The sequence below is a fragment of the Kitasatospora sp. NPDC008115 genome (assembly GCF_042957205.1).
Lineage (GTDB): Bacteria > Actinomycetota > Actinomycetes > Streptomycetales > Streptomycetaceae > Kitasatospora.
In genome coordinates this window covers 1-57,671 of the sequence record NZ_JBIBHU010000035.1, presented here as the reverse complement: position 1 = coordinate 57,671, position 57,671 = coordinate 1, and the positions used below count along the sequence as shown (strand labels likewise).

Sequence of the window (57,671 nt, the reverse complement as noted above, 5' to 3'; positions counted from 1 at the left end):
CGGCTCTTCCGGGACCGGATCTTCCGCACCGTCAACCTGCTCTCGCTCTTCTCCGGCGCGGCCTTCCTCGGCATGCTCTACCTGTTCCCGCTGCTGATGCAGAACGCGCTCGGCATGGACGCCCTGCACAGCGGGCTGATGGTGTTCCCCGAGGCGCTCGGTGTGATGCTCGCCTCCCAGGTGTCGGCCCGGCTCTACCCGAGGATCGGCCCGCGCCGGCTCCTCGCCGCCGGATCCGCCGTGGTGGCCGGCTGCCTGGCGCTGATGGCGACGATCGGGCCGGAGAGCAACCTCTGGGCCGTGCGCGGGCTGCTCTTCCTGACCGGCTTCGCGATGTCGCACGTCTTCATGCCGAGCCAGACCGCCGCCTTCGCGACCGTCCCCGCCGCCGCCACCGGCGCCGCCTCCACCCTCTACAACGCCCAGCGCCAGATCGGCTCGGCGCTCGGCGTGGCCGTGCTCGGCACCGTGCTGACCGCCGTCGGGCCGTTCACCGCGGACGCCTCGGGTACGCCCGTGGCGAACCTCACGGCCTACCGCGCGGCCTTCCTGACCGCCTCCGCCCTGGCCCTGCTCGCGGCCGTGATCGCGCTGTGGGTGCGGGACTCCGACGCCGCCGCGACCATGCGCCCGGCGCCGGTACCGGGCGGCACGGGGGCCGGTGACGGGTCCGGCGGCGGACCGGACGGAGGGGCGCCCGGCGCGCCGCCGGCCGGGGGTGCCGGGGGCGTGTCCGGAGCGGCCCGGAAGGCCGCCGGGAGGGCCTGAACGGGCCCGGACGGCGGCGTCCTGGCGTCCGCCTTTCGTGGTACCGGTAGGATGGGGCGCTGGCGGTAGTCCCTGTGGCGTCCACCCAGGTCAACCGCACGAGGGCGAGGAGTCACGCTCACCGTCCACCCCCCACGGGAGATGCAGCTCCAACCGCCCATCGCCCGTCTCGCCCGACCCGCTGGAAACCGGCCCCGGCCGGCGTCCGGGGAGGGCGCAGGCAACCTGACCGCAAGCCCATAGGAGACCTAACCGTGAAGAGCGCCGTCGAGACTCTGAACCCGACCCGGGTTCGACTCACCGTCGAGGTGCCCTTCGAGGAGCTCAAGCCCAGCCTCGACGCGGCGTACAAGAAGATCAACCAGCAGGTCTCGGTCCCGGGCTTCCGCAAGGGCAAGATCCCGAACCGGGTCATCGACCAGCGCTTCGGCCGTGGTGCCGTGCTGGAGGAGGCCGTCAACGACGCCCTGCCGCGCTTCTACACGCAGGCCGTCGACGAGGGCAAGATCGAGGTCCTCGGCCAGCCCGACATCACCAACATCGAGGGTGTCGAGAAGATCGCCGACGGCGGTGACCTGAAGTTCACCGCCGAGGTCGACGTCCGCCCGGAGATCACCCTTCCGGACTTCTCGACCATCGAGGTCACCGTCGACCCGATCGAGGTCTCCGACGAGGACATCGCCAAGTCCCTGGAGCAGCTGCGCGAGCGCTTCTCCTCGGTCAAGGACGTCGAGCGCGCCGCCGCCGCCGGCGACATCGTGGTCGTCGACCTGGAGGCCAAGGTCGACGGCGAGGTGCCGGAGGACGGCACCGCCGCCGGCGTGAGCTACGAGATCGGCTCGGGCCGTCTGATCGACGGCATCGACGAGGCCGTCGTCGGCCTGGAGGCCGGCGCCACCGCCACCTTCACCACCGAGCTCAAGGGCGGCACCCAGGCGGGCAAGACCTCCGAGGTCACCGTCAAGGTCACCGCCGTCCAGGAGAAGGAGCTGCCCGAGCTGGACGACGAGTTCGCCCAGCTGGCCAGCGAGTTCGACACCCTGGAGGACCTGAAGGGCGACTCCCGCAAGCGCCTGGAGCGCATGAAGGAGTACGACCAGGCCACCCAGGCCCAGGAGAAGGTCCTGGACGCGCTGCTCGGCCTGGTCGAGATCGAGTTCCCGGAGAAGCTTCTCAAGGACGAGGTCGAGACCCGCAAGCACAACCTCGAGCACCACCAGCTGGAGCCGATGGGCCTCACCCTGGCGAGCTACCTGGAGACCCAGGGCAAGTCGGAGGAGGAGTACCTCGCGGAGCTCGAGGAGCAGGCGAAGAAGGGCATCAAGACCCAGTTCGTCCTGGACCAGATCGTCGCCGACGAGGAGCTCAACGTCTCCCAGGAGGAGCTGACCGAGCACCTCATCCGCCGCGCCGCCGGCTCGGGCCTGACCCCGGACCAGTTCGCGCAGCAGGTCGTCCAGGGCGGCCAGGTTCCGCTGCTGGTCGGCGAGGTCGCCCGCGGCAAGGCGCTGGCCACGGTGGTCGAGGCCGCCAAGGTCGTCGACACCGAGGGCAACGAGATCAACTTCGACGACGACGAGGCCGACGAGTCGGCCGAGACCGTCGAGGCCCCGGCCGCCGAGGCCGAGGCCGAGGAGAAGACCGAGGCCTGACCGCCGCGGTCGCCTCGCTCGCCCTGAGGCGTGAGCGCGGGCCCGGACGCCGTACGGTGTCCGGGCCCGCGCCGTTCCCGGGCCGTTCCCGCCCGGAGTCCGGCTCCCGGGGCGAACCCTGCGCTCACAGCGAACAGTTCTGCGTGAGGGATTCAGCGGCCCGGCCTGCGCGTTAGGGTCCATGGACAGCAACAATCACGACGTGATACCCGGAAGCTGTGCGACATCGTGACGGCCGTGGAGCGACCGTCCAAATCGACTGAGCAGGTGGCTAAGTGACGTACCCGCAGATGCAGATGCCCGGCCCGATGGCGCCGCACGCCGCCGCTGGTGACGTGCTGGGCGGCCTCGGCGACCAGGTCTACAACCGGCTGCTCAACGAGCGGATCATCTTCCTCGGCCAGCAGGTCGACGACGACATCGCCAACAAGATCACCGCCCAGCTGCTGCTGCTGGCCGCGGACCCGGACAAGGACATCTTCCTCTACATCAACTCCCCGGGCGGCTCGATCTCGGCCGGCATGGCGATCTACGACACCATGCAGTACATCAAGAACGATGTCGTCACCATCGCGATGGGCATGGCCGCCTCGATGGGCCAGTTCCTGCTGACCGCCGGTGCCAAGGGCAAGCGCTTCTCGCTGCCGAACGCCAACATCCTCATGCACCAGCCCTCCGCCGGCCTCGGCGGCTCGGCCACCGACATCCGGATCCAGGCGGAGCAGCTGCTGCGCACCAAGAAGCGGATGTCCGAGCTGATCGCGTTCCACAGCGGCCAGTCCTTCGAGCAGATCACCCAGGACTCCGACCGTGACCGCTGGTTCACCCCGGAGGAGGCCCTGGAGTACGGCCTGATCGACGCGATCATGCACAGTGCCGCGGACGTCCCCGGCGGCGGCGGCACCGGCGCCTGAGCCCCGGCCCGGGCCCACGAGACCACAGCCACAACGCTCCGGAGGACCAGAACACCCATGAACATCCCCAGCCTGTCGGCCGCCAAGGCCCGCGTCGAGGACATGCGGGCCGAGGGCCGCTACATCGTCCCGCGCTTCGTCGAGCGCACCTCGCAGGGCATCCGCGAGTACGACCCGTACGCCAAGCTGTTCGAGGAGCGCATCATCTTCCTCGGCTCCCAGGTGGACGACGTCTCGGCCAACGACATCATGGCGCAGCTGCTGTGCCTGGAGTCGATGGACCCGGACCGCGAGATCCAGATGTACATCAACTCGCCCGGCGGCTCGTTCACGGCCCTGACGGCCATCTACGACACCATGCAGTACGTCAAGCCGGACATCACCACCGTCTGCATGGGCCAGGCGGCCTCGGCGGCGGCCGTGCTGCTGGCGGCCGGCACCCCGGGCAAGCGGATGGCGCTGCCGAACGCCCGCATCCTCATCCACCAGCCGTACACCGAGACCGGCCGCGGCCAGGTCTCCGACCTGGAGATCCAGGCCAGGGAGATCTTCCGGATGCGCGAGCAGCTGGAGGAGATGCTGTCCAAGCACTCCAACCGCTCGGTCGAGCAGGTCCGCGACGACATCGAGCGCGACAAGATCCTCACGGCCGAGGAGGCCGTCGAGTACGGTCTGGTCGACCTGGTCATCTCGACCCGCAAGGCTTCGCTGACCTCCTGAGGCCGGCACCGCCCTCCCGGCCCGTCCTCGGGCGGGGAGGATGCCGGGGGCGGGGCGCGCGACCTTCTCGCGCGCCCCGCCCCCGGCGCACCGGCGGCTGCTCCGACGGCATCTGTTCGGTATCAATTCGCCCAGGGCGTAGGGCAGACCCGGCGAAGAGGGCGGAATCGGCGGCTCGGCAGAGTACCGTCGGATAGCGAGACCGATCGCCGTCGGCGTCGACGGTCCACAGCACCAGGCCCCGGAACTCCCGCGGGGCCCCTGGCGAAGGGGAAGCACCTCGTGGCACGCATCGGAGACGGTGGCGACCTGCTCAAGTGCTCGTTCTGCGGCAAGTCGCAGAAGCAGGTGAAGAAGCTGATCGCCGGCCCAGGCGTGTACATCTGCGACGAGTGCATCGACCTGTGCAACGAGATCATTGAGGAGGAGCTCGCCGAGACCTCCGAGGTGCGCTTCGAGGAGCTCCCGAAGCCCCGCGAGATCTACGAGTTCCTGGACCAGTACGTGGTCGGCCAGGACCTCGCCAAGAAGGCCCTGTCGGTGGCCGTCTACAACCACTACAAGCGGGTCCAGGCCGGTGAGGCCGGCCGCAGCGGCGGCAACGGCCGCGAGGACGCCATCGAGCTGGCGAAGTCCAACATCCTGCTGCTCGGCCCGACCGGCTCCGGCAAGACGCTGCTGGCGCAGACCCTGGCCCGGATGCTGAACGTGCCGTTCGCGATCGCCGACGCCACCGCGCTCACCGAGGCCGGGTACGTCGGCGAGGACGTCGAGAACATCCTGCTCAAGCTGATCCAGGCGGCCGACTACGACGTCAAGAAGGCCGAGACCGGGATCATCTACATCGACGAGATCGACAAGGTCGCGCGCAAGAGCGAGAACCCGTCGATCACCCGGGACGTCTCCGGCGAGGGCGTGCAGCAGGCGCTGCTGAAGATCCTGGAGGGCACCACCGCCTCGGTGCCGCCGCAGGGCGGGCGCAAGCACCCGCACCAGGAGTTCATCCAGATCGACACCACCAACGTGCTGTTCATCGTGGGCGGCGCGTTCGCCGGCCTGGAGCGGATCATCGAGGGCCGGGCGGGTGCCAAGGGCATCGGCTTCGGCGCCAACATCCGCTCCAAGCGGGAGCTGGACGCCAGCGACCACTTCCGCCAGGTGATGCCGGAGGACCTGGTCAAGTTCGGCATGATCCCGGAGTTCATCGGCCGCCTCCCGGTGATCACCAGCGTGCACAACCTGGACCGCGAGGCGCTGCTGCAGATCCTCACCGAGCCGAAGAACGCGCTGGTCAAGCAGTACCGCAAGCTCTTCGAACTGGACGGCGTGGAGCTGGAGTTCTCCCGGGACGCGCTGGAGGCGATCGCCGACCAGGCGATCCTGCGCGGCACCGGCGCGCGCGGCCTGCGGGCCATCATGGAGGAGGTGCTGATGTCCGTGATGTACGAGGTGCCCTCGCGTCAGGACGTCGCCCGCGTGGTGGTGACCGGGGACGTCGTCTCCAAGCACGCCATCCCGACCCTGGTGCCGCGCGACATGATCAAGCGGGAGCGGCGCGACAAGAGCGCCTGACGCCTCCCGCCCGGGCACGGACGAGGGCCCCGGTACCGCCTGATGGCGGCGCCGGGGCCCTCGTCCGTCGTGGTCGCCGGTTACTTGGGGATCTCGGCGACGGCGCGCAGGGCGCGGGTGTCCGCGGCGAGCTGGTCGAGGTCGGGGCGGCCGCCCTCCTCGGCCGGCGGGCTCATCACCAGGACCAGGCTGCTGGAGTCGGCCCAGGCGCAGACGCCCAGGTCGGTGCCGTCCTGGGAGGCGACGCCGCAGTCCATGCTGCCGCCCTTGGGGCCCGGGTCGACCGGGTGCCGGTCGCCGACCCTGGTGCCGTCGGACTGCAGGCCCTTGAACATGGCGTCGAGCTCGGTCTTCGGGGCCAGCACCTTGCCGTAGCCGCCGAGCACCACGAGCCGCGGGTCCTCGGCGGAGTCCTGGTAGACCGCGCTGACGCCGGTGGGTCGCCAGGAGCCGTCGCCCTTGCCGAGCTCGGCGGTGATGGCCTCCTCCATCTGCCGGGCGACCTCGTTGTTCTCGTCGCTGGTGAGGCCGTTGAAGGTGGCCGGCAGGACGATCTTCTGGGTGCCGGCGTTGGAGGTGATGTCGAAGACGAAGTACGCGACCGCGCCGCCGATGAGGACCAGCACGAGCACGAAGACGCCGACGAGGATGCCGAGGGTGCGCCGGCGGCGCGGCGGCGGGGCGGCGGGGAACGCGCCGTACGGGGCGTAGCCGGGCGGCCCGGGCGGCCCGGTCTGGGGCGGGACGGCGCCGAAGGGCGGCGGGGTCTGCGGCGGCGCGGGCTGCCCGCCGTAGGGCTGCCCGCCGTACGGCTGTCCGCCGGGCGGCGGGGGCGGGGCGCCGTAGGGGTTCTGCTCGGTCACGGAGGCCCTTCCTGGGACGGTGGTGCCGGGCTCGTGCGAAGGTTCGGACGAATGCCCGGCACGCTATCGCACCGGTCCGTCACCCGGTCGGGTAATACCACCGCGGGCCCGTGCCCGCCCGCCGCGGTGTCCGGGGGGTGAAAGCCGTTCGTGACCCGGTTCCCGGGTTACGTAAACTGTCCGTCGTGACCGACACCACGAACCAGCGCCCCGTGAGCACCCACGCCGGGGACGAAGCAGCCACCCTCCCGACGACCTTCGCCCCGGCGGACGTAGAGGGCGAGCTGTACGAGCGCTGGGTAGAGCGCGGTTACTTCACCGCCGACGCCAAGAGCGACAAGCCCCCGTACACCATCGTCATCCCCCCGCCGAACGTCACCGGTGCGCTGCACCTGGGCCACGCCTTCCAGCACACGCTGATGGACGCGCTGACCCGCCGCAAGCGCATGCAGGGCTTCGAGGTGCTCTGGCTGCCCGGCATGGACCACGCCGGCATCGCCACCCAGAACAAGGTCGAGCAGCAGCTCGCCGAGTCCGGCCTCTCCCGCCACGACCTGGGCCGCGAGGCCTTCGTGGAGAAGGTCTGGGAGTGGAAGGAGAACTACGGCGGGCGGATCCTCGGCCAGATGCGCCGCCTGGGCGACGGCGTCGACTGGTCGCGCGAGCGCTTCACCATGGACGAGGGCCTGTCCAAGGCCGTCCAGACCATCTTCAAGCGGCTCTTCGACGACGGCCTGATCTACCGCGCCGAGCGCATCATCAACTGGTGCCCGCGCTGCCTCACCGCGCTGTCCGACATCGAGGTGGAGCACGAGGAGGTCCCCGGCGAGCTGGTCTCGATCCGCTACGGGGACGGCGAGGACTCGATCGTCGTCGCCACCACCCGGGCCGAGACGATGCTGGGCGACACCGCGGTGGCCGTCCACCCGGACGACGAGCGCTACCGGCACCTGGTCGGGCGCACCATCAAGCTGCCGCTGACCGACCGGGAGATCCCGGTCGTCGCGGACGAGCACGTCGACCCGGAGTTCGGCACCGGCGCCGTCAAGGTGACCCCGGCGCACGACCCCAACGACTTCGCCATCGGCCAGCGCCACGACCTGCCGAACCTGAGCGTCATGGACGAGCGCGGCGCGATCACCGTGCACGGCCCGTTCCTCGGCCTGGACCGGCTGGAGGCCCGCTCGGCCGTCGTCGGCGCGCTGCGCGAGCAGGGCCGGATCGTCGCCGAGAAGCGCCCGTACATGCACGCCGTCGGCCACTGCTCGCGCTGCCACACGGTGGTCGAGCCGCGGCTGTCGCTGCAGTGGTGGGTCAAGGTCGAGCCGCTGGCGAAGGCGGCCGGCGACGCGGTCCGCGACGGCAAGGTGGAGATCCACCCGAAGGAGCTGGAGCGCCGCTACTTCGACTGGGTCGACAACATGTACGACTGGTGCATCTCGCGCCAGCTGTGGTGGGGCCACCGGATCCCGGTTTGGTACGGCCCGGACGGCGAGGTCGTCTGCGTCGGCCCGGACGAGCAGCCGCCGACGGGCGAGGGCTGGCACCAGGACCCCGACGTCCTGGACACCTGGTTCTCCTCCGGCCTGTGGCCGTTCTCCACGCTGGGCTGGCCGGAGAAGACCCCGGACCTGGAGAAGTTCTACTCCACCGACGTCCTGGTGACCGGCCACGACATCATCTTCTTCTGGGTCGCCCGGATGATGATGTTCGGCCTGTACGCGATGGACGGCCAGGCGCCGTTCAAGACGGTCGCCCTGACCGGTCTGGTGCGCGACGAGTTCGGCAAGAAGATGTCGAAGTCCTCCGGCACCGCCGTCGACCCGCTGGACTGGATGGACGCCTACGGCTCCGACGCGGTCCGCTTCACCCTGGCCCGCGGCGCCAACCCGGGCGCCGACGTGCCGATCGGCGAGGACTGGGTCAAGGGCGCGCGCAACTTCTGCAACAAGATCTGGAACGCGACCCGGTTCGCGCTGATGAACGGCGCGACCGTGGACGGCCCGCTGCCCGCCCCGGAGCAGCTGACCGCGGTGGACCGCTGGATCCTGTCGCGGCTGAACGCGACCGTGACCGAGGTCGACGCGCTGTACGACGGCTACGAGTTCGCCAAGGCCTCGGACGCGCTCTACCACTTCGCCTGGGACGAGGTGTTCGACTGGTACGTCGAGCTCTCCAAGACCACCCTGGCCAAGGGCGGAGCGCAGGCCGAGGCCTCCCGCCGGGTGCTGGGCGAGGTCCTGGACGTCACCCTGCGGCTGCTGCACCCGGTCGTGCCGTTCGTCACCGAGGCGCTGTGGACCACGCTGACCGGCGCCGAGTCGGTGGTCGTCGCCGACTGGCCGAAGGACAGCGGCTTCCGGGACACCGCGGCCGAGGCCGAGGTCGCCACGCTGCAGCAGGTGGTCACCGAGGTCCGCCGGTTCCGTTCGGACCAGGGCCTCCAGCCGGCCCAGAAGGTCCCGGCCCGCCTGGACCTGGACGGCACCGTGCTCGCCGTCCACGAGGACGCGATCCGCTCGCTGCTGCGGCTGACCGTGCCCGAGGAGGGCTTCGCGGCCACCGCCTCGCTGCCGGTCGCCGGCGCGACCGTGGCGCTGGACCTGTCCGGCACGATCGACGTCGCGGCGGAGCGCAAGCGCCTCGCCAAGGACCTCGCGGCGGCCGAGAAGGAGAAGACCCAGTGCGGCGCCAAGCTCGGCAACGAGGCCTTCCTGGCCAAGGCGCCGGACAACGTGGTCGCCAAGATCCGGGGCCGCCAGGAGGCCGCCGAGGCCGACATCGCCCGGATCACCGCCCAGCTCGCGGCGCTGCCGCAGGGCTGACGCGCCGACGGTTCCCCGGAGCCGCATCCCGCCGACGCGGGGTGCGGCTCCGCCGTTTTTCCGGAGGTCGGAAAATCGTGCGGCCCAATAGCCCAATCCGTTGCTCCCTTCCGGCGAATATTCAGCCCGGACCGGGTGGGGTCCTATTCCGCCCGAATTCATTCCGGTCTTGCCCGCGCGCGCTCGCGGAAGTTTCCAGGTCGACTGTGTACGGTGTGCTTCGAGTTCCGGACGGCGAGGAGCGACGGGAGGGCATGGACGTGATGGTGACCGAGGAGCTGACCGAGGAACTGGCCGGCGAACTGCCTGCCGAGGCGGTCGAGGAGGCCAAGGGACGGGCGGCGACCCTGCTGCTCGCCTTCCGGCACGGGAACCAGCTCGCGTTCGACCACACCTTGGACCGGCTGTTCGAGGAGCAGGCCGAGCGCGAGGTGACCACGCTGCTCACCTGGATCGCCGCCGAGGCGGTCCGCAAGGCCTACGCCCCCGAGGTCGGCGACCGGGTGCTGCGGGCGATGGCCCGGCGGGCCCCGCGCGACACCGGCGCCGTGCACATCGACGAGGAGGGCGTGGACGCGGCGCGGCTGATCGAGGCGGTCGCGGCCGGCGAGGTGGCCGAGGTCCGCGGCCTGGTCGCCACCACCCCCGACACCACCTTCCTGCTCGGCGGCCTGCTCCAAGGCGTGGCGATGATGCTGCCGCTGCTGCCGGAGGGCGAGCTGGCGGAGATCACCGCCGAGCTGCGCCGCCGGCACGGCTCGGTGCCCGCGGGCGTGCCGGAGGCCCGGGCCGGGGTCTGATCCCCGCCCGGGCCCCACGGCCCCGCGCGTCGCGGTTACGGCATCGCGTGCAGGTGCGAGCCGACGGTGTTGGCGATCCCGCCGCCCGCCTTGGCGTCGTGGTTGGTCGACCAGGTCATCGCCCCGCCGATCCCGGGCCACTTGGTGTCGGGCTTGAAGCTGCCGCAGTTGGTGCCGGAGGCCAGGCAGTCCAGCGCGTTGTTGACCACGCTCGGGCTGACGTAGCCGCCACCGGCCGCACTGGTGGAGGCCGGCACGCCGAGGCCCACCTGGTCGGGCCGCAGCCCGCTCTTGAGCTGGATGCAGGCCAGCCCGGTGAGGAAGTTGACGGTGCCCTGGGAGTAGACCTGGCCGTCACAGCCCAGCATCGCGCCGGAGTTGTAGTACTGCGTGTTGACGATGGTGAGGATGTCCTTCACGTTCAGCGCCAGCTTGAAGTACTCCATGCCGGTGGACTGCATGTCGATGGTCTGCGGCGCCATGGTGAGCGTGAAGCCGGAGCCGGCCTTGGCGGCCAGCGAGTGCAGCGCCTGCCCCATGTAGGTGGAGTTGATGCCGTTCTCCAGGTCGATGTCCACGCCGTCGAAGCCGTAGGTCTGCATCAGCGACCAGGCGTTGTTCGCGAAGGTGGTGGCCGCGCCGGAGCTGGCGACGGAGACGGTGCCCTTCTCGCCGCCGACCGAGAGGATCACCTTCTTGCCGGCCGCCTTCTTGGCCGCGATGTCGGCCTTGAACTGCGCCTCGGTGTAGCCGCCGAGCCGGGAGGAGAGCGTCGGGTCCAGGGTGAAGCTCAGGCCGCCGGGCGTGCTCGTGGCGTCGGCGAAGGAGACCGCGATGATGTCGTACGCGGCCGGCACGTCGCTGATCCGCTGCACGGTGGCGCCGTTGTCGAAGTTCTGCCAGTAGCCGGTCAGCAGGTGCTTGGACGGAGGCCGGGGCGTGGTGGCGGTCGGGGTGGGCGTGGTGGCGGTGGGGGAGGGCGTGGTGGTGTCGGTGGGCGACGGGCTGCCGGGGCTGCTCGCGGTGGGGCTGGGCTTGGGGTCGCCCGGGCCGAGCAGCGAGACGTCGTCGGCCAGGAAGGCCGGCTGCCCGTACCAGCCGTGCAGGTAGACGGTGACGCTGGTGGTGTTCGCCCCGGTGGTGAAGGTGGTGCTCAGCTTGGACCAGGCGTTGCCGCCGGGCGTCCAGGTGCTCGGGTCGGTGCCGCCGGTGCCGCGGGCGCCGAGGTAGATGTACGAGCCCTGGACCCAGCTGCTCAGCGTGTAGGTCGAGGACGGCTTCACCGCGACGGTCTGGGTGCACTCGCCGGTGCCGCTGCCGCCCGGGGTGGAGCGCAGCGCGCCGGTGCCGGAGTGGACCGAGGCGGTCTCCGGGGTGCCGGCCGTACAGGTCCAGCCGCTGAGGCGGTTGGCGTCCTCGAAGCCGCCGTTGGTGATGAGTTCGACGTCGGCCGCGGCGTGCGCGCCGGTGCCGCCGGCGAGGACGAGACCGCTCAGGCCGATGGCGACGGCGCTGGCGCCGGCGAGCATCGAGTGGACGGCGCGCGGGCGCCGCTGTCGGGCAGGTGCCATGACTCCATCTCCTGTGGGGGAGGCCGGCGGCCCTCGTGGGGGAGGACCGTCCGGGTGTCGATGGGTGTGCGTGCGGGAGCTACCGACAACTCAAGTCCCTGTCGGGATCGGAGACTTGCCTTCACAAAATGGAGTAGACCAATTCTGCTGTCAAGAGGGCCCCGGTCCGGGGCCCGGTTCAGGCGGCCGCCGGAAGCGGCTCGGCGCCCTCCCGGACCAGCCGGGCGGTCAGGTCCGCGATCCGGGCGGAGGCCAGTCCGTCGCCGTAGGGGCTCGGGGTGCTCGCCAGCCGGTCCAGCCGCTCGGGGGTGTCGCACGCCGAGGACCACCCGGGAGCGGTCGGTGCCGGGCGGCAGCCAGGCGGAGATCTCCCGGTAGGCGGCGTTGAGGGCGGCGCCCTTGCCGATCCGGGCGTGCGGGCGGCGGCGCTGGACGAGGTGGACGCGCGGGTCGCGGTCGGCGGCGGCGAGCACCAGTTCGCGGGTGGCGTCCTCGCTGTCGTCGTCGATCACCCACAGGTGGGCGGCGGGGGCGACGGCCCGCAGGCCCGCGAGGGTCCGGGCGATCACCGTCTCCTCGTCCCGGCAGGGGACCATCAGGTGCCACTGGAGGGCGGGGTCGCCGGGGGCGGCGGGGGTGCCGTGCCGGAAGGCGTGCCGGGAGCCGGCCCAGTAGACCAGGAAGCGGCCGAACACCAGGACCATGTAGCAGAGCAGGGCCAGCGAGATCAGGCCGCCGAGCTGGAGGAACCCCTCGCGTCGCGTCTCGACGAACAGGCGCAGGGCGTCGGGCATGGCGAGGCGCTCCTCACGATCAAAGGCAATTTGTCTCCTTTGGGTGCGAATCAAAGCTTCATTGCGGTCTGATGTCGCTAAATCGATAGTAAACACAGTGAACTACCGAACTGGGGCAAAGTGGTCGTTCTCACCCCGTGAGGAGCCCCGGGCCCCGCTCCGTAGACTGTGTTCGTGAGCGACAAGGCCGACCCGAACCCGTACACCCTCCGCCCCGCCGACGCCGGCACCGGCGACGCCCTGCGCGACGTCGAGGCGGAACTCTCCGAGCGCTGGCCGGAGAACAAGCTGGAGCCCTCGCTCGACCGGATCGAGGCCCTGATGGACATCCTGGGCCAGCCCCAGCGGTCCTTCCCCTCCATCCACGTCACCGGGACCAACGGCAAGACCTCCACCGCCCGGATGATCGAGCAGCTGCTCGGCGTCTTCGAGCTGCGCACCGGCCGCTACACCAGCCCGCACGTGGAGAGCGTCACCGAGCGGATCACCCTGGACGGCGCCCCGATCACCCCCGAGCGGTTCGTCGAGGTCTACCGCGACATCGAGCCCTACGTGCGGATGGTCGACGAGCGCGAGCCGGTCGCGATGTCCTTCTTCGAGGTGCTCACCGGCATGGCCTACGCGGCCTTCGCCGACGCCCCGGTGGACGTCGCCGTGGTCGAGGTCGGCATGGGCGGCTCCTGGGACGCCACCAACGTCATCGACGCCGCCGTCGCCGTGATCACCCCGATCGGCCTGGACCACACCGACAAGCTGGGGGAGACCACCGGCGAGATCGCCGTCGAGAAGTCCGGGATCATCAAGCCCGGCTCGGTCGCCGTCGTCGCCCAGCAGCAGCTCGACGCCGCCCAGACCATCCTGCGCCGCGCCGTCGAGGTCGACGCCACGGTCGCCCGCGAGGGCATGGAGTTCGGCGTCATCCGCCGCGAACTCGCCGTCGGCGGCCAGCTGGTGACCCTGCGCGGACTGGGCGGCGAGGAGTACGAGGACGTCTTCCTGCCGCTGCACGGCGAGTACCAGGCGCACAACGCCGCCCTCGCGCTGGCCGCCGTCGAGGCGTTCTTCGGCGTCGGCGGCGCCCGCGGCGGGCAGCTCGACGCCGACAAGGTCCGCCAGGCGTTCTCCGGCGTCACCTCCCCGGGCCGGCTGGAGGTCGTCCGGCGCAGCCCCACCATCGTCCTGGACGCCGCCCACAACCCGCACGGCGCCCGGGCCACCGTCGCCGCGCTCACCGAGTCCTTCGGCTTCACCCGGCTGGTCGGCGTCATCGGCACCAGCGGCGACAAGGACGTGTCCGGCCTGCTGGAGGCCTTCGAGCCGGTCCTCGCCGAGGTCGTCGTCACCCGCAACTCCACCCACCGCGCGATGGACGTGGACGAGCTGGCCGCGCTCGCGGTCGAGATCTTCGGCGAGGAGCGCGTCCAGGTCGAGCCCCGGCTCGACGACGCCATCGCCGCCGCCGTCACCCTCGCCGAGGAGGAGGGCGACCTCGGCGGTGCCGGGGTGCTGGTCACCGGTTCGGTCATCACGGTGGGCGAGGCCCGCCTGCTGCTCGGGAGGAAGTGACGATGAGGACGCTCTGCTCCTCGACACTGATCGGCGAGGCCCTCGTGGTGCTCTTCGCGGCGCTGGTCGCGATGCAGCTCTCCGACGTGTCCACCGCCGCGCTGTGGACGGTCAGCGGCATCGCGATGGCGCTGTGCGTGCTGCTCTGCGGCATGATCACCCGCCCCGGCGCGGTCGCCGTCGGCTGGGTTCTGCAGCTCGCGCTGATCGCCAGCGGCTTCGTCGTGCCGACCATGTTCGCGCTCGGCCTGGTCTTCGCCGGCCTGTGGTGGTGCTCGGTGCACTACGGCCGCAGGATCGACGAGATCAAGGCCGCCCGGGCCGCCGCCGCGACCGCCTGAGACGGCCCCGGACCGGGTCCGGGGCCTTTGCTCACGCAAGGTAGCCTCTGCGGTAGTCGCACGGCGCACGCGGACCCGCGTGTGCGCGCCGCACCCGATTTCCCAGGAGACGCCCCGTGTCCCAGCGCACTCTCGTCCTGCTCAAGCCCGACGCCGTCAAGCGCGGCCTGGCCGGCGAGATCATCAGCCGCATCGAGCGCAAGGCCGGCTGGCGGCTCGCCGCCGTCGAGCTGCGCACCTTCGACCGGGCGACGCTGGAGCAGCACTACGCGGAGCACGTGGGCCGCCCGTTCTACGAGCCGCTGCTGGAGTTCATGACCTCCGGCCCGTCCATCGCCCTGATCGTCGAGGGCGAGGAGGTCATCGCCGGCATCCGCATGCTGGCCGGCGCCACCAACCCGCTGGAGGCCGGGGCCGGCACCATCCGCGGCGACTACGCGACGATCACCCGCGAGAACCTGATCCACGCCTCCGACTCGGTCGGGTCCGCCGAGCGCGAGATCAAGATCTTCTTCCCCGCGCACGTCTGATCCGACCGGGCGCGACGGCCACCAGGGACCTTCGGAAGGCCCCGGTCGGGACCATTGGCCCGGCCGGGGCATTCTTATCGGGAAATAGGGAACCAGGCCCTCCGACACGGCGTCCCAATGCCCGGAGAAGCGATCACGCCCCGGACAATGGACGGTATGCCCCACGTCGACGTCCGTGCCGACCGGCGTGACTACGATGGACGCGACTCAAGGGCCCGGTAAGGCAGCTCAGCTGGTCGCCGCCCATCCGTGGGCGCGCACACCGTCCACCCCACATGACTCCGAGCCCGGGAAAGGCACCCCACCCCATGGCGAGCAACCTGTCGTTCATCGGCCGCGACTTGGCGATCGACCTCGGAACTGCCAACACGCTGGTGTACGTCAGGGGCAAGGGCATCGTCCTCAACGAGCCGTCGGTGGTCGCGGTCAACACCAACACCGGGGGCATCCTCGCGGTGGGCTCCGAGGCCAAGAAGATGATCGGCCGCACCCCCGGCAACATCGTCGCCATCCGCCCGCTCAAGGACGGCGTGATCGCCGACTTCGAGATCACCGAGCGGATGCTGCGCTACTTCATCCTCAAGGTGCACCGCCGCCGCTTCCTCGCCCGCCCCCGGGTCGTCGTCTGCGTCCCCTCCGGCATCACCGGCGTCGAGCGCCGCGCCGTCATCGAGGCCTCCCTCCAGGCCGGCTGCCGCCAGGTGCACATCATCGAGGAGCCGATGGCCGCCGCCATCGGCGCCGGGCTGCCCGTCCACGAGCCCACCGGCAACATGGTCGTCGACATCGGCGGCGGCACCACCGAGGTCGCCGTCATCTCCCTCGGCGGCATCGTCACCGCCCAGTCCATCCGGGTCGCCGGCGACGAGTTGGACAACGCCATCGTCCAGCACATCAAGAAGGAGTACTCGCTGCTCCTCGGCGAGCGCAGCGCCGAACAGATCAAGATGAGCATCGGCTCCGCCTTCGGCCTGGAGGGGGAGAAGGACGAGCACGCCGAGATCCGCGGCCGCGACCTGGTCAGCGGCCTGCCCAAGACCGTCGTCATCTCCGCCGCCGAGGTCCGTGAGGCCATCGACGAGCCGGTCAACTCGATCATCGACGCGGTCAAGACCACCCTCGACCAGTGCCCGCCCGAGCTGGCCGGCGACGTCATGGACCGGGGCATCGTGCTCACCGGCGGCGGCGCCCTGCTGCGCGGACTGGACGAGCGGCTGCGCCGGGAGACCGGCATGCCGATCCACATCGCGGAGAACCCGCTGGACTCCGTCGCGCTCGGCTCCGGCAAGTGCGTCGAGGAGTTCGAGGCGCTCCAGCAGGTACTCGACGCCGCGCCGCGCCGTTAGCAGAACCGACACACCAGCCGAACAGACGGGCCCCCGCCCGGGTCCACACCCCGGGGAGGAGGCCAGGGGTACGAAGGGGCAGTACCAGCACCGTGAGGGACACACGAGAGAGCCGGCTGCTGCTCATCCTGCTGGTGGCGGTCGCCTTCGCACTGATCACCGTGGACATCAAGGGCGGTGAGAGCTCCCCGCTCGGCGGCGCCCGGCGCGCCGCCGCCACCGTCCTCGGCCCGGTCGAACGCGCCGCCGCCAGCGCCGTCGACCCGGTCGCCGACACGGTGCGCGCCTTCCGCGACGCCGCCTCCGACAGCGGCCGCACCGACCAGCTCGCCCGCGAGAACACCGAGCTGCGCCAGAAGCTCGCCTCCTCCGACATGGCCGGCGGGCGCACCAAGCAGCTCGACGACCTGCTGCGCACCGCGGGCGCCGGCGGCTACACCGTCAAGGCCGCGCAGACCATCGCGATCGGCCCGGCCCAGGGCTTCTCCTGGACCATCACCATCGACGCCGGCAGCGACGACGGCCTCACCCGCGACATGACCGTCATCAACGGCCAGGGCCTGGTCGGCCGGATCACCACCGTCGCCCCGACCACCGCCACCGTGCTGCTCGCCTCCGACCCCGGCTTCACCGCCGGCACCCGGCTGGAGGGCACCGGCGAGATCGGCTTCGCCGCCGGCGGCGGCACCAGCGCCATGAAGGTCTCGCTGCTCAACGGCAAGGCCCAGGTCAAGGAGGGCGACCGGCTGGTCACCTTCGGCTCCCAGAGCGGCCGCCCGTTCGTCCCCGGCGTCCCGGTCGGCAAGGTCGTCGAGGTCGAGGCCAACCCCGGACAGCTCACCAAGACCGTCCTGGTCGAGCCCTTCGTCCAGTTCACCCGGCTCGACCTGGTCGGCGTGGTCGTCGTCCCGCCGCGCACCGACCCGCGCGACGCCGTCCTGCCGCCCGCCCCCGCGCCGGCCGCCCAGGGCCAGGCCGCCCCCGCGGCGCCGGCCGCGCCGGCCGCCCCCGCCGTCCCGGCCGCCGTCCCGCCCGCCAAGCCCACTGGGGGGAACTGAGCCATGCGCCTCGCCCGCATCCCCGTCTCCGCCGTGCTGATCCTGCTCGGCCTGCTGCTGCAGGTCAGCGTCTTCGGCCGGCTGCAACTGCCCGGAGCCACCCCCGACATACTGCTGCTCGTGGTCGTCGGCCTCGCCCTGGTCTACGGCCCGACCGGCGGCTGCCTGGTCGGCTTCGCGGCCGGCCTGCTCGCCGACCTCGCCCCGCCCTCCGACCACGCCATCGGCCGCTACGCGCTGGTGCTCTGCCTGATGGGCTACGCCGCCGGGCTGCTGCGCCCCGAGCACGGCCGCCAGCGCTCGGTCTCCAGCGCGCTGCTGGTGGTGGGCGCCGCCGCGATCGCCTCCACCCTGCTGTACGCGATGGTCGGCGCGCTGGTCGGCGACACCGCCGCCCGGCACGTCGGGCTCGGTCAGCTGGTGCTGACCGCCCTGCTCTACGACCTGCTGCTCGCCCCCTTCGTGGTACCCGCCGTGATGGTGGTCGCCCGCCGCTTCGGCAAGGACCCGCTGGCCGTCGCCGACGACGACGAGGGCGGCCCCGGCCTCGGCACCCTGGCCCGCTACCGCACCACCCGCGACGCCGGCACCGGCCCGGCCTACAAGAAGAAGCGCCTGCTCGGCGCGGTCAAGCGCCCGTAGCCCCCGGCCCCGGCCGAAGCGACCAGCCCGCCCGCCCTGTTCTGTTTTGGAGCGCACGAGACGTGAGCAACATCCCCGAGACCGGCCGTACCCGGCGGGTGACGATCCGTCTGGTGGTGCTGCAGATCCTGGTGCTCTCGCTGCTCGCCACCCTCGGCGGACGGCTGTGGTACCTGCAGATCCGCAACGCCAGCGTCTACACCGCCAAGGCGACCGGCAACCACATCCGCGAGGTCGTCGAACCGGCCGTGCGCGGTGAGATCCTGGACGCCTCCGGACGCATCCTCGCCGGCAACGAGACCAAGCTGGTCGTCTCGGTCAGCCGCACCTCGCTGCTCCAGCAGAAGGACGGCGGCAAGGAGGTGCTGGGCCGGCTCGCCGAGGTGCTCGGCATGCCGGCCAAGGACGTCCAGGAGAAGGTCCGGCTCTGCGACGCCAAGACGCCGCAGCCCTGCTGGAACGGCTCGCCCTACCAGCCGATCCCGGTCACCAAGGAGGCGACCACCCAGCAGGCGATGCAGATAATGGAGCGCCGCGAGGACTTCCCCGGCGTCACCGCCCAGCCCACCGCCGTGCGGCACTACACCGGCGCCGAGGGCGCCAACCTCGCCCAGGTGCTCGGCTACCTCTCGCCGGTCACCGACGAGGAGGTCTCCAAGACCGCCGACAAGGGGGGCCTGGACCGCTACCTGCCGGCCGACCAGATCGGCCGCGCCGGGCTGGAGTCCGTCTACGACCGCGACCTGCGCGGCACCGCCGGCGTCACCAAGCTGGAGGTCGACAACCTCGGACGGGTCATCGGCACCGCCGACGAGGCCGCCCCGCAGACCGGCAACAACCTGGTGACCAGCATCGACGCCCGGGTGCAGAAGGTCGTCGAGGACAACCTGGCGCAGGCGATGGCCGACGCCCGCAAGACCTGGGACAAGAACACCCAGCGCAACTACGAGGCGGACTCGGGCGCCGCGGTCGTGATGGACGTGCACACCGGGCAGATCGTCGCGATGGCCAGTGCCCCGACCTACGACCCCAACCTGTGGCAGGGCGGCATCTCCGGCAAGGACTACCAGGGACTGACCAGCAAGGACTCCAACTTCCCGCTGCTGAACCGGGCCATACAGGGCCAGTCCGCCCCCGGCTCCACCTTCAAGGTGGTCTCCACCGCCGCCGCCGCGCAGGCCGGCTACGCGCTCAACGGCAACTACCCCTGCCCGAGCAGCCTGACCATCGGCGGGCGCGAGTTCAAGAACTTCGAGAGCCAGGGCCACGGCTCCATCACCCTGGCCCGGGCCCTGGAGGTCTCCTGCGACACCGTCTTCTACGGCCTCGCCTACGACCAGTGGACCGCCGACGGCGGCATCAAGCCGAAGAAGGACGCCGGCGACTGGTTCTACAAGACCGCCCACCAGTTCGGCCTCGGCGCCAAGACCGGCATCGACCTGCCCTCCGAGGCCACCGGCCGGGTACCGGACCGCCAGTGGAAGCAGTCCTTCTACGACGCCAACAAGGACGCCTGGTGCCGCCAGGCCGAGAAGGGCGGCAAGGAGTACGCGGACCTCATCGCCAAGGAGAACTGCGTCGACGGCTACGTGCTGCGCGCCGGTGACGCCGTCAACTACGCGATCGGCCAGGGCGACACCCTGGTCACCCCGCTGCAGATGGCGCGGATCTACGCGGCGCTCGCCAACGGGGGAACGCTCTGGCGGCCGACCGTCGCCAAGGCGGTGATAAGCCCGAGCGGCGAACTGGTCCGCGAGATCGCCCCGCACGAGGACGGCAAGCTGCCGACCGACGCCAAGACGCTGCAGTACATCGACGAGGCGACCAAGGGCGTCGTCTCCACCGGTACCGCCGCCTGGAAGTTCACCGGCGCCGGCTGGCCGCAGGACAAGATCGAGCTGCACGCCAAGACCGGCACCGCCGAGGTCGAGGGCAAGCAGACCACCTCGTACCTGACCACCTACAGCCGCGACTACGCGGTCGTGATGACGATAAGCCAGGGCGGCACCGGCTCCGGCGGCTCCGGCGACGCGATCCGGCGCATCTACCAGGCGCTGTACGGCGTCGACGACAAGGGCACCATCGACCAGGGCAAGGCGCTGCTGCCCACGCCGCAGACCGAGCTGCCGAAGTTCAACCCGGACGGCACCGCGATCATCAAGCCGGCTTCGTTCGCCGACGCCGGTGCGGTCGCCGGCGCCGCCGACGGCGCGGCCCTGGGCGACCCCGGTGCGGGCTTCGGCCCGGCGCGGGTCTTCCTGGACCCGGCGCAGCCCGACGGCCCCGCCCCGGTGCTCGTGATGGCCGGGGCCGCCGTCGAACCCAACCGCTCCACCGGAAGGGGCCGGGCATGACCTCCTACGGCTCGTACCGCCAGCTGCGCCTCGCGCCGCAGCGCGGCGGGGTGCCCAAGGCGCTGGCCAAGGACTCGCCGCTGTGGCGGATCGACTGGATACTGCTGCTGGCCGCGGCCGTCCTCTCGCTGGGCAGCTCGCTGCTGGTCTGGTCGGCGACCCGGGGCCGGGACACGCTCACCCACGGCGACCCGCAGTACTTCCTGTTCCGGCACCTGACCAACGTCCTGATCGGGGCGGTGCTGTGCGCGGTGGTGATAGCGATAGGGAGCCGGCGGTTCCGGACGGTCGTGCCGTTCCTGTACGCCGGCGTGATCGTGCTGCTGCTGGCCACGCTGAGCCCGCTCGGCTCGACCATCAACGGCCAGCACTCCTGGATCCAGCTGGGCGGCGGCTTCTCGGTGCAGCCGGCCGAGTTCGCCAAGGTGGCGATCGTGCTGTCGATGGCGGTCGTGCTGTCCGACCAGGTGGACGCGGGGGAGCGGGAGTTCCCGGCGAACAAGGCGGTGTTCCGGGCGCTGATCTGGGCGACGCTGCCGATGGCCATCGTGATGCTGATGCCGGACGCCGGCTCGGTGATGGTGATGGCCGTCATCGTGCTGGGCATCCTGCTGGCCTCCGGCGCGGCCAACCGCTGGGTGTTCGGGCTGATCCTGGCCGGCGTCGGCGGCTGCGTGGCGATCTGGAAGCTCGGGGTGCTGAGCAAGTACCAGATCGACCGCTTCGCGGCCTTCGCCAACCCGGCGCTCGACCCGTCCGGCGTCGGCTACAACACCGCCCAGGCCCGGATCGCGATCGGCTCCGGCGGGCTGACCGGCAAGGGCCTGTTCCACGGGACGCAGACCACCGGGCAGTTCGTGCCGGAGCAGCAGACCGACTTCGTGTTCACGGTGGCCGGCGAGGAACTGGGCTTCCTCGGCGCGATGGCGATCATCGTGCTGCTCGGCGTGGTGCTGTGGCGGGCCTGCCGGATCGCCCGCCACGCCACCGACCTGTACGGCACCATCGTGGCGGCCGGGGTGGTCGCCTGGTTCGCCTTCCAGGGTTTCGAGAACATAGGGATGTGCCTGGGCATCATGCCGGTGGCCGGCATCCCGCTGCCGTTCGTCTCCTACGGAGGCTCGTCGATGTTCTCGACCTGGGCGGCGATCGGGTTGTTGCAGGCGGTGCAGAGCCAGCGGCCGATAGCGGCCTGAGCCCGCGAGGAGGGCCGGTCCGGGGTTTTCACCCGGGCCGGCCCTTTTCTCGTTCGTGTCCGTTCCGCGGATTCGCTTCCGCGGATTCGCTCAGACGGGGGGCAGCAGGAGGTCGGCGGCGGCGAACACCGCCCGGGTCTGGTGGGCGACCTGGGTCTCCACCGGCACCCAGCGGGCGCCCAGCCGGTGCAGGCCCTCCAGGCTCGCCCCGACGATCCCCCGGGCGCGCGCCCGGGCCGCGTCCGCCGCCGGGCCGCCGCAGTCCGCGAGCAGCCGCAGCAGCATCGAGGCGATCCGCAGCGGTACCCGCTCGGCGGCGATCCGCGCGGCCGTCACCCGGGACACCGTGAGCGGCGCCGACGACCAGTGGGCGAGCCAGTCGTCCACCACCGGCCGGCAGACCGCCAGGTTGAACTCGACGGCGCGCAGCAGCGGCCCGTACGCCACCCCGGCGTGCGGCGGCACCAGCGGCAGCAGCGTGGTCAGCTCGGCGACCCGGCCGCCCAGCCGGTCGGCGCAGGCCCCGACGGCGGCGCGCACGTCCGGCGCCGGGCGGGCGTCGCCGACCGCGTCGATCGCCCACATCGGCACCTCCAGCACCGCCGTGGTGCCGCCGTAGCGGCCCGCGTACGACCAGGTGGACAGCTCGGGGCGGTCCGGCAGCGGCTGGCGGCGGCGCCCCGGCGCGGGCATCACATAGCTGCCGGGGGCCGGGCTGTCCCAGCCGACCGCGTCGTAGGAGTCGACGTCCAGCGGGATGCCGCCGCGCGCCACCGAGCGGGCGAAGCGGTCGGCCAGGGCCGGCAGCGGCCGGGTGAGCTGCACGAACGCGCCGCCGAAGTCCACGCCGTGCAGCGAGCACTGGAGCACCGGGCGCAGCTCGTCGATCAGCCCGGTGAGCACCCGGCTCTCCGGCATCGGCGCCAGCGGGCCGTCCGGGTGCGGCAGCAGTTCCGGCTGCTCGTGGAAGGCCGGCCGGAAGAAGTGCTCGTAGTGCCGGGAGGCGGTCAGCGGGCCGTGCAGCCAGCCCTCGTTGAGCGCGGCGCCGTCCGGGTCCAGGCAGAGCAGGACGTGCCAGCCGACCCCCGGGCGGGGCGGCAGCTCCAGCACCCGCTCGGCCAGCCGGACGGCCGCGGCCACGCCGACCGGCTCGTTGGGGTGCGGCCCGCCGACGGCCAGGACCGTGTGCTCCCCGTCGTCCACCGAGAGCAGGACCAGCGGGCGCCCCGCCCGGGAGCGGCCCACCTCGCGGACCCGGCAGCGCCCGGGGTGGCGGCGGGCCAGCCGGTGGGCGGCGGCGATCGCGCGCGCCACCGCCGGATAGGTCCCGGTGTCCTGCCGCGGGGCTTCGATCCGGCGCGTCCGCCGGCCCGTGTCGGTCATGGCTCTCCTGTCCTCGGGGCGGGCGGGGCGGCGCGGCCGGGGGCCTCGGCCGGGGGAGGGTGCGGGGGTCGCGCCGGGCCCTCCCGGCGCGGCCGGTGCGCGCGCGGCCGACTCCCTGTCCCGGGGACGCACTGGACCTTCCGGTGGAGCCTTGCCAGTACCGCACGCGGCCTCGGAGCGTGTCAACAGTCGTCGGGCACCCGCGGTGGGGCCGCGGTGGGCCCGTGGTGGGACGCCGGTGGGGCCGCGTTCACGTGCGGGATCCGCCGCCCCGGGCGGGCCGCGCCGGGCGCGTGGCGGCCCCGTGCCGGAGCTCGGCCGGCCGCGGGCCACGGCGGTTCGGCTACCCTTGAGGGTCACCCCTCCCAGCCGTCGCCCCCGCCAAGTGCGCGGCGGTCCCGAACGTCGTAAGGGTTCCTAGTACACATGACTGTCGAATCGGTCTTCCCACGCCTGGAGGCCCTCCTCCCGCACGTCCAGAAGCCGATCCAGTACGTCGGCGGCGAGCTGAACTCGACCGTCAAGGACTGGGACGCCTGCGACGTCCGCTGGGCGCTGATGTACCCCGACGCCTACGAGGTGGGCCTGCCCAACCAGGGCGTCATGATCCTCTACGAGGTGCTCAACGAGCAGGAGGGCGTCCTGGCCGAGCGCACCTACAGCGTCTGGCCGGACCTCGAGGCGCTGATGCGCGAGCACGGCGTCCCCCAGTTCACCGTGGACGCCCACCGCCCGGTGCGCGCCTTCGACGTGTTCGGGCTCTCCTTCTCCACCGAACTCGGCTACACCAACATGCTGGCCGCGCTCGACCTGGCCGGCATCCCGCTGGCCGCCCGCGACCGCACCGACGAGGACCCGGTCGTGCTGGCCGGCGGCCACGCCGCGTTCAACCCCGAGCCGATCGCGGACTTCATCGACTGCGCGGTGATCGGCGACGGCGAGCAGGCCGTGCTCGACATCACCAGGATCGTCCGGGAGTGGAAGGCCGAGGGGCGCCCCGGCGGCCGCGACGAACTGCTGCTGCGGCTGGCCCGCACCGGCGGCGTCTACGTGCCGAAGTTCTACGACGTCGAGTACCTGGCCGACGGCCGGATCGGGCGCGTGGTGCCGAACGCCCCCGGCGTGCCGTGGCGGGTCTCCAAGCACACCGTGATGGACCTCGACGAGTGGCCCTACCCGAAGCAGCCGCTCGTCCCGCTCGCCGAGACCGTCCACGAGCGGATGTCCGTCGAGATCTTCCGCGGCTGCACCCGCGGCTGCCGCTTCTGCCAGGCCGGCATGATCACGCGCCCCGTGCGGGAGCGAAGCATCACCGGCATCGGCGAGATGGTCGAGCGCGGGCTCAAGGCGACCGGCTTCGAGGAGGTCGGCCTGCTGTCGCTGTCCTCCGCGGACCACACCGAGATCGGCGACGTCGCCAAGGGCCTGGCCGACCGCTACGCCGACGACAAGATCGGCCTGTCGCTGCCGTCCACCCGCGTCGACGCCTTCAACATCGACCTCGCCAACGAGCTCAGCCGCAACGGCCGCCGCTCCGGCCTCACCTTCGCCCCCGAGGGCGGCAGTGAGCGCATGCGCAAGGTGATCAACAAGATGGTGTCGGAGGAGGACCTCATCCGCACCGTCGCCACCGCCTACGGCAACGGTTGGCGCCAGGTGAAGCTGTACTTCATGTGCGGCCTGCCCACCGAGACCGACGAGGACGTGCTCCAGATCGGCGAGATGGCCAAGAACGTCATCCAGAAGGGCCGCGAGGTCACCGGCCAGAACGACATCCGCTGCACCGTCTCCATCGGCGGGTTCGTGCCCAAGCCGCACACCCCGTTCCAGTGGGCCCCGCAGCTGTCCGCCGAGGCCACCGACGCCCGCCTGGCCAAGCTGCGCGACTCGATCCGCGGCGACCGCAAGTACGGCAAGAACATCGGCTACCGCTACCACGACGGCAAGCCCGGCATCGTCGAGGGCCTGCTCTCCCGCGGCGACCGCCGGATCGGCGCGGTCATCCGCGCGGTCTACGAGGACGGCGGCCGCTTCGACGGCTGGCGCGAGCACTTCTCCTACGACCGCTGGATGGCCTCCGCCGAGAAGGGCCTGTCCGGCACCGGCGTCGACGTCGACTGGTACACCACCCGCGAGCGCGGCTACGAGGAGGTCCTGCCCTGGGACCACCTGGACAGCGGCCTCGACAAGGACTGGCTGTGGGAGGACTGGCAGGACGCCCTTGAGGAGGTCGAGGTCGACGACTGCCGCTGGACCCCGTGCTTCGACTGCGGCGTCTGCCCCCAGATGGACACCCACATCCAGATCGGCCCCACCGGCAAGAAGCTCCTCCCGCTCACCGTGGTGAACAAGTAGTCAGATGGAATGAATCGCCCTCGCCGGGCTCCCGGCGGGGGCGATTCGCGTCCCCGGTCGCGCCGGCCCCGGGTCGGCGCGGTGGGGGGCGCCGGCCTGGTTACGAGGAGTGAGACCGGCGGGACACGGGGTGAGGCCCCGAAGGGCGGTCCGGGGGCGTGGCGTGCGCCCGGGGGCGGGGGCGGGGCGAGGGGTGGGCCGGGGCGCGTACCCTTTGAGGTGACAGCGTCCGGACAGTGGCGGGAAAACGCCTCCACTGCGGACGGGGAAAAACTGACGAAGGACTGAGCGACCCTGGCACGCCGTACGCCCGACGGTCCGCCGCCCGCGCCGACGGTGCAGCGGATCCGTCTCCGCTACACCAAGCGCGGCCGGCTCCGCTTCACCAGCCACCGCGACTTCCAGCGCGCCTTCGAGCGCGCCCTGCGCCGGTCGGCGGTGCCGATGGCCTACTCGGCCGGCTTCACCCCGCACCCCAAGGTGTCCTACGCCAACGCCGCGCCGACCGGTGTGGCCAGCGAGGCGGAGTACCTGGAGATCGGGCTCGCCGCCCCCCGTGACCCCGAGGAGTTGCGCGTCCTGCTGGACGAGTCGCTGCCCGGGGGCCTCGACGTGATCGATGCGGTCGAGGTGCGCACGTCCAACTTCGTGGAGCGCCTGGAGGCCTCCGAGTGGCGGGTGCGGCTCGACGGGGTCGAGCCGCAGGAGGCGGACCGCGCGGCCGCGGCGTTCCTCGCCGAGGAGCGGGTCGAGGTCGAACGCCTCACCAAGAACGGCGTCCGGGTCTTCGACGCGCGCGGCGCGGTGGCGGCTCTCGAAGTCCTCCCGCCGCAGGTCGACGGCGGTGCGGACACGGCGGGCGAAGAGGCCCGCGATGTTCGGACCGGGCGTCCCTGTGCGATACTGCGCCTGGTAGTACGACACGCCACACCCGCCGTACGACCCGACGACGTGTTGTCCGGTCTCCGTGCGACGGCCGACCTGGCGCCGCCGGTCCCCGCAGAGGTGACCAGGCTGGCGCAGGGGCCGCTCGACGAGGGGACCGGCACGGTGACCGACCCGTTGGCGCTCGACCGCGCCGCGGCCCCGGCCGGCCCTGTGGCCACCGGCGAGCCGCGCGCAACCGCGTCCGCCTAGCGGGCGGAGGCCGGGTCCAGTTCCCCACTGGGCCCGCTGGTCCTCCAGGCCCCCGCGGCTCCCCAGGGGAGCGAGCGTCGTCGAAGCACAGGCCGGCCTCTTGCGGCCCGCCGACCCCGACGGTCGGTGGGCCCGAGGACCCCGTCCGGGAGCCACCCGGGGTTGGGGGACGGCGCAGCTTGGGAAAACCTCAGAAGACTGGTCAGACCAGAAGACTTTCGACACCCCGCCGAGCGCGGGGCGCCGAGCGAGACTACGAGCCCCTGTGCGGCCTCGCGTCCGCGCGGCGGCACCGTGAAAGGGTCCGGCCCGAGCATCGTCGTGATGCCGGCCGGCCACCGGTGCCGCGCCGTGCCCGGATGCGGAGCCCGGGGGCCTGACGGGAGATCCACCCGCATGCTCGAGAACACCGATCCGCAGCAGTCTGCGGCAACGGAACACAACGACACCGCCGCCACCGGCGGGGAGGGCGCCTCCGCCGCGCCGCCGCGCCGGCGCCGCCGCGCGGTCTCCCGCCCGGCCGGAGCGCCGCAGGGCGCGGCCGCGGAGAGCGCCGAGACGGTCATCGCGGCCGAGGAGCCGGCGCCGGTCGCGGCCGAGCCCGAGCCCGCCGCCGAGCCGGTGGCGGAGAAGCCGGTGCGCGCCCGCCGCACCCGCAAGCGCGCCGAGGCGCCCGCCGGTGCGCCCGAGGCCACCGCCATCGTGGTCACCGCGCCGGAGGCCGGCGAGACCGCGGCCGAGAAGGCCGAGAAGGCGGAGAAGGCGGAGAAGCCCGTGCGGGCCCGCCGGACCCGCAAGAAGGCCGAGGCGGCGCCGGCCGAGGAGCCGGTGCAGGCCGTCACCGCCGAGCCCGAGCCCGAGCCCGTGGCCGCCCCGGCGGCCGTCGAGGCGCCCGCCGAGGAGGCGCCGGCCGTCCCGGCGCGCCGTACCCGCCGCCGCCGGGTGGTCGAGGCCGCCCCGGTGGTCGAGCCCGCCCCCGCCGTCGAGGAGCCGGTGGCCGAGGAGCCCGAGGCCGAGGAGACCCCGGCCGAGGAGCCGGTCGTCGAGCCCGCCCCCGCCGTCGAGCAGCCCGCCCCTGCGCCGGCCGCCGAGGCCGAGCCGCCGCAGCGGGTGCGCCGCCGCGCGGTCCGCCCGTCCACCGCCATCTTCCAGGCGCCGGTCTTCCAGGAGCCCGCCCCCTACGTCGCCCCCGCCGCTCAGGCCGCTCCGGCGGCGCAGGCCGCCCCGCAGCCGGCCGCCGTCGAGGCGCCCGCCGCGCCGGCCGAGCGCGAGGAGTCGGAGGACGAGTTCGAGTACAGCGGCGTCGGCCGCCGCCGCCGCGTCCGCACCTCGGTGCGGGTGCAGACCCCGGCCCGCCAGAGGCCCGCCGCCGAGAAGCCCGCCGCTGCCAAGTCCGCGGCTGCCAAGTCCGCGGCCGCCAAGCCCGCGGTCGCCAAGCCCGTCGTCGAGGAGCCGGCCGCCGAGGCGCCCGCCGTCGTCGAGGCCCCCGCCACCGGCCCCGAGGCCGAGGACGAGTGGGAGGACGGTCGCCCCTCGCGCCGCCGCCGCCGCGGTGGCCGCCGCCGTCGTCGCGGTGAGGCCGAGGACGCCGAGGCCGAGGCGCCCGAGACCGAGCAGCCCGCCGCCGGGGAGCCCGTTGCGGACGCCGACGAGGAGGACGAGGACGACGACCTGGCCGCCGGCCTGTCCTCGTCGCGCCGTCGTCGCCGCCGTCGCCGCCGCAGCGGTGAGGCCGGCGCCGTCGAGACCGCCGAGACCACCGAGGACGGCGTCCGCACGGTGGTGAAGGTGCGCGAGCCGCGCCGCCGCTCCACCGAGCCGTCGTTCGACCCGGACGAGGTGCAGTCCATCAAGGGCTCCACCCGCCTGGAGGCCAAGAAGCAGCGCCGCCGCGAGGGCCGCGAGCTGGGCCGCCGCCGGGTGCCGATCATCACCGAGGCGGAGTTCCTGGCCCGCCGCGAGTCGGTCGAGCGCGTCATGGTGGTGCGCCAGAACGGCCAGCGGACCCAGATCGGCGTCCTTGAGGACGGCGTGCTCGTCGAGCACTACGTCAACAAGGAGCAGGCCACCTCGTACGTCGGCAACGTCTACCTGGGCAAGGTCCAGAACGTGCTGCCGTCGATGGAGGCCGCCTTCGTCGACATCGGCAAGGGCCGCAACGCGGTGCTGTACGCCGGCGAGGTCAACTTCGGCGCGCTCGGCGGCCACGGCGGCCCGCGCCGGATCGAGTCCGTGCTGAAGTCCGGCCAGTCCGTGCTGGTGCAGGTCTCCAAGGACCCGATCGGCCACAAGGGCGCCCGCCTGACCAGCCAGATCTCGCTGCCCGGCCGCTACCTGGTCTACGTGCCCGAGGGCTCGATGACCGGCATCTCCCGCAAGCTGCCGGAGAACGAGCGCGCCCGCCTGAAGCAGATCCTCAAGAAGATCGTCCCGGACGACGCGGGCGTCATCGTGCGCACCGCCGCCGAGGGCGCCTCCGAGGAGGAGCTGACCCGCGACGTCCAGCGGCTGCAGCAGCAGTGGGAGGACATCCAGAAGAAGGCCGCGTCCGGCAACGCCCCCGCGCTGCTGTACGGCGAGCCGGACATGACCGTCCGGGTCGTCCGCGACATCTTCAACGAGGACTTCACCAAGGTCATCGTCTCCGGCAACGAGGCGTGGAACACCATCCACGACTACGTCTCCAACGTGGCCCCGGACCTCGCCGGGCGGCTCCAGCGGTGGACCTCCGAGGTGGACGTGTTCGCCACCTACCGGATCGACGAGCAGCTGATGAAGGCGCTGGACCGCAAGGTCTGGCTGCCCAGCGGCGGCTCGCTGGTGATCGACCGCACCGAGGCGATGGTCGTCATCGACGTCAACACCGGGAAGTTCGTCGGCCAGGGCGGCAACCTGGAGGAGACGGTCACCCGGAACAACATCGAGGCGGCCGAGGAGATCGTGCGCCAGCTGCGGCTGCGCGACCTCGGCGGCATCATCGTGATCGACTTCATCGACATGGTCCTGGAGTCCAACCGCGACCTGGTGCTGCGCCGTCTGCTGGAGTGCCTGGGCCGCGACCGCACCAAGCACCAGGTGGCCGAGGTCACCTCGCTGGGCCTGGTGCAGATGACCCGCAAGCGGGTCGGCCAGGGGCTGCTGGAGTCCTTCTCCGAGTCCTGCGTGCACTGCAACGGCCGCGGTGTGATCGTCCACATGGAGCAGCCGAGCACCCATGTGCACGCCGGTGGCACCGCCGCCGTCGAGGCGGGCTCGGGTGGCGGCAAGCGCCGTCGCCGGGGCAAGGGCGGCGCGGCCCACGAGGAGCCGCAGGCCATTGAGGCCGCCCAGGCCGTGGAGTCCGTCGAGCCGGTGGAGACCGTCGAGGCGCCGGTCCGCGAGGAGATCGAGGGCCAGTTGGCGATCGAGGTGCCGGGCGCCGGGCAGGCGCCGGCCGAGGCCGCCGCCGAGCCGGTCGTGGCCGAGGCCGCGGTCGTCGAGGCGCCCGCCGCGCCGGCCCCCGCCACCACGGCCGCCGGGCGGCCCCGCCGCCGGGCCGTGCGCAAGGCCACGGCCCCGGCCGGTGCGCCGGGCGAGGCGGAGATCGTGGTGCTCCAGGCCAAGGCCGAGGCGGCGCTGGAGTCGGCCCTCGCGGCCGTCAGCCCGGCCGCGGAGGCCCCGGCTGCGGAGGCTCCGGCCGAGGCGGTCGTGGTCGAGGCGGTGGCCGAGCCGGCCGCCGTCGAGGCCGAGGCCGTCACCGAGCCGGCCGCCGAGGTCCCCGAGGCCGCCGCCGAGCCGGCCGCGGCCGAGGAGCCCGCCGAGGAGGCGCCGGCGCCGAAGAAGCGGGCGGCCCGCAAGACCGCCGCCAAGAAGACCACCGCCGCCAAGAAGACGACGACGGCGGCGAAGAAGACCACCGCCCGCAAGACCGCCACCAAGCGGACGAGCGCGGCGGCCAAGAAGGCGGCGGCCGCCGAGGGTGATACGGCGGCCGAGTAGTGCCCCGGCCCGGGGCGGACACCCTCCGCCCCGGGCCAGTACGGGCCGGTTTGCCCCCGCGGCGGCCGGTCCGTATTCTTGACCACTGGCGTGTCTGCGCCATGCTCCCGAGCACATCACCTCCCGGTCCTCGCAAGAGGCCCATGGGAGAGGTCCCCTGTGTCCGTACCCAGGTGGCTGGCATCAGGAGCTCCGACCGAGTTGGGAAAGTAGGTACCGCATGTACGCGATCGTTCGCGCCGGCGGCCGCCAGCACAAGGTCGCCGTCGGCGACGTGCTGGAGATCGACCGTATCGAGGCCAAGCCGGGTGACTCGGTGGAGCTCTCCACCATCCTGGTGGTCGACGGCGAGGCCGTCACCTCCGACCCGTGGGTGCTGGCCGGCGTCAAGGCCCACGCCGAGGTCGTCGACCAGACCAAGGGTGACAAGATCGTCATCCTGCGTTACAAGAACAAGACGGGCTACCGCCGTCGCCAGGGCCACCGCCAGCAGCACACCGCGGTGCGCATCACCAGCATCGACTCGGTCAAGTAAGGGGATAGCCAGATGGCACACAAGAAGGGCGCAAGCTCTACCCGCAACGGCCGTGACTCGAACGCCCAGCGCCTCGGCGTGAAGCGCTTCGGCGGCCAGGTCGTCTCCGCCGGCGAGATCCTCGTCCGCCAGCGCGGCACCCACTTCCACCCGGGTGCCGGTGTCGGTCGCGGTGGCGACGACACCCTGTTCGCGCTGACCGCCGGTGCCGTGCAGTTCGGCACCCGCCGCGGCCGCAAGGTCGTCAACGTCGTGGCCGTCGAGGCCTGAGTCACACCTGACTCACACTGAAGGGTGGGCCGGAATGTTCCGGTCCACCCTTCGCGCTTTACTGCAGGCAGAACAATTTCCTTTCGTATCGGAGGCACTTCCATGACCACCTTCGTGGACCGCGTCGAACTCCACGTCGCCGCGGGCAGCGGGGGCCACGGCTGCGCCTCCGTGCACCGCGAGAAGTTCAAGCCGCTCGGCGGGCCGGACGGCGGCAACGGCGGTGAGGGCGGCAGCGTCATCCTCACCGTCGACGCGCAGGTCACCACCCTGCTCGAGTACCACCACTCGCCCAAGCGCAAGGCCACCAACGGCAAGCCCGGCGCGGGCGGCCACCGCACCGGCGCCGACGGCCAGGACCTCGTCCTCGCCGTGCCGGACGGCACCGTCGTCCTCGACAAGAAGGGCAACGTGCTCGCCGACCTCGTCGGCCACGGCACCAGCTTCGTCGCCGCCCAGGGCGGCCGCGGCGGCCTCGGCAACGCCGCGCTCGCCTCCGCCCGCCGCAAGGCCCCCGGCTTCGCGCTGCTCGGCGAGCCCGGCGACGCCCGCGACATCGTGATGGAGCTCAAGTCCGTCGCCGACGTCGCCCTCGTCGGCTACCCGAGCGCCGGCAAGTCCTCGCTGATCTCCGTGCTCTCCGCCGCGAAGCCGAAGATCGCCGACTACCCGTTCACCACCCTGATCCCCAACCTGGGCGTGGTCACCGCCGGCGACACCGTCTACACCATCGCCGACGTCCCCGGCCTCATCCCCGGCGCCAGCCAGGGCCGCGGCCTCGGCCTGGAGTTCCTGCGGCACGTCGAGCGCTGCTCCGTGCTGGTGCACGTGCTGGACTGCGCCACCCTGGAGCCCGGCCGCGACCCGCTGAGCGACCTGGAGACCATCGAGGCCGAACTCGCCCAGTACGGCGGCCTCGAAGACCGCCCGCGGCTGGTCGCCCTCAACAAGACCGACGTGCCGGACGGCCAGGACATCGCCGACCTCACCCGCGCCTCCCTGGAGGAGCGCGGCCACCGCGTCTTCGAGGTGTCCGCCGCCTCCCGTAAGGGCCTGCGCGAACTGAGCTTCGCCCTGGCGCAGATCGTCGCCGAGGCCCGCGCCGCCAAGCCGGTCGAGGAGTCCACCCGGATCGTCCTGCGGCCCGCCGCCGTCGACGACGCCGGCTTCACCATCACCGAGGAGGACGGCGCCTACCGCATCCGCGGCGGCAAGCCCGAGCGCTGGGTCCGGCAGACCGACTTCTCGAACGACGAGGCCGTCGGCTACCTCGCCGACCGGCTGGCCCGCCTCGGCGTCGAGCAGGAGCTGTGGAAGATCGGCGCGCACGAGGGCGACACCGTCATCATCGGCCCCGACGAGAACGCCGTCGTCTTCGACTGGGAGCCGACCATGGCCGCCGGCGCCGAGATGCTCGGCCGCCGCGGTGAGGACCACCGCTTCGAGAACCCGCGCCCGGCCGTCGACCGCCGCCGCGAGAAGCAGAAGGGCCGGGACGCCGCCGAGGCCGAGTACCTCGCCTTCGAGGCGCTCTCCAGCGGCCGCCAGGCCGCCATCGAGGGCGACGACGAGGACTACTGAGTCCGCACCGGTCCATGACCCCGGCAAGCCCCCGCCGCCTTTCCAACAGGCGCCGGGGGCTTCGCCGTTGACGGGACGTCGGGCCGCCGGGGGCCTTCGAGGGGAATGTCCGGCCGCTGGAACGGGGTGCGGCCGGGGTGCGCCGATCGCGTAGATTGCGGGGGATGCGGCCGGGGCCCGGACCCGCCGCCAGCGCACCACACCGGAAGGGTGAATCCCGAGATGAGCGAGGAAGAACTGCGGGCCGAGGTGCTGACCGCGCGGCGCATCGTCGTCAAGGTCGGCTCCTCCTCGCTCACCACCGCCGCCGGCGGCATCGACGCCGACCGGGTCGACGCCCTCGTCGACGCCCTCGCCAAGGTCCGCACCCGCCCCGACGCCCCCGAGGTCGTGCTCGTCTCCTCCGGCGCCATCGCCGCCGGGCTCTCCCCGCTCGGCCTGGAGAAGCGCCCCAAGGACCTCGCCCGCCAGCAGGCCGCCGCCAGCGTCGGCCAGGGCCTGCTGATCGCCCGCTACACCGCCTCCTTCGCCCGCTACGGGCTGCGCGTCGGCCAGGTCCTGCTCACCGCCGAGGACGCCAGCCGGCGCGCCCACTACCGCAACGCCTACCGCACCCTCGACCAGCTGCTCGCGATGGGCGCGATGCCGATCGTCAACGAGAACGACACCGTCGCCACCGCCGAAATCAAGTTCGGCGACAACGACCGGCTGGCCGCCCTGGTCGCCCACCTGGTCCGCGCCGACCTGCTCGTCCTGCTCTCCGACGTCGACGGCCTCTACGACGGCGACCCGTCCCGCCCCGGCACCAGCCGGATCGCCCAGGTCGCCGGGCCGCACGACCTCGACGGCATCGAGATCGGCAGCGCCGGCAAGGCCGGGGTCGGCACCGGCGGCATGGTCACCAAGGTCGAGGCCGCCCGGATCGCCACCGGCGCCGGCATCCCCGTCGTCCTCACCGCCGCCAGCCACGCCGCCGACGCGCTCGCCGGCCGCCCCACCGGCACCCTGTTCCTGCGCACCGGCAGCCGCTCCTCCGACCGGATGCTCTGGCTCGCCCACGCCAGCAGCCCGCGCGGCGCCCTGCACCTGGACGAGGGCGCCGTCACGGCCGTCGTCGCCGGCGGCGCCTCGCTGCTGCCCGCCGGGGTCACCAAGGTCGACGGCGAGTTCGCCGCGGGTGATCCGGTGGACCTTCTTGCCGAAAACGGCCACATCGTCGCGCGCGGACTGGTCAACTTTGATGCGAGGGAGTTGCCCCGCCTGCTCGGCCGGTCCACCCGGGACCTCGCCCAGGAGTTCGGCGCCGCCTACGAGCGGGAGGTCGTCCACCGCGACGACCTGGTCGTCCTGCGCGGCTGACCGGCCGCCGGACCGCCGGAACGCGGGCGGCTCCGCACGGGGAGCACGCCCGGCCACGGGCGAGGTGGGGCGCGGTCGTACGCGCGCCGGCCGGGGCCGGCTGGTACGACGACACGACATCGCCGAACAGGAGGCCGCCGGTGGAACGCAGGCGCGAGGCAGCGCTGACCGGAGGGACCGCGGGCCGGCGGCTGACCAGCATCGACGGCGGCGGGGACGACGCCGCCGCCGGGCCGGCCGGTCCGCCGCCCCAGGGGCCCGCCACGGTACACCGGCTCCGGGCGGAGCGGCGCCCCGCCGCCGAACCGCCCGCCGTGCCCGAACAGGCCCGGCTCTGGCACGTGGTGCTCAGCGTGGCCGGGCCGGTCACGCCGCTGTCCGAGCTGCGCGCCGGCCTGGAGCGGCTGGCGCACGACCACTCGTTCTTCCTGACCGCCCGTTACGCCGCCGACCACGCCGAGATCCGTTACTGGGAGCAGGCCCGCGACCTGCACGACGCGGCGGCGATCGCGCTGCGGCTGTGGGGGGAGCACAAGGTGACGGCCAAGCTGCCGCCGTGGGAGATCGTCGGCCTGGAGGTGGTGGACCGGGCGACGTACCACCAGCGCGTCGCCGAGGGCTTCGCCGGCCCGCCCCCGCAACTGGGCGGGGTCCACCCCTACTGAGGGAGAGGCGCGGGGACGGCCCGGGCGGGAGAGCCGCGAAGCGGGGTGTCTCATCGGGCGAAATGGGGCGGGGGAGGGCTGAGGCCCTCCACTACGCTGGGCGCATGAGCAGCGACCTCGCCACCGCCGACAGCCCCGTCCTCGCCGTAGCGCGCCGAGCCCGGGAGGCCGCCGCCGCGCTCGCCCCGCTGCCGCGCGGCGCGAAGGACGCCGCGCTGCGGGCGGTCGCCGACGCCCTGGTCGCCCGCGCCGCCGAGATCACCGCCGCCAACGCCGAGGACGTCGAGCGGGCCCGCGCGGCCGGCACCGCCGAGTCGGTGATCGACCGTCTCACCCTCACCGAGGAGCGGATCGCCGCCATCGCGGCCGACGTCCGCGACGTGGCCGGCCTGCCCGACCCGGTCGGCGAGGTGGTGCGCGGCTACACCCTTCCCAACGGCCTGGACGTGCGGCAGGTCCGCGTCCCGCTCGGCGTCGTCGGCATCATCTACGAGGCCCGCCCCAACGTCACCGTCGACGCCGCCGCGCTCTGCCTGAAGTCCGGCAACGCCGTGCTGCTGCGCGGCTCCGCCTCCGCCTACCGCTCCAACACCGCGCTGGTCGCCGTGCTGCGCGACGCCGTCGAGGCGGCCGGCCTGCCGGCCGACGCGGTGCAGCTCGTCCCGGGCGAGAGCCGGGACTCCGTGCAGGAGCTGATGCGCGCCCGCGGCCTGGTCGACGTGCTCATCCCGCGCGGCGGCGCCGCGCTGATCCGCACCGTCGTCGAGGGCTCCACCGTCCCCGTCATCGAGACCGGCACCGGCAACTGCCACGTCTACGTCGACGCCCGGGCGGACCTGGCGATGGCCGTCGGCATCCTGCTCAACTCCAAGGCCCAGCGGGTCAGCGTCTGCAACGCGGCCGAGACCCTGCTGGTCCACCAGGACATCGCCGACGACTTCCTGCCGCTCGCCCTCGCCGCGCTCGCCGGGGCCGGGGTCACCGTGCACGGCGACGAGGCGGTGCTGAAGGCCGCCGAGGGCTCCGCCGCCACCGTGCTGCCCGCCACCGACGAGGACTGGGAGGCCGAGTACCTGTCGTACGACATCGCGGCCGCCGTCGTCCCCTCGCTGGACGCCGCCGTCGCGCACATCCGCCGCTGGACCTCCGGCCACACCGAGGCCATCGTCACCACCTCGCAGGCCGCCGCCCGCCGCTTCACGCAGCTGGTCGACTCGACCACGGTGGCCGTCAACGCCTCGACCCGGTTCACCGACGGCGGTGAGTTCGGCTTCGGTGCCGAAATCGGCATCTCCACCCAGAAGCTGCACGCCCGCGGCCCGATGGGCCTGCCCGAGCTGACCAGCACCAAGTACATCGTCACTGGTGACGGCCACGTCCGGGGCGAGGCGACGCCGACCGTGGGCGGCGCCGCCGACGCCGGCTGAGCCCGGCCGGGGCGGCCTGCGCCGGCCCGTCTTCACGCGAGTGACGGACCAACTGCCCCGAGCCCCAGACAAATCGCCCGCCCGGTAATACGCTGAATCCGTGGCTGACGATGTGGGGGGCTTGCCGTACCCCGACGGTGCCGACCACGGTGGCGCGGACGACGAGTTCGCCACCGTGGTCTTCGACGAGGCCTTCGTGCGGTCCGCCGCCGTGCACGAGCCGACGGCCAAGGAGCGGCAGCTGGCCGCCGCCGAGGCCCGCTTCGAGCCCGACACGGCCGGTCCCGGCTGGGCCTATGACGTCCCGCCCGGGGACGGACTGCCGCTGGAGCTGCGTCCGTACCCGAGCCGGCTCGACGACGACCACCGCTTCCCCGATCCGTGGAGCGGCCCGGGCCGGGCCGCCGGGCGGCGCTCACGGCGCTGGCGCCCGGGCGGCTTCGACCCGATCGGAGCCGGGCGCGGCCGCTACGTCGCCCAGCAGCGCTGGCACCGGCCGGTGGCCTGGGTGCTCGCCGTGATCATGGGCGTGAGCCTGGTCGCGGTGGCGGTCGCGGCGGTCTACCAGGGCGTGGGCGGGGCCGGCGGTGCGCCCCGGCGGCCCGAGTCCGGCAGCAGCAGCCCCGGGGTCGACCCGCTGCCGCCGCCGGCCGAGCCGTCGCTCGTGGTCACCGCCCCGACGGGCTGAGCGACGGGCGGCGGGCCGGTGCGCCGGTGCGTCCCGGGCCCACCGCGACCGGTCACGGAGGGTTTCCGGTGAACTGCGGCAGGACCCTCGTACCGGGGCGAGGATGCGCCTTACCCTGGTGTCATGGGTGACCCGCGCGAGCCTCCGGAGGGTGCGCCCGAGGGTGGTTCCGGAAACGAGGACGAGTACCGGTCCGTCGTCTTCGACGAATCGTTCGTCCGGGCTGCCCGGATCCAGGAGCTGTCGGCGCGCGAGCGGCTGTCCGGCGCGTTCGGCCGGCCCATCCGCCCGAAGGTCCGGCTGGGCCCGCTCGGCACCGTGCCCCGGCAGGCGCTCGCGCTGCTGCTGGTGATCCTGCTGGCATTCGGGGCCGCCGTGTACTTCGGCGTCAGCTCGCCGACCCGTCCCACCTCCCGCCCCCAGGGCAGCCAGCTGACCGTCAGCCTGGTGGCGCTGAGCCCGGCCTCGGCGGTCCACCCGGCCGCCGATCCGGCCAACCCGTTCGCCGGTCTGCCGCCGGGCTACAGCGACGGCGCGGTCGGGCTGGGCACGCCGACCGGGGCGGCCACCGGGCACTTCTCCCGGGTCGAGGTGACCAAGGCGCTGGACACCGTGCAGCGCTACCTGGTGGCGTCCTCGCTGTCGCCCGCCGTGCTGGTGCAGGGGGCGACCGCGGAGGTACGGGCCTTCATCACCCCCGGTGAGCAGGCCCAGTTCGACGCGAGCGTGGTCCAGCCGGTCGACGACCGGCACCACGCGCTGACCGGCTGGCTGGTCCGCTTCGACCCGGCGCAGGTCGCGCTGGCCGCGGACACCGTGAAGGTGGCCGGTGCGATGCGGATCGACGAGGCGGACAGCGGCACGCTGCGGATCACCACCGACCACACCTTCGTCTACGCGCTGAAGCAGGCCGGGGCGCCGAGCGGGGCGCCGGTCACCCTGGAGACCGTGCGGCGGCAGCTGACCTTCGAGTTCGACCGGATCGACCTGGCGGCGGCGCAGTTGCGGCTGGTGGACTCGGTGCTCCAGGCGGGGCCGGCGCCGTGCGACGGCTCGCTGGCCGGGGTGGTGCAGCCGGTGCTCGCGGGCACGGACGCCGCAGCGCCGCCGGCCGGGCCGTCGGCGGTGGACCCGGGCAACCACGCGCGGCCGGCCTGGCAGCTGTGCGGGGTGCTGGCGGGGAGCTGAGGACGGCCGACGGCCCCCGGCCGGGTGGCCGGGGGCCGTCGGGTCGTTCCTGCGGGCGGTGCCTCAGCCGTTGCCGGAGGAGCCGCCGTCCTTGCCGCCGCTTCCGCTTCCGCTTCCGCTGCCGTTGCCGTTGCCGCGTCCGGCGCCGGTGAAGGTGTCGCGGAGCTTGCCGCCGACGGAGGCCGCGCCGCCCGCGACGTCGCGGATGAGGCCCATCAGCGGGTCCTTGCTCTCCTTCACCGAGGTCGTGTAGTGCTCGGCGGCGGCCCGCCACTGCTCGCCGACCGAGGTGTCCGGGTCGTCGGTGCGGCGCGGGTAGGCCCCGGCCAGGATGGAGCGGTACTCCTCGCTCTCGGCCCACTTCTTCAGCTGGGCGACCCGGACCACCGCGAACGGGTGGCTCTGCGGCAGCACCTGGAGGAGCTTGAGCACGCCGTCGCGCAGGTCGCCGGCCTTCTCGTACTCCGCGGCCTGCTCCAGGAAGGCGTCCACGTTCATCTCGGCCAGGTTGTGGCCGCCGGCCAGCTTCATCAGCGCCCGCATCGAGGCCTGGAGGTCCTGCCCGGCCAGCAGGCCCGCCCGGTCGCTGGAGAGCTCGGCCTTGCGGAACCACTCCTTGAGCGCGGTGACGATCGCCATGATCGCCAGGTTGCCGAGCGGCACCCAGGCTATTCGGGTGGCGATGTTGGTGAGGATCATCAGCATGGTCCGGTAGACGGCGTGCCCGGACATCGCGTGGCCGACCTCGTGGCCGATCACCGAGCGGAGCTCCTCCTCGTCCAGCAGCTCCACCAGGCCGCTGGTCACCACGATCACCGGGGTGTCGATGCCGATGCAGAAGGCGTTGACCGCCGGGTCCTGGGTGACGTAGAGGTCCGGCACCTTCTCCAGGTCGAGCACGTAGGCGGCGTCGCGGACCATCCCGTGCAGTTCCGGGAACTGCCGCTCGGAGGTCTTCACGGCGGTGGCCAGGAACATCAGCCGGATCGAGCGCTCGGAGACGAGGCCGGCGAGCCTCTTCAGCACGTCGTCGAAGCCGGTCAGCTTGCGCAGCGCGACGAGCGCCGAGCGGTCCGCCGGGTGCTCCCAGGCGCGGGTCGAGATCTCCGGGAAGCGCTGGCGGCGCCGGCTCGGGGTCTTCGCGGTCGTGTCGGTCATGTGTGAGTGCCTCCCTGTCGACGGTGGCCCCGGTCCCCGGCCGGCCCCCGCTGGTCTTCGTCTGCAACGACTGTCCGGACAACGTCCGCGGTTGCGCACTCGTCCCCGCCGGCGTGTCCCGGGTCGCGCGGGCGCCCGTCCGGGGCGGCGCGGACGGTGCCCGCGGGGGCGGTGGGCGGCGCCGGTGTGAGGGCGGTTTACCCTGATTGCCCGGGAGAGCCGGGCCACCTCAGGCCGCGGCACCGCGCAGTCCGAGGAGCCCGCAGATGTCCACCGCCGCCCTTGCCAGCCTGGCCGCCCCGATCTCCGCGGAGGACGGCCCCGGGCTCTTCCTGCGGATCATCGTGGTCGCGTCGTTCGTCGGCGTGGGCCTGCTGGCCTGGGTCCTGCTGCGGGCCGGCCGCAACAACTGACCGGCCCGCCGGAGCGGCCCTTTCCCGGCCCCGGCTCACGGCGGCTCAGCCGCGGTGGCCCGCCGAGCGGTTGCGGTGTAACCCCCCGTACGATGACGGGTGGGCCCTCACCGGCCCGTACGACACCCCCTGCCCGCCATCCGAGCCGAGAAGGTCCCGCCGACCATGAGCACTGCCGCCGCACTCCCCGTCCTGAACCTCCTCGCGAACGAGGGCGAGGGGGGCAACCACGACAGCCTCAACCCGTACCTGACGGGTGGCGCCGCGCTGTTCGTCCTCCTGGTGCTGCTCTTCGTGACCACCCGCTTCAACCGGGACCGCTGACCCGGCCGACGGTGGCCCGGGGTGCGGCACCGCCCCCGGGACGCCCGTCACCCGGCCGTTCCCGCACCGCAACGGGCGTCGCGTAAGGTGTGGCGCCATGGGAGAGCAGACCGGGAATCCCGGCGTACCGGCGCCGGAGCGGCGTCGCCTCGGCGTGATGGGCGGCACCTTCGACCCGATCCACCACGGGCACCTGGTCGCCGCCAGTGAGGTCGCCAGCGCGTTCCACCTGGACGAGGTGATCTTCGTCCCGACCGGACAGCCGTGGCAGAAGAGCGACCGGCAGGTCAGCCCGGCCGAGGACCGCTACCTGATGACGGTCATCGCCACCGCGGAGAACCCGCAGTTCTCGGTCAGCCGCATCGACATCGACCGCGAGGGCCCGACGTACACCGTCGACACCCTGCGCGACCTGCACGCGATGCACCCGGACGCCGACCTCTTCTTCATCACCGGCGCCGACGCGCTCGCCCAGATCCTCTCCTGGCGGGACTCCGACGAGCTCTTCTCGCTCGCCCATTTCATCGGATGCACCCGGCCGGGGCACACTCTGTCGGACGCCGGGCTTCCGGTGGGCGGGGTCTCCCTGGTGGAGGTCCCGGCGCTGGCCATCTCCTCCACGGACTGCCGCGACCGGGTCGCCAAGGGCGAGCCGGTCTGGTACCTCGTCCCGGACGGCGTGGTCCGCTACATCGACAAGCGGGCGCTGTACGCGCCGCACCGGACCTGATCCCGGAGGGGCCGACCGACGGATGAGCGAGCGCAGGGGACCTCAGGGGCAGCAGTCCGGACAGCCGGACGACTGGTCCGCGGGGCAGTACCAGGAGTACCAGCCCTACCAGCAGCAGGGCGGCTACGAGCAGCAGCCCGGCCAGTACGAACAGCCCGGCCAGTACGAACAGCCCGGCCAGTACGAGCAGCCCGGCCAGTACGACCAGTACGGGCAGCCGGTGCAGTCCGCGCCCTACGGCCAGGGGCAGTACGGCTACCAGGACCAGTACCAGCAGCAGGGGTACCAGGGCTCCTACGAGCCGCAGTACGAGCAGCCCGGGGGATACGGGCAGCAGGTGCCGCAGGGGTACCAGCAGCAGGGCGGCTACGGCTACCAGGACCAGTACCAGCAGCCGGCGCCGCAGGGCTACCAGCAGCCGCAGCCGGCTTCGCAGCCGTACGAACAGCAGCAGTCGTACCCGACCGCGCAGATGCCGGTGGTCGCCCCGCCGGAGCCCGCTCCGGCGGCGGAGCCCGTCGCGCCCGCGCCCGTACCGCCGCGCCCCCGGGTGCCGCGCCCGGCCGCCGCCGAGCCGGCCGCCCCCGCGCGGCCCGCGGCGCCGTCCGAGCAGGTCGGCGGCTCCCGCCCGGCCCGCGCCAGGGCCGGGGCCGGGGCCGGTGAGGACGACTACACCACGGGCGAGTTCACCTTCGTCGACGACGAGGCGGAGAAGTCCGAGGACGTCATCGACTGGCTCAAGTTCGCCGAGTCCCGCAGCGAGGTGCGCGCCGAGCGCCGCCGCAAGCTGCGCACCCGGCTGATCGGCGCCGGCGTGGTCCTCGCGGTCGCGGCGGCCGGCACCGGCGGCTACCTCTGGTTCACCGGCGGCGGCAAGGAGGGCGCGGCCGCCGCGGCCGGACCGCGCCAGGTCAACGTCGTCCACCTGCGCGACCTCCAGGGCAAGGTCTCCAGCGCGCTGCTGGTCAACGACGCCTCCGGGAAGAAGGGCACCGTCCTGCTGCTGCCGGACACCCTGCGGCTGCCCGGCCCCGGAGATCCGCCGGTCACCACGGTCGGCCAGGCCATGGACACCCTCGGCGCCTCCGGCACCCGCGAGGGCCTGGCCACCGTGCTCGGCGCCCCGGTCGCCGGCACCTGGCGGCTCGACACCCCGTACCTGGAACTGCTGGTCTCCCAGCTCGGCGGCGTCCGGGTGGACACCAACGCCGAGGTCCACGAGGGCGGCCGGCCGGACGGCACGGTGCTCGCCGCGGCGGGCAAGAACACCCTGCTCGGCGGGAAGGCCGCGGTCGGCTACGCCACCCTGCAGAACGAGGGCGAGAACCGCGACGCCCAGCTCGCCCGGTTCGGCCAGGTGATGGACGCCGTGGTGCGCACCATGCCGGTCGAGTTCAAGGACGCCAAGGACGACGTGCACCGGATGAACGCGGTGCTCGACCCCTCGCTGCCCGAGGACGCCCTCGCCGGGGTGCTCGCGCAGATGGCGCAGCTCTCCAGGAACGGCCAGTTCGGCACCACCGCGCTGACCGTCAAGCCGGACGGCTCGCTGGACGAGGCCACCGCCGGCAAGCAGGTCAAGGAGGTGCTCGGCGGCACCGTCAAGGCCGCGACCAGCGGCGACGCACCGGCCAGGGTCTCCATCCAGGACGCCACCGGCAACGACCAGGCGGCCGCCTCCGCGCAGGTCCAGGTGGTCAACGCGGGCCTCACCTTCGTCCCCGGCGGCTCCAGGAGCGCGCCGCAGGCCGCCAGTGAGATCCGCTACACCGACGACGCCCGGCAGGCCGCCGCGAAGTCGCTGGCGATCAGCCTCAACCTGCCGGAGACGGCGGTGAAGAAGGTCACCGACGCGCAGAACGCCGACCTGGTGGTCGTCCTCGGCAAGGACTACGCGCCGCCGAAGCCCCAGTAGCCCGGCCCGTACGGGCGGGCGGCCCCGGAAATCGGTTCCGGGGCCGCCGGGGCGGCGTGAGATCCTGGAAGGCGATCCCCGGCGCGCCGCGCACGGGGCGCCCCAAGCCGCCGAGCCGGAAGAACACCGTGACCGCCACTGAGCACAGCCAGGAACTCATCAACGTCGCCGCCCAGGCGGCGGCCGACAAGCTGGCCCACAACATCGTCGCGTTCGACGTCAGCGAGGTGCTGTCGATCACCGACGCCTTCCTGATCGCCTCCGCGAGCAACGACCGCCAGGTCCGCTCGATCGCCGAGGAGATCGAGGACCAGCTGCGCGAGAAGCTGGACATCAAGCCGGTGCGCCGGGAGGGCGAGCGCGAGGGCCGCTGGATCCTGCTCGACTACCTCGACATCGTCGTGCACGTCCAGCACTCCGAGGAGCGCTCCTTCTACTCGCTGGACCGCCTCTGGAAGGACTGCCCCGAGCTGCCGCTGCCGGAGGACGCCCTCGCCTCCCGCAACCGCCCCGACGCCCACACCGACGCGGCCGGCAACGCCGTCGCCCCGGCCGAGCAGGCCCCGGCGGACGACTTCGGCGCCGAGGACTACAGCTGAGCCGGGGCGCGCGAGGTCCGCGCATCGTCTTCTGGCGGCACGGCCAGACCTCCTGGAACCTCGAATCCCGCTTCCAGGGCACCACCGACATCGAGCTGACCGGGCAGGGCGTGCTGCAGGCGCAGCGGGCCGCCCGGCTGCTCTCCGGGCTGCGCCCGGACCTGCTGATCTCCTCGGACCTCCAGCGGGCCCGGCGCACCGCCGAGGAGCTGTCCGCGGTCACCGGCCTGGACGTCGAGCACTACGAGGGCCTGCGCGAGACCTACGCGGGCTCCTGGCAGGGGCTGACCAACGCGGAGATCCGCGAGCGCTACCCCGAGGAGTTCGAGGCCTGGACCAGGGGCGAGCCGGTGCGGCGCGGCGGTGGCGAGCTCGCCACCGAGGTCGCCGACCGGGCCGTGCCGGTGGTGCTCGACGCGGCCGGCAAGCTGCCCGACAACGGCACGCTGGTCGTGGTCAGCCACGGCGGCACCATCCGCACCATGCTCGGGCGGATGCTCGGCCTGGAGCCGGTGCTGTGGGAGTGCTTCGGCGGGCTGTCGAACTGCTGCTGGTCCGTGCTGGGCCGGGGCGCGCGGGGCTGGCGGCTGCTGGAGCACAACGCGGGCACCCTGCCGCAGCCGGTCATCGGCGACGACACCTGAGGTCCCCGGCAGGGGTGCGGAGGGGGCACCGGGGGGCGGATTTCGCAGTTCCGGGCCTTTGCGGTTAGAGTCTTCCTCGTTCGCACGGAGGGAACGCGGCCCGGAAGGGAAGCGGGAGATCCGGTCAGCGAGGGGCTGTAGCTCAGTTGGTAGAGCGCTTGCATGGCATGCAAGAGGTCCGGGGTTCAATTCCCCGTAGCTCCACTCCGCACCCGGGGTCCTGAGGGATCACGTGTGTCGCGGGGCTGTAGCTCAGTTGGTAGAGCGCTTGCATGGCATGCAAGAGGTCCGGGGTTCAATTCCCCGTAGCTCCACAGACGAGGAAGGCCGCCACCCGGTGGGTGGCGGCCTTCCGGCGTTCCCGGCGCCGTTCGTCTCCCGCGAGGCCCGTTCCCCGCTCAGCGGGTCGGCCCGGTGCGGGTGTGGCCGCACGGGGCGGTCCGGCCGCCGGGCTCCAGCGCCGCCAGCCGCTCCACCCGCGCGCGGTCCTCCGGCCCGTCCGGGGTGTAGACGGCGACGTAGGCCTCCGGCATCCCGGGGATCGTCAGGTACGTCGCGTTCAGCCGCATCACGCCCACCCGCGGGTGGCGGAACACCTTCAGCGACGTCCGCCGCGAGGACACCTCCTGGCGGGCCCACAGCTCCCGGAACGCCGCGCTCGCGTCCAGCAGCGACCGCACGTACTCCTCCCAGGCCGGCTCGCCGACGTGCCGGCCGTACGCGCCGCGCAGCACCGCGACCATCTGCGGCAGCTGCTCGTCCCGGTTCAGGAAGGGGTTGCAGCAGTCCGGGCTGGTCACCGTGCACCAGAGGCTGTTGAACCAGCCGTCGGACGTCCGCGTCCGGCTGGCGGCGAACAGCGCCTCGTAGCTGGAGTTCCACGCCAGCACGTCGTACCGGCTGTTGGAGACGGCGGCCGGCAGCGGGACCAGCGCGTCCAGGATCAGCTGGGCCGACGGGTCCAGCACCGGGTCCGGGAACGCCGGGGGCCGCACCGCCACCTCGGCCAGCCGGAACAGGTGCTCGCGCTCGGTGGCGTCCAGCAGCAGCACCCGGGCCACCGCGGTGAGCACCTGCGCGCTGGCGTTGATCCGGCGCCCCTGTTCGAGCCACGTGTACCAGGTGACGCCGACCCCGGCGAGCTGGGCCACCTCCTCGCGGCGCAGGCCCGGCGTGCGGCGGCGCAGGCCCGGGGGCAGGCCGACGTCCTCGGGGGAGACCCGGGCCCGGCGGGCGCGCAGGTACTCGGCCAGCTCGGTGCGGCGGCGGTCGCGCCGGCCGGCGGCGGGCCTGCCGGTGGTGGCCCTGCCGGCGGTCGCGTTGTCGGCGGCGGCCTTGCCGGTGGTCGCGGGATCGACGGTGCCGGGGGTGTCCACGACGGTCATACCCGCCATCGTGCCGCAGCCCGGCGGGGCGAAACAGGTGCTGCCAGTACCAGGATCGGCAGGCTCTAACCACTGGTACCGGGCCGTCGCGAGGCTCGACGCATGACCGATCTCCAGACCCGGCACGGCCCGGCCGGGACCGACTCGCCGGCCGACTCACCGGCCGGAGCGCCCGCCGCCAGGCCCGGGACGGCGTCCGTCGCCCGGCCCGGGGCGCTCCTCGCGCTCGTCCTCAGCGGCCAGTTCATGGCCGTGCTCGACACCGCCATCGTCAACGTCGCGCTGCCGACCGTCCGCACCGACCTGCACGCCTCCGGCGCCGCCCTGCAGTTCGTGGTGGCCGGCTACACCATCGCCTACGCCGTCCTGCTCATCACCGGCGCCCGGCTCGGCGCCCGCTACGGCTACAGCCGGCTCTTCCAGAGCGGCTTGGCCGCCTTCACCGCCGCCTCGCTGGCCTGCGGACTCGCCCCCGCCACCGGCTGGCTGATCGCCTTCCGGCTGCTCCAGGGCGCCGGGGCGGCCCTGATGGTCCCCCAGGTGATGAGCCTGGTCCAGCGGACCTTCACCGGCCGGGCCCGGCTGCGCGCCCTCGGCCTCTACTCGGCGGTCCTCGCCGGCGGCATCGCGGCCGGGCAGGTGCTCGGCGGGGTGCTGGTCAGCGCCGACCTGTTCGGCGCCGGCTGGCGTCCGGTCTTCCTGGTCAACGTGCCGATCGGCGTGCTGCTGCTGGCAGCCGGCGCCCGGCTGCTGCCACGGCTGCCCGGCGACCGCGACCGCGGCTTCGACCTGCCCGGTCTGCTGGTGCTCGCCACCGCCCTCGGGCTGTTCGTCGTCCCGCTGGTGCTCGGGCACGAGCTCGGCTGGCCCGGCTGGAGCCTGGCGATGCTCGGCGCGAGCGCACTGCTGTTCGCCCTGTTCGTGCTCGTCGAGCGGCGGATCGCCCGGCGCGGCGGACAGCCGCTGATCAGCGGGCGCGTCCTCGGCGCGGTCGGGCTGCTGCCCGCGGTCGGCGCGGTGTTCATGATCATGCTCTCGTTCGCCGGCTTCATGTTCTCCTTCGCCCTGCACCAGCAGTCCGGCCTCGGGTACAGCGCCCTGCGCGCCGGACTCTGCTCCGCCCCGATCGCCGTCGGGTTCGGTGTTGCCGGCCTGCACTGGCAGCGGCTGCCCCGGCGCCTGCACGGCGTCCTGCCCTGGCTCGGCGCCGCCCTGCTCGCCGTCGGCTACCTGCCGTTCGGCCTCCTGCTGCGCGACGGCGCCGGGATCGGGGCGGCGCCGCTGCTGCTCTCCGCCGTCCTCGGGGTGCTGGCCGGCTGCGCCTACACACCACTGTTCGGCCGGGCGCTCGCCCGGGTCGCCCCCGCCGACGCGGCGGACGCCAGCGGGGTGGTGGTCACCGCGGTCCAGCTCGGCCAGGTCGTCGGCGTGGCGCTGGTCGGCTCGGTGTTCCTCGGGGCGTCCGACCTGCCGGCGTCGGCCGGGGAGTCCGGTCACGCGCTGCTGATCACCTCGGTCACGGTCGGCGGGGCCGTCGCGCTGGCCGCCGTACTCGCCGCCCGGGCGGTGGCGGCCGGCCGGGCCGCGCGTACGGCGCAGGCCCCGGTGGAGGCCCCGGCGGAGCAGCGGTCGGCGGACGGGTAGCGGGCCGCCGGAGGAACGGATTCGTGGAGCACCCCCCGGACCGTGTAAAGTAGTCGATGTCGCCGAGGGAAACGGAACGAAACCCCCGGTGACATCGCAGGTCAAGGGGCTGTAGCTCAGTTGGTAGAGCGCTTGCATGGCATGCAAGAGGTCCGGGGTTCAATTCCCCGTAGCTCCACAGGTAAGAACGAAGGCCGTCTCCCGCCCGGGAGGCGGCCTTCGGCGTTCCCCGGGCGGCTTCCGGCCCGCACGGCATTTCCGGCACTCCCGGCGGCGGCCCCCGGCGGCCCGCTACCGTCGGAGCCATGGCCGATCTGGAGCGCAGGCGCAACGAGGAACTCGCCCGGATACTCCACCAGCTCGGCTGGAGCCCGGAGCGCCTCGCCCGCGAGGTCAACCTCACCGTCCCGGCCCGGCTCGCGATCAGCTCCACCGCCCCCTACAAGTGGCGCGACCGCGGCATGGTGCCGCGCAGCCCGCACGACCAGGCCGTCTGCGAGGTGCTCGGCCGCACCCTCGGCATCGCCGTCACCTACGAACAGCTCTGGGGCCCGATGGGCGGCCACCGCGGCGCCAAGATCCTCTCCCCGCGCCTGCTGACCGACCCGTGGACGGCCGACACCGCGCAGACCGCGCTGCGCGAGACCGCCGCCGACGCCGGTCCCGTCCGCCTCACCGACCTCTTCCGCGGCGCCGACGTCGCCGCGGCCGCCCGCCGGCTCGCCACCCCGCCGCCCGCCCTCCGCGGTGACGGCGCGCTGCGCGTCGACCCGGCGGTGATCGGCGAACTGGCCGCCGCCCACCGCAGCAAACAGCGGCTGGAACGTTCCTGCGGAGGAGGGCTCGTCCTCGGCCCCGCCCGGGCCGAACTGGCCATGGTCGCCAAGCTGCTGGAACTCGGCGGGTACGACGAACCGCTCGGCCGGGCGCTGTACGGCGCGGCCGGCCGCCTCGCCCGGCTCGCCGCCTGGGCCGCGTTCGACATCGGCCACGACGCCGCCGCGCAGCGGGCGTTCGCGGCCGCGCTGCGCGCCGCCCACCTGAGCGGCGAGCGGCGGGACGGGGTGGCGGTGCTCGGCGGCCTGGTGGTGCTGGCCACCTGGAGCGCGGGCGGGCGCGGGCTGGACGTGGTCACGGTGCTCGCGCAGGCGGTGGCGGCGGCCGGGGACGGGCTCGGCCCGGCCGAGCGGGCGCTGCAGCTCGGCCGGATCGCCCGCGCCCACGGACGGCGCGGCGACGCGGCCGGGCTCGCGGGGACGGCGGGGCCGGCGTTCGCGGAGCTGGACGGGGGCGCGGGGCTGAGCGAGGAGCGGGCGGACCTCGCGGGCATGGTGGGGGAGGGGTACCTGTTCCTGGGCGAGCACGGACGGGCGCAGGAGCTGCTGACCGGGGCGGTGGCGGGCCTGGGGCCCGGCCGGGCCAGGGCGCGGGCGCTGCTCATGGTGCGGCTGGCCGACGCGCAGCGGCTGGCGGGCGACGAGGCCGAGGCGGCGCGCACGGCGGACCGGGCGCGGGCGCTGGCGGCGGGGATGCAGTCGGAGCGGGTCGCGCGGGCGCTGCGCGGGATCGACGCGGCGTTCCGTGCGGCGGATTCGGCAGGGGTGGCGGGGGTGGCGGGTTCGGCGGGGGTGGGGCCGGAGGGCGCGGATCTTGGCGAGGCGGGTCCGGACGAGGCGGGTCCGGACGAGGCGGGTCCGGACGAGGCGGGTCCGGACGAGGCGGGTCCGGGCAGGTCGGACGGGCCGTCGAGCCGGGCGGTGGCGGACGGGGCGGCGGGCGCGTCGGCGGTATCCCCGGGAGGCGGCTGACCCCCTTGCGGTACCCTGAGCCCATGCGAACCGCGCGCCTGCTCCTTAGTCGGCCGCGCTGACCAGGACCGGCCACGCCCGAGGGCGGAGCCGGAGTCGGCGTGGCACCCCCTCCTGCGAGGGGCTTTTTTGTTTTCCGCCCGGGCCCGCCGCCCGGTGCCCGTCCGGGCCCAGCCCCGGCACCCGCCCCGTCGCCGGCCCGGAACGCCGGTTCGCCAACTGACATCGATGGAGCTTGAAGGACCATGAGCGAGACGACCCCTGCGTCCGGTGCGGCCGACACCGCGACCGCGCCGTTCCGGTACAGCGCCGCCCTGGCGGCGGAGATCGAGTCCCGCTGGCAGGACATCTGGGAGAAGGAGGGGACGTTCCACGCCCCCAACCCGGCCGGCGAGCTGGCCGACCAGGCGGGCGCCGACGTCGCCGCGAAGCCGCACAGCTTCATCATGGACATGTTCCCGTACCCGTCGGGCGCCGGCCTGCACGTCGGCCACCCGCTGGGCTACATCGCCACCGACGTCTTCGCCCGCTACCAGCGGATGAACGGCTACAACGTCCTGCACACCCTGGGCTACGACTCCTTCGGCCTGCCCGCCGAGCAGTACGCCGTGCAGACCGGCACCCACCCGCGGGTCTCCACCGAGGCCAACATCGCCAACATGCGCCAGCAGCTGCGCCGGCTGGGCCTGGGCCACGACCCGCGCCGCTCGATCGCCACGATCGACCCCGAGTACTACCGCTGGACGCAGTGGATCTTCCTGCAGATCTTCAACTCCTGGTACGACGAGCGGGCCGCCAAGGCCCGCCCGATCGCGGAGCTGGTCGCCGAGTTCGAGAACGGCACCCGTGAGGTCCCCGGCGGCCGCGACTGGTCCGCGCTGAACGCCGCCGAGCGCGACGAGCTGCTGGGCGAGTACCGGCTGGCCTACGCCAAGGAGGTGCCGGTCAACTGGTGCCCCGGCCTGGGCACCGTGCTGTCCAACGAGGAGGTCACCGCCGACGGCCGCTCCGAGCGCGGCAACTTCCCCGTCTTCAAGTCCAACCTGCGCCAGTGGATGATGCGGATCACCGCCTACTCCGACCGGCTGATCTCCGACCTGGACCTGCTGGACTGGCCCGAGGCCATCAAGCTGCAGCAGCGCAACTGGATCGGCCGCTCCGAGGGCGCCCGCGTCGACTTCGCCGTCGACGAGGGGAAGATCACCGTCTTCACCACCCGCCCCGACACCCTGTTCGGCGTCACCTACATGGTGCTGGCGCCCGAGCACGACCTGGTCGACGCCCTCGTGCCCGCCGCCTGGCCCGAGGGCACCCGTGAGGCGTGGACCGGCGGCGCCGCCACCCCCGCCGAGGCCGTCGCCGCGTACCGCGCCGCCGCGGCCGCCAAGTCCGACGTCGAACGGCAGGTCGAGGCCAAGGTCAAGACCGGCGTCTTCACCGGCGCCTACGCCGTCAACCCGGTCAGCGGCGAGCCCGTCCCGGTCTTCATCGCCGACTACGTGCTGATGGGCTACGGCACCGGCGCCATCATGGCCGTCCCCGCCCACGACCACCGCGACTTCGCCTTCGCGCGCGCCTTCGACCTGCCGATGGGCTGCGTCGTCCGGCCCACCGACGGGCGCGGCGAGGACCCGGCCGCCTGGGACGACGCGTTCGACACCTACGACTCGGTCATCGTCAACTCGGCCCACGACGAGGGCACCGAGAACGGCATCACGCTGAACGGCCTGGGCGTCGTCGAGGCCAAGGCCGCCGTCACCGCCTGGCTGACCGGGCACGGCATCGGCGAAGGCACCGTCAACTACCGCCTGCGCGACTGGCTGTTCAGCCGCCAGCGGTACTGGGGCGAGCCGTTCCCGATCGTCTACGACGAGGACGGCGTCATGCACGCGCTGCCCGAGTCGATGCTGCCCGTCGAGGTCCCCCAGGTCGACGACTACTCGCCGCACACCTACGACCCGTACGACTCCACCTCCACGCCGAAGACCCCGCTGTCCCGCAACGAGGACTGGGTCACCGTCGAGCTGGACCTGGGCGACGGGCCGAAGACGTACCGCCGCGAGACCAACACCATGCCCAACTGGGCCGGCTCCTGCTGGTACGAGCTGCGCTACATCGACCCGTCCAACCGCGAGCAGGTCGTCGACCCGGCCAACGAGCGGTACTGGCTGGGCCCCACCGAGCAGAAGCCCGGCGGCGGCGCCGACCTGTACGTCGGTGGTGCCGAGCACGCCGTGCTGCACCTGCTGTACGCCCGCTTCTGGCACAAGGTGCTGCACGACCTGGGCCACGTCTCGTCCGTCGAGCCGTTCCACAAGCTGTTCAACCAGGGCATGATCACCGCGGACGTCTACCGCGACGAGCGCGGCTTCCCGGTGCCCGCCGCCGAGGTCGAGGAGCGCGGCGGCCAGTACTTCTGGCAGGGCGAGCAGGTCAAGCGCGAGGCCGGCAAGATGGGCAAGTCCCTGAAGAACGCCGTCGCCCCCGACGAGATCGCCGACGAGTACGGCGCCGACACGCTGCGCCTGTACGAGATGTCGATGGGCCCCCTGGACGTCTCCCGCCCGTGGGACACCCGCGCCGTCGTCGGCTCCTACCGCTTCCTGCAGCGGCTGTGGCGCAACATCGTCGACGAGTCGACCGGCGAGCTGGTGGTGACGGACGAGGAGCCGGACGAGGCGACGCTGCGCGCCCTGCACAAGGCCGTCGACGGCGTCCGCGCCGACATGGCCGGGCTGCGCTTCAACACGGCCGTCGCCAAGGCGATCGAGCTGAACAACTACCTGGTCAAGCGTGGTTCCACGCCGCGTTCGGTGGCCGAGCAGGTGGTGCTGCTGGTCGCCCCGCTGGCCCCGCACATCGCGGAGGAGCTGTGGCGGCGGCTGGGCCACGGCGAGACGCTGGCGTACGCCGGCTACCCGGTGGCCGACCCGGCGTACGTCGTCGACGAGACGGTGACGTGCGTGGTGCAGGTCAAGGGCAAGGTCAAGGCCCGGCTGGAGGTCGCGCCGTCGATCTCGGACGCCGAGCTGGAGGCGCTGGCACTGGCCGACCCGGCGGTCGTCGCGGCGATCGGCGGGGCCGAGGTGCGCAAGGTGATCGCGCGGGCGCCGAAGCTGGTCAACATCGTCACCGGCTGACGTCGGTCGATTGGCCGATCGGTCGGGCTGTGGGGCGGGCGTTCCCCGGGGAACGCCCGCCCCGCGGCGCGTCCGGGGGCGTGGACGGCTCGGGGTTCACCCCGAGCCGTCCCTGAACCGCCCCTGAAGTCCGGCCCGGCGTCCCTGATCGGCGGCCCGCCGGGCCGGTACCGGCGCTACCGTGGAACCCTCGGTGGGCCGGCCCGCGTTGGGCCCGGTGGGGGCCGGTTCGGCTGGTGGAAGGTGGCGCGTGATGGAGATCCTCGGGGTGTTGCTCGTACTCGCCGTGCTGTTCGGGCTCGGGGTGGCGGCGCTGATCGTCGTCGGCCTGATCAAGGCCGCCCGGGCGGTCGGCGAGAAGGTGGAACGCCAGGAGGCCAAGGCCCGCCGGGCGGTCGAGAACGTCACCCTCAAGGCCAAGACCTACACCCAGACCGGCCCGCAGGGGCAGATCTCCGCCGTCCGGCTGCGCCTGCGGACCTCCCTGGACGGCACCCGGCAGGTGCTGCAGGGCGGCGTCGCCCAGGACGGCCAGCTCGGCGAGTCGCTCGCGCTGCTGGCCCGGCTGGACGCGCACGCGGCGGAGCTGGACGGCGAGCTGCGGATGCTGGAGCGCGAGCCGGACACCGCGCGCGTCGCGGCGAAGCTGCCCGAGCTGCGTGAGCGGGCGGAGCGGATCACGCACTCGGCGGAGGCCATGCGCTGGGCGGCGCAGGACCGGATGCACCGGTTCGCGGAGGACGAGCTGAGCCGGCTGAGCAAGGAGTGCGAGGACGAGGCGGGGGCGCTGCGGCACTGGGACACGGCTCCGGGGGCTTCCGGGGGTGCGCCCGGTGGTTCCGGTGCCGCCGGCGCCACGGGTGCTTCTGCTGCTGGGGCCTCTGGCGTCTCGGGCGTCTCTGGTGCGGCTGGTGCTTCTGGTGCTTCTGGTGCGGCGCGTGGGGCCGACGCGCCCGGCGGCGCCCGGCCCGGGCTCACGGACGGCCGCGGACGGCCCAGCGCCGAGGAACTGCTCGGCCTCGCCGACCCGGTGACCAAGCTGGCGCAGCGGCTGCGCAAGCCGTCCGCCGGGCCGTCGGCCGGCTGAGCGGAGACCCGGATGCTGCCGTCCGGCCCGGGCGGGGGGTAACCTCCGCCTCATGCCCGCCGACCTCGCACTCGTCACCGATTCCACGGCCTACCTGCCCCAGCAAGCCGTCGACCGGCACGGGATCACCGTGGTCCCGCTGAGCGTCGCGGTCGGCGACGAGGTGCGGGCCGAGGGCGTCGAGATCTCCCCGAAGGACGTCGCCGAGGCCCTGCGCGGCAAGCACCGGGTCACCACCTCCCGGCCCAGCCCCGAGTCCTTCGCCGCCGCCTACCGGGCGGCCGCCGAGGCCGGCGCGCGCGGCGTCGTCTCGGTGCACATCTCCGGCGAGCTGTCCGGGACGGCGGAGGCCGCCCGGCTGGCGGCCGCCGAGTCGCCCGTTCCGGTACGGGTGCTGGACAGCCGGCTGGTCGGCATGGCCCTCGGGTACGGGGTGCTGGCAGCCGCCGAGGCGATCGAGGCCGGCCGCGGACTCGACGAGGTGGCGGCGTCCGTCGAACGGCGGACCGCCGGGACCAGTGGCTTCTTCTACGTCGACACCCTCGAGTACCTGCGCCGGGGCGGCCGGATCGGCGCCGCGCAGGCGCTGCTCGGCTCGGCGCTCGCGGTCAAGCCGCTGCTGCACCTGGACGGGGGGAGGATCGAGCCGCTGGAGAAGGTGCGTACGGCGTCGCGGGCGATCGCCCGGCTGGAGGAGATCGCGGTCGAGCGGGCGGGGGAGGGGGTGGTGGACATCGCCGTCCACCACCTGGCGGCGGAGGACCGGGCCGAACCGCTCGCCGAACGGCTGCGGGGGCGGGTGCCGGGGCTGCGCGACCTGTACGTGGGCGAGGTGGGGGCGGTGATCGGCGCGCACGTCGGGCCGGGGCTGCTGGCGGTGGTGGTCTCGCCCCGGTGACCGTGTCCGGCCGGTAGGGCGTCAACATCTGACGGTCGTCCGCCCTCCTGCGGGTGACGTTCTTCATCCACAACCCCCGGGTTTTCCACAGGCTTTCGGTAATCTCCGCGTGCTGCTCGCGCGGTTCCTACCGTGCTCCGCATGACGAGCATGCGAATCGGCGCGCGCAAGCGCCGCGAGATCCAGCGGGTCAACGAGACCGCGACGCTGCGGATGGCGGCCCTGCTGCCCGAGGCCGGCGAACCGTCGGACACCGAGCCCTCGGTGTACGCGGGACCGGCCGATGCCGGCGCACCGCCACCCGGCGGCCCTGCGCCCGGTGCTGCCGTGCCCGGCGGTCCCTCGCCCGGTGGGCCCCTGCCCGGCGACCCCGTGCCCGACGACCCCCTTCCCGCCCGCGTCGCACACCCGTGGGCGGGGCACACGCTGACGCTCGACCGGCGGGCGGTGGTCGGACTTCTCGTCCTCCTCCTGCTCACCGTCGGCTACGGCGTCCAGCACTTCTGGCTGGCGCGACCGCAGCCTGTCGAGGTTCCGGCCATCGCCGTCGCCTCGGTGCCGTCGTCCGCCGCCCCCGAGTCGGCCCTGCCCGGGGGCGACACCGGCGGCGTTGCGCCGGGCACCGCCGTGGTGATCGACATCGGCGGCCGGGTCGGCTCCCCGGGGGTGCACACCCTGCCCGGCGGCTCCAGGGTCGCGGACGCCCTGCGGGTGGCCGGCGGGCCGCTGCCCGGGACCGACCTCAGGAACCTCAACCTGGCCCGTGTCCTGGCGGACGGCGAACAGATCCTCGTCGGCGAGCCGAGCCCCCAGCCGGCCGCCGGGGCGGGCACCGGGCCGCCACCTGCCGCCGTCTCGAAACAGCCGGTCAGTCTCAACCGCGCCACCCTCGAACAGCTCGACACCCTCCCCGGCGTCGGCCCGACCCTCGCCCAGCGCATCATCGCCTTCCGCGCCTCCCACGGCGGCGCGTTCCGCTCACTCGACCAGCTTCGGCAGGTGAGCGGGATCGGCGAGCGCACCTACACGGAACTCCGCCCGCTGCTCACCCTCTGACGACCCGCCACGCTTCCCGGTCCCGTGCCCGTGCCCGTCCGAGAGGAGGTACCGCCATCGCCACCACTGCGCCCATCCCCGGTGACACCGTCTCCGCCGCGCCGCGGCCGAACGACCTCCGCCTGCTGATGCCCGCCGTCGCCGCCTGGGCGGTCACGGCCGCGGTCCTCGGGCCGGGCCCCGGGCACGTCGCGGCCCTCGCGGTGGCGGCCGGCGCGGCCGCGGTCCTCGGGCTGGTCCTCTTCGCCCTCCGGGCCGGGCCCGGCGCCGGACCGGTGCGTCGCCGGTCCGCCACGGTGACCCTGGCCGCCGTGCTGCTCACCGCGGCGGCCGCCACGACGGCCACCCTCCTGCACACCGCGGACCTGCACCGCGGGCCGCTGCCCGAACTGGCCCGCACCACCTCCCCGGCGCCGGAGGCCGGCGTCGACCTCACCCTCACCGGGGACCCGCGCGTGCGCCTCTCCCGCGGCGGCGGCTCCGGCTCTGGACAGAACCTGCTCACGGTGGACGCCGTGGTGGACCAGGTCACCGTGCCCGACGGCGTCCTCCCGGGCGCGCCGGGCCCGCGAACCGTCCGCACCCGCACGCCGGTCACCGTCCTGGTCCGGGGCGAGGACACCGGGGCGTGGGAGCGGCTGCTGCCCTCGACCAGGCTCGCCGCCGAGGTGACGGTCCGTCCGGCGGACGAGCGCGCGGGCGAGTCGGCGGCGCTGCTGATCGCGCACGGCGAGCCGCGACAGCTCGCGCCGCCGAGCCTGCCGCAGCGGATCGCCGGGCGGCTCCGGGCGGGGCTGCGCGAGGCCACCGACGGCCTGCCGGCGGACCAGCGAGGGCTGCTGCCCGGTCTCGTCGTGGGGGACACCTCACGTCTGCCGGACGACCTCCGGGAGGCGTTCCGGGACACCGATCTGGCCCACCTGGTCGCGGTCAGCGGGGCCAACCTGGCGATCGTGCTGGGCGTGCTGCTCGGCGCCCCGGGGCGGGCCGGCACCGCCGAGCGGAGCGGACTCGCCGCCCTGCTCGGGATCCCGCTGCGCACCACGGCCCTGCTCGGCGCCGCCGTCACGCTGGCCTTCGTGACGATCTGCCGCCCGGAGCCCAGCGTGCTCAGAGCGGCGGGGACGGGGCTGATCGGGCTGCTGGCGCTGGCCACCGGCCGCCCGCGCCAGGCGGTCCCGGCGCTGGCGGGCACGGCCCTGCTGCTGGTCCTCCTCGATCCGTACCTGGCGCGCTCCTTCGGCTTCCTGCTGTCGGTGCTCGCCACGACCGGCCTGCTGGTGCTCGGTCCGCGTTGGGCGGACGCCTTGCGGGCGCGGGGCTGGCCGCACCACCTGGCGGGCGCCGTCGGGGCGACGGCGGCGGCCCAGGCGCTCTGCGCGCCGGTGACGGTGGTGCTCTCCGGGCACGTCAGCCTCATCGGGATCCCGTGCAACCTGCTGGCCGAGCTGGCGGTGGCGCCGGCGACCCTGCTCGGCTTCGCGGTCCTGGTGCTCGACCCGCTCTCGCCCGCGCTGGCCCGGCTGCTCGCCGAGCCCGCCGGAGTGCCGGCCGGTTGGCTGGCCGCGGTCGCCCGGCACGGTGCGGAGCTTCCGGGCGGCCGGCTGTCCTGGCCGGGCGGGTGGTTCGGCACGGTGAGCCTCGCCGCAGCAACGGCCGCGCTCTGCTGCACGCTGCCCGCGCTGCTGCCCCGGCTCCGCCCGGTGGCGGTGGGCGTGTTGCTGCTGGCCCTGCTCGCGGTGCTGCTGCGGCCGCCGCTGCTGGCCCGGATCGCGACCGGCTGGCCGCCGCCGGGCTGGCGGCTGGTCATGTGCGACGTGGGGCAGGGCGACATGCTGGTGCTGCCGGTGGTGCCGGAGAACGGGGACCCGCCGGACAGCGCGGTGGTGGTGGACGCGGGGCCGGATCCGCAGGCGGCCGACCGCTGTTTGCGCGGCCTGGGGATCACCAGGGTGCCGCTCCTCCTGACGACGCACTTCCACGCCGACCACGTCGAGGGGATGCCGGGCGTGCTGCGCGGCCGGCGGGTCGCGTCGGTGCAGGGGACGGCGGTCGACGACCCGCCGGGCGAGGCCGCTCGGGTCGCGGGATGGGCGGCGCGGGCCGGGGTCCCGCTGACGCGGGCCGGTCCCGGCGAGCGCCGGTCCGCGGGGGCCGGGGTCTCGTGGGAGGTGCTGTGGCCGGACGGAGAGGAGTCGACGGTGGTGTCGGGTGCGAACAACGCGAGTGTCGCGCTGCTGGTGACCCTGGCGGGCGGCGTGCGGATGGCCCTGTTGGGCGATCTGGAGCCGCCGGCGCAGGAGGCCCTGTTGAGCCGGCTGAGGACGGCCGGGAAGGAGAGCAAGGTGGACGTGCTGAAGGTGGCGCACCATGGTTCGGCCTACCAGGACTGGGAGTTGACGGCGGCGCTCAGCCCCCGGCTGGCCCTGATCTCCTGCGGCGAGGACAACCCGTACGGCCACCCGGCGCCGCGCACGGTGGACCGGCTGCGGGCGCTGGGCGCCACGGTGCTGCGAACGGACCGCATGGGCGACATCGCGGTGACGGGCGGCGACCCGGGCCACCTCGGCGCCGCCGTGCACCCGCACGCCGAGCGCCACGCCCGCAGCCCCCACAAGCCGCGGGCCACCCGTGAGGCCGGCCCCGGCACCTCGGTCGAGGCGCGCGCGGGGCCCGGCCCGCGCGCGCCCCCCCCCACCCCGCGCCACCCGCGGCCGGGCGCCCGGGGCCCGGGGCAGGCGGCCGTGGGGCCGAGGGGCGCGGGGGGGCCGGGGTTGTTCGTGGGGGTGGGG

Annotated in this window: 45 protein-coding genes and 3 tRNA genes (1 of these 48 running past the window's edge); 42 read left to right on the top strand and 6 right to left on the bottom strand. The window is 73.5% G+C overall.

Going from position 1 to position 57,671, the window contains the following annotated elements:
• The 5 genes from ACFZBX_RS32775 to clpX form a co-directional block, all read left to right on the top strand.
• A protein-coding gene (locus ACFZBX_RS32775; protein ID WP_391537431.1) for an MDR family MFS transporter crosses the window boundary here: on the top strand, positions 1-768 show its 3' end. The gene continues 789 nt to the left of window position 1, outside the view; 768 of the gene's 1,557 nt are visible here — the last part of the coding sequence; the start codon falls outside the window, past its left edge; its stop codon occupies positions 766-768.
• 254 nt (positions 769-1,022) lie between these two features.
• Positions 1,023-2,420 carry a trigger factor gene (gene tig, locus ACFZBX_RS32770; RefSeq protein WP_391537430.1) on the top strand — a complete coding sequence of 466 codons (1,398 nt, stop codon included), beginning with the start codon at positions 1,023-1,025 and terminating at the stop codon, positions 2,418-2,420.
• A 296-nt stretch (positions 2,421-2,716) separates the two neighbouring features.
• A complete protein-coding gene (locus tag ACFZBX_RS32765) occupies positions 2,717-3,334 on the top strand; it encodes an ATP-dependent Clp protease proteolytic subunit (RefSeq protein WP_376096046.1) in 618 nt (205 codons plus the stop codon).
• 57 nt (positions 3,335-3,391) lie between these two features.
• Positions 3,392-4,054: an ATP-dependent Clp protease proteolytic subunit gene (locus ACFZBX_RS32760; protein WP_350569306.1), complete on the top strand. Its 663-nt coding sequence runs from the start codon at positions 3,392-3,394 to the stop codon at positions 4,052-4,054.
• Positions 4,055-4,336: 282 nt separating this feature from the next.
• Positions 4,337-5,626 (top strand): ATP-dependent Clp protease ATP-binding subunit ClpX, encoded by a 1,290-nt coding sequence (clpX, locus tag ACFZBX_RS32755; RefSeq protein ID WP_350569305.1) that lies wholly within the window; start codon positions 4,337-4,339, stop codon positions 5,624-5,626.
• A gap of 80 nt (positions 5,627-5,706) precedes the next feature.
• On the opposite strand, the gene ACFZBX_RS32750 is transcribed toward clpX, so the two are convergent.
• Complete coding sequence (locus ACFZBX_RS32750) at positions 5,707-6,489, bottom strand: hypothetical protein (RefSeq protein WP_391537429.1); 783 nt, start codon at positions 6,487-6,489, stop codon at positions 5,707-5,709.
• A 185-nt stretch (positions 6,490-6,674) separates the two neighbouring features.
• Here ACFZBX_RS32750 and ACFZBX_RS32745 point away from each other — a divergent pair, with 185 nt between their 5' ends.
• Both ACFZBX_RS32745 and ACFZBX_RS32740 read left to right on the top strand, forming a co-directional pair.
• On the top strand, positions 6,675-9,314 hold the full coding sequence (locus ACFZBX_RS32745) for a valine--tRNA ligase (RefSeq protein WP_391537428.1): 2,640 nt from the start codon (positions 6,675-6,677) through the stop codon (positions 9,312-9,314).
• Between the two features lie 254 nt (positions 9,315-9,568).
• On the top strand, positions 9,569-10,114 hold the full coding sequence (locus ACFZBX_RS32740; protein ID WP_391537427.1) for a hypothetical protein: 546 nt from the start codon (positions 9,569-9,571) through the stop codon (positions 10,112-10,114).
• A gap of 35 nt (positions 10,115-10,149) precedes the next feature.
• On the opposite strand, the gene ACFZBX_RS32735 is transcribed toward ACFZBX_RS32740, so the two are convergent.
• Both ACFZBX_RS32735 and ACFZBX_RS32730 read right to left on the bottom strand, forming a co-directional pair.
• On the bottom strand, positions 10,150-11,685 hold the full coding sequence (locus tag ACFZBX_RS32735) for a chitinase (protein WP_391537426.1): 1,536 nt from the start codon (positions 11,683-11,685) through the stop codon (positions 10,150-10,152).
• On the bottom strand, positions 11,607-12,479 hold the full coding sequence (locus ACFZBX_RS32730; RefSeq protein ID WP_391537425.1) for a glycosyltransferase: 873 nt from the start codon (positions 12,477-12,479) through the stop codon (positions 11,607-11,609). The genes ACFZBX_RS32735 and ACFZBX_RS32730 overlap by 79 nt, the downstream gene beginning before the upstream one ends.
• A gap of 174 nt (positions 12,480-12,653) precedes the next feature.
• On the opposite strand from ACFZBX_RS32730, the gene ACFZBX_RS32725 reads away from it, so the two are divergent.
• The 8 genes from ACFZBX_RS32725 to rodA all read left to right on the top strand — a co-directional run bounded on the left by ACFZBX_RS32725 (position 12,654) and on the right by rodA (position 21,512).
• The gene (locus ACFZBX_RS32725) at positions 12,654-14,045 is read left to right on the top strand and encodes a bifunctional folylpolyglutamate synthase/dihydrofolate synthase (RefSeq protein WP_391537424.1); all 1,392 of its coding nucleotides are present in this window, start codon (positions 12,654-12,656) and stop codon (positions 14,043-14,045) included.
• 2 nt (positions 14,046-14,047) lie between these two features.
• Positions 14,048-14,386: a DUF4233 domain-containing protein gene (locus ACFZBX_RS32720; RefSeq protein WP_391537423.1), complete on the top strand. Its 339-nt coding sequence runs from the start codon at positions 14,048-14,050 to the stop codon at positions 14,384-14,386.
• A 116-nt stretch (positions 14,387-14,502) separates the two neighbouring features.
• Positions 14,503-14,916 (top strand): nucleoside-diphosphate kinase, encoded by a 414-nt coding sequence (gene ndk / locus ACFZBX_RS32715; RefSeq protein WP_391537422.1) that lies wholly within the window; start codon positions 14,503-14,505, stop codon positions 14,914-14,916.
• A gap of 320 nt (positions 14,917-15,236) precedes the next feature.
• The gene (locus ACFZBX_RS32710) at positions 15,237-16,262 is read left to right on the top strand and encodes a rod shape-determining protein (RefSeq protein WP_030309693.1); all 1,026 of its coding nucleotides are present in this window, start codon (positions 15,237-15,239) and stop codon (positions 16,260-16,262) included.
• 92 nt (positions 16,263-16,354) lie between these two features.
• On the top strand, positions 16,355-17,320 hold the full coding sequence (mreC, locus tag ACFZBX_RS32705; RefSeq protein WP_391537421.1) for a rod shape-determining protein MreC: 966 nt from the start codon (positions 16,355-16,357) through the stop codon (positions 17,318-17,320).
• 3 nt (positions 17,321-17,323) lie between these two features.
• Positions 17,324-17,962 (top strand): rod shape-determining protein MreD, encoded by a 639-nt coding sequence (gene mreD, locus ACFZBX_RS32700; RefSeq protein ID WP_391537420.1) that lies wholly within the window; start codon positions 17,324-17,326, stop codon positions 17,960-17,962.
• A gap of 62 nt (positions 17,963-18,024) precedes the next feature.
• Entirely contained in the window at positions 18,025-20,316 is a 2,292-nt protein-coding gene (mrdA, locus tag ACFZBX_RS32695) for a penicillin-binding protein 2 (RefSeq protein ID WP_391537419.1), read from the top strand.
• On the top strand, positions 20,313-21,512 hold the full coding sequence (rodA, locus tag ACFZBX_RS32690; RefSeq protein WP_391537418.1) for a rod shape-determining protein RodA: 1,200 nt from the start codon (positions 20,313-20,315) through the stop codon (positions 21,510-21,512). The genes mrdA and rodA overlap by 4 nt, the downstream gene beginning before the upstream one ends.
• Positions 21,513-21,602: 90 nt before the next feature.
• Here rodA and ACFZBX_RS32685 read toward each other — a convergent pair whose 3' ends face one another.
• The gene (locus ACFZBX_RS32685) at positions 21,603-22,895 is read right to left on the bottom strand and encodes a M14 family zinc carboxypeptidase (protein WP_391537417.1); all 1,293 of its coding nucleotides are present in this window, start codon (positions 22,893-22,895) and stop codon (positions 21,603-21,605) included.
• 426 nt (positions 22,896-23,321) lie between these two features.
• Between ACFZBX_RS32685 and ACFZBX_RS32680 the strand changes: the two genes are divergently transcribed.
• The 11 genes from ACFZBX_RS32680 to ACFZBX_RS32630 all read left to right on the top strand — a co-directional run bounded on the left by ACFZBX_RS32680 (position 23,322) and on the right by ACFZBX_RS32630 (position 38,078).
• Positions 23,322-25,250 carry a TIGR03960 family B12-binding radical SAM protein gene (locus tag ACFZBX_RS32680; protein ID WP_391537416.1) on the top strand — a complete coding sequence of 643 codons (1,929 nt, stop codon included), beginning with the start codon at positions 23,322-23,324 and terminating at the stop codon, positions 25,248-25,250.
• Between the two features lie 336 nt (positions 25,251-25,586).
• Positions 25,587-26,387 (top strand): TIGR03936 family radical SAM-associated protein, encoded by an 801-nt coding sequence (locus tag ACFZBX_RS32675; RefSeq protein WP_391537415.1) that lies wholly within the window; start codon positions 25,587-25,589, stop codon positions 26,385-26,387.
• Between the two features lie 396 nt (positions 26,388-26,783).
• Positions 26,784-30,365 carry a ribonuclease E/G gene (locus ACFZBX_RS32670; protein WP_391537414.1) on the top strand — a complete coding sequence of 1,194 codons (3,582 nt, stop codon included), beginning with the start codon at positions 26,784-26,786 and terminating at the stop codon, positions 30,363-30,365.
• A 220-nt stretch (positions 30,366-30,585) separates the two neighbouring features.
• Positions 30,586-30,900, top strand: coding sequence for a 50S ribosomal protein L21 (rplU, locus tag ACFZBX_RS32665; protein ID WP_030309710.1), 315 nt, complete (start codon positions 30,586-30,588; stop codon positions 30,898-30,900).
• A 12-nt stretch (positions 30,901-30,912) separates the two neighbouring features.
• The gene (rpmA, locus tag ACFZBX_RS32660) at positions 30,913-31,170 is read left to right on the top strand and encodes a 50S ribosomal protein L27 (RefSeq protein WP_344342406.1); all 258 of its coding nucleotides are present in this window, start codon (positions 30,913-30,915) and stop codon (positions 31,168-31,170) included.
• Between the two features lie 102 nt (positions 31,171-31,272).
• Positions 31,273-32,751: a GTPase ObgE gene (gene obgE, locus ACFZBX_RS32655; RefSeq protein ID WP_391537413.1), complete on the top strand. Its 1,479-nt coding sequence runs from the start codon at positions 31,273-31,275 to the stop codon at positions 32,749-32,751.
• A 222-nt stretch (positions 32,752-32,973) separates the two neighbouring features.
• Positions 32,974-34,110, top strand: a complete 1,137-nt coding sequence (gene proB, locus ACFZBX_RS32650; protein ID WP_391537412.1) for a glutamate 5-kinase — start codon at positions 32,974-32,976, stop codon at positions 34,108-34,110.
• 140 nt (positions 34,111-34,250) lie between these two features.
• Positions 34,251-34,775, top strand: coding sequence for a hypothetical protein (locus ACFZBX_RS32645; protein WP_391537411.1), 525 nt, complete (start codon positions 34,251-34,253; stop codon positions 34,773-34,775).
• A 104-nt stretch (positions 34,776-34,879) separates the two neighbouring features.
• The gene (locus ACFZBX_RS32640; protein ID WP_391537410.1) at positions 34,880-36,202 is read left to right on the top strand and encodes a glutamate-5-semialdehyde dehydrogenase; all 1,323 of its coding nucleotides are present in this window, start codon (positions 34,880-34,882) and stop codon (positions 36,200-36,202) included.
• Positions 36,203-36,302: 100 nt separating this feature from the next.
• Complete coding sequence (locus ACFZBX_RS32635) at positions 36,303-36,890, top strand: hypothetical protein (RefSeq protein ID WP_391537409.1); 588 nt, start codon at positions 36,303-36,305, stop codon at positions 36,888-36,890.
• 123 nt (positions 36,891-37,013) lie between these two features.
• On the top strand, positions 37,014-38,078 hold the full coding sequence (locus ACFZBX_RS32630; RefSeq protein WP_391537408.1) for a hypothetical protein: 1,065 nt from the start codon (positions 37,014-37,016) through the stop codon (positions 38,076-38,078).
• Between the two features lie 63 nt (positions 38,079-38,141).
• Here ACFZBX_RS32630 and ACFZBX_RS32625 read toward each other — a convergent pair whose 3' ends face one another.
• On the bottom strand, positions 38,142-39,236 hold the full coding sequence (locus ACFZBX_RS32625) for a M48 family metallopeptidase (RefSeq protein ID WP_391537407.1): 1,095 nt from the start codon (positions 39,234-39,236) through the stop codon (positions 38,142-38,144).
• A gap of 266 nt (positions 39,237-39,502) precedes the next feature.
• Between ACFZBX_RS32625 and ACFZBX_RS32620 the strand changes: the two genes are divergently transcribed.
• From ACFZBX_RS32620 to ACFZBX_RS32585, 8 genes are all read left to right on the top strand, one after another.
• Positions 39,503-39,649, top strand: a complete 147-nt coding sequence (locus ACFZBX_RS32620) for a hypothetical protein (protein ID WP_380754169.1) — start codon at positions 39,503-39,505, stop codon at positions 39,647-39,649.
• 165 nt (positions 39,650-39,814) lie between these two features.
• Complete coding sequence (locus tag ACFZBX_RS32615) at positions 39,815-39,973, top strand: hypothetical protein (RefSeq protein ID WP_344342390.1); 159 nt, start codon at positions 39,815-39,817, stop codon at positions 39,971-39,973.
• Between the two features lie 97 nt (positions 39,974-40,070).
• Complete coding sequence (nadD, locus tag ACFZBX_RS32610; protein ID WP_380754171.1) at positions 40,071-40,703, top strand: nicotinate-nucleotide adenylyltransferase; 633 nt, start codon at positions 40,071-40,073, stop codon at positions 40,701-40,703.
• A gap of 22 nt (positions 40,704-40,725) precedes the next feature.
• Positions 40,726-42,618 carry a LytR C-terminal domain-containing protein gene (locus tag ACFZBX_RS32605; protein WP_391537406.1) on the top strand — a complete coding sequence of 631 codons (1,893 nt, stop codon included), beginning with the start codon at positions 40,726-40,728 and terminating at the stop codon, positions 42,616-42,618.
• A 128-nt stretch (positions 42,619-42,746) separates the two neighbouring features.
• Positions 42,747-43,217: a ribosome silencing factor gene (gene rsfS / locus ACFZBX_RS32600; RefSeq protein ID WP_391537405.1), complete on the top strand. Its 471-nt coding sequence runs from the start codon at positions 42,747-42,749 to the stop codon at positions 43,215-43,217.
• Positions 43,214-43,861 (top strand): histidine phosphatase family protein, encoded by a 648-nt coding sequence (locus ACFZBX_RS32595; RefSeq protein ID WP_391537453.1) that lies wholly within the window; start codon positions 43,214-43,216, stop codon positions 43,859-43,861. The genes rsfS and ACFZBX_RS32595 overlap by 4 nt, the downstream gene beginning before the upstream one ends.
• A 131-nt stretch (positions 43,862-43,992) precedes the next feature.
• Positions 43,993-44,065, top strand: a tRNA-Ala gene (locus ACFZBX_RS32590).
• Positions 44,066-44,102: 37 nt separating this feature from the next.
• Positions 44,103-44,175 (top strand) — tRNA-Ala (locus ACFZBX_RS32585).
• 84 nt (positions 44,176-44,259) lie between these two features.
• On the opposite strand, the gene ACFZBX_RS32580 is transcribed toward ACFZBX_RS32585, so the two are convergent.
• Positions 44,260-45,246 carry a helix-turn-helix transcriptional regulator gene (locus ACFZBX_RS32580; protein ID WP_391537404.1) on the bottom strand — a complete coding sequence of 329 codons (987 nt, stop codon included), beginning with the start codon at positions 45,244-45,246 and terminating at the stop codon, positions 44,260-44,262.
• Positions 45,247-45,348: 102 nt separating this feature from the next.
• On the opposite strand from ACFZBX_RS32580, the gene ACFZBX_RS32575 reads away from it, so the two are divergent.
• The 8 genes from ACFZBX_RS32575 to ACFZBX_RS32540 form a co-directional block, all read left to right on the top strand.
• Positions 45,349-46,890, top strand: coding sequence for an MFS transporter (locus ACFZBX_RS32575; RefSeq protein ID WP_391537403.1), 1,542 nt, complete (start codon positions 45,349-45,351; stop codon positions 46,888-46,890).
• A 105-nt stretch (positions 46,891-46,995) separates the two neighbouring features.
• A tRNA-Ala gene (locus tag ACFZBX_RS32570) sits at positions 46,996-47,068 on the top strand.
• A gap of 127 nt (positions 47,069-47,195) precedes the next feature.
• Complete coding sequence (locus tag ACFZBX_RS32565) at positions 47,196-48,698, top strand: hypothetical protein (protein WP_391537402.1); 1,503 nt, start codon at positions 47,196-47,198, stop codon at positions 48,696-48,698.
• 245 nt (positions 48,699-48,943) lie between these two features.
• Positions 48,944-51,838 (top strand): leucine--tRNA ligase, encoded by a 2,895-nt coding sequence (leuS, locus tag ACFZBX_RS32560; RefSeq protein WP_391537401.1) that lies wholly within the window; start codon positions 48,944-48,946, stop codon positions 51,836-51,838.
• 253 nt (positions 51,839-52,091) lie between these two features.
• Entirely contained in the window at positions 52,092-52,925 is an 834-nt protein-coding gene (locus ACFZBX_RS32555) for a hypothetical protein (protein WP_391537400.1), read from the top strand.
• 52 nt (positions 52,926-52,977) lie between these two features.
• Positions 52,978-53,823 carry a DegV family protein gene (locus ACFZBX_RS32550; protein ID WP_391537399.1) on the top strand — a complete coding sequence of 282 codons (846 nt, stop codon included), beginning with the start codon at positions 52,978-52,980 and terminating at the stop codon, positions 53,821-53,823.
• Between the two features lie 141 nt (positions 53,824-53,964).
• Positions 53,965-54,879 (top strand): helix-hairpin-helix domain-containing protein, encoded by a 915-nt coding sequence (locus ACFZBX_RS32545; RefSeq protein ID WP_391537398.1) that lies wholly within the window; start codon positions 53,965-53,967, stop codon positions 54,877-54,879.
• A 128-nt stretch (positions 54,880-55,007) separates the two neighbouring features.
• The coding region (locus tag ACFZBX_RS32540; RefSeq protein ID WP_391537397.1) for a ComEC/Rec2 family competence protein at positions 55,008-57,671 on the top strand (2,664 nt) is incomplete at its 3' end.

Bases quoted from the DNA above. Each gene is read 5' to 3' on its own strand.
- ACFZBX_RS32765 (WP_376096046.1), top strand. From the start codon at position 2,717: ATGCCCGGCCCGATGGCGCCGCACGCCGCCGCTGGTGACGTGCTGGGC.
- ACFZBX_RS32760 (WP_350569306.1), top strand. From the start codon at position 3,392: ATGAACATCCCCAGCCTGTCGGCCGCCAAGGCCCGCGTCGAGGACATG.
- ACFZBX_RS32740 (WP_391537427.1), top strand. From the start codon at position 9,569: ATGGACGTGATGGTGACCGAGGAGCTGACCGAGGAACTGGCCGGCGAA.
- ACFZBX_RS32735 (WP_391537426.1), bottom strand. From the start codon at position 11,685: ATGGCACCTGCCCGACAGCGGCGCCCGCGCGCCGTCCACTCGATGCTC.
- ACFZBX_RS32730 (WP_391537425.1), bottom strand. From the start codon at position 12,479: ATGCCCGACGCCCTGCGCCTGTTCGTCGAGACGCGACGCGAGGGGTTC.
- ACFZBX_RS32720 (WP_391537423.1), top strand. From the start codon at position 14,048: ATGAGGACGCTCTGCTCCTCGACACTGATCGGCGAGGCCCTCGTGGTG.
- mreD (WP_391537420.1), top strand. From the start codon at position 17,324: ATGCGCCTCGCCCGCATCCCCGTCTCCGCCGTGCTGATCCTGCTCGGC.
- rodA (WP_391537418.1), top strand. From the start codon at position 20,313: ATGACCTCCTACGGCTCGTACCGCCAGCTGCGCCTCGCGCCGCAGCGC.
- ACFZBX_RS32685 (WP_391537417.1), bottom strand. From the start codon at position 22,895: ATGACCGACACGGGCCGGCGGACGCGCCGGATCGAAGCCCCGCGGCAG.
- ACFZBX_RS32680 (WP_391537416.1), top strand. From the start codon at position 23,322: ATGACTGTCGAATCGGTCTTCCCACGCCTGGAGGCCCTCCTCCCGCAC.
- ACFZBX_RS32670 (WP_391537414.1), top strand. From the start codon at position 26,784: ATGCTCGAGAACACCGATCCGCAGCAGTCTGCGGCAACGGAACACAAC.
- rplU (WP_030309710.1), top strand. From the start codon at position 30,586: ATGTACGCGATCGTTCGCGCCGGCGGCCGCCAGCACAAGGTCGCCGTC.
- rpmA (WP_344342406.1), top strand. From the start codon at position 30,913: ATGGCACACAAGAAGGGCGCAAGCTCTACCCGCAACGGCCGTGACTCG.
- obgE (WP_391537413.1), top strand. From the start codon at position 31,273: ATGACCACCTTCGTGGACCGCGTCGAACTCCACGTCGCCGCGGGCAGC.
- proB (WP_391537412.1), top strand. From the start codon at position 32,974: ATGAGCGAGGAAGAACTGCGGGCCGAGGTGCTGACCGCGCGGCGCATC.
- ACFZBX_RS32640 (WP_391537410.1), top strand. From the start codon at position 34,880: ATGAGCAGCGACCTCGCCACCGCCGACAGCCCCGTCCTCGCCGTAGCG.
- ACFZBX_RS32630 (WP_391537408.1), top strand. From the start codon at position 37,014: ATGGGTGACCCGCGCGAGCCTCCGGAGGGTGCGCCCGAGGGTGGTTCC.
- ACFZBX_RS32625 (WP_391537407.1), bottom strand. From the start codon at position 39,236: ATGACCGACACGACCGCGAAGACCCCGAGCCGGCGCCGCCAGCGCTTC.
- ACFZBX_RS32620 (WP_380754169.1), top strand. From the start codon at position 39,503: ATGTCCACCGCCGCCCTTGCCAGCCTGGCCGCCCCGATCTCCGCGGAG.
- ACFZBX_RS32615 (WP_344342390.1), top strand. From the start codon at position 39,815: ATGAGCACTGCCGCCGCACTCCCCGTCCTGAACCTCCTCGCGAACGAG.
- nadD (WP_380754171.1), top strand. From the start codon at position 40,071: ATGGGAGAGCAGACCGGGAATCCCGGCGTACCGGCGCCGGAGCGGCGT.
- ACFZBX_RS32605 (WP_391537406.1), top strand. From the start codon at position 40,726: ATGAGCGAGCGCAGGGGACCTCAGGGGCAGCAGTCCGGACAGCCGGAC.
- ACFZBX_RS32580 (WP_391537404.1), bottom strand. From the start codon at position 45,246: ATGACCGTCGTGGACACCCCCGGCACCGTCGATCCCGCGACCACCGGC.
- ACFZBX_RS32575 (WP_391537403.1), top strand. From the start codon at position 45,349: ATGACCGATCTCCAGACCCGGCACGGCCCGGCCGGGACCGACTCGCCG.
- ACFZBX_RS32565 (WP_391537402.1), top strand. From the start codon at position 47,196: ATGGCCGATCTGGAGCGCAGGCGCAACGAGGAACTCGCCCGGATACTC.
- leuS (WP_391537401.1), top strand. From the start codon at position 48,944: ATGAGCGAGACGACCCCTGCGTCCGGTGCGGCCGACACCGCGACCGCG.
- ACFZBX_RS32555 (WP_391537400.1), top strand. From the start codon at position 52,092: ATGGAGATCCTCGGGGTGTTGCTCGTACTCGCCGTGCTGTTCGGGCTC.
- ACFZBX_RS32550 (WP_391537399.1), top strand. From the start codon at position 52,978: ATGCCCGCCGACCTCGCACTCGTCACCGATTCCACGGCCTACCTGCCC.
- ACFZBX_RS32545 (WP_391537398.1), top strand. From the start codon at position 53,965: ATGACGAGCATGCGAATCGGCGCGCGCAAGCGCCGCGAGATCCAGCGG.